The 54533-nt window shown below is 33.0% G+C and carries 55 protein-coding genes; 41 read left to right on the forward strand and 14 right to left on the reverse strand.

Features of this window, described 5'->3' with window-relative positions; all coding sequences use genetic code 11:
* The coding region (locus tag IAI10_RS20600; RefSeq protein ID WP_315675193.1) for a transposase at positions 1–481 on the forward strand (481 nt) is incomplete at its 5' end.
* 65 nt (positions 482–546) lie between these two features.
* Here the strand turns inward: IAI10_RS20600 and IAI10_RS20605 are convergent.
* Both IAI10_RS20605 and IAI10_RS24705 read right to left on the reverse strand, forming a co-directional pair.
* The gene (locus IAI10_RS20605; RefSeq protein ID WP_315675194.1) at positions 547–852 is read right to left on the reverse strand and encodes a tyrosine-type recombinase/integrase; all 306 of its coding nucleotides are present in this window, start codon (positions 850–852) and stop codon (positions 547–549) included.
* 199 nt (positions 853–1051) lie between these two features.
* Positions 1052–1888: a CPBP family intramembrane glutamic endopeptidase gene (locus IAI10_RS24705; RefSeq protein WP_396334411.1), complete on the reverse strand. Its 837-nt coding sequence runs from the start codon at positions 1886–1888 to the stop codon at positions 1052–1054.
* A gap of 162 nt (positions 1889–2050) precedes the next feature.
* On the opposite strand from IAI10_RS24705, the gene IAI10_RS20615 reads away from it, so the two are divergent.
* Positions 2051–3259 (forward strand): transposase, encoded by a 1209-nt coding sequence (locus tag IAI10_RS20615; protein ID WP_315675196.1) that lies wholly within the window; start codon positions 2051–2053, stop codon positions 3257–3259.
* 117 nt (positions 3260–3376) lie between these two features.
* The gene (locus tag IAI10_RS20620) at positions 3377–3712 is read left to right on the forward strand and encodes a hypothetical protein (protein WP_315675197.1); all 336 of its coding nucleotides are present in this window, start codon (positions 3377–3379) and stop codon (positions 3710–3712) included.
* Between the two features lie 277 nt (positions 3713–3989).
* Here IAI10_RS20620 and IAI10_RS20625 read toward each other — a convergent pair whose 3' ends face one another.
* The gene (locus tag IAI10_RS20625) at positions 3990–4214 is read right to left on the reverse strand and encodes a hypothetical protein (RefSeq protein WP_315675198.1); all 225 of its coding nucleotides are present in this window, start codon (positions 4212–4214) and stop codon (positions 3990–3992) included.
* A gap of 277 nt (positions 4215–4491) precedes the next feature.
* On the opposite strand from IAI10_RS20625, the gene IAI10_RS20630 reads away from it, so the two are divergent.
* Positions 4492–5988 carry an SIR2 family protein gene (locus IAI10_RS20630; RefSeq protein WP_315675199.1) on the forward strand — a complete coding sequence of 499 codons (1497 nt, stop codon included), beginning with the start codon at positions 4492–4494 and terminating at the stop codon, positions 5986–5988.
* 123 nt (positions 5989–6111) lie between these two features.
* On the opposite strand, the gene IAI10_RS20635 is transcribed toward IAI10_RS20630, so the two are convergent.
* Positions 6112–6255 (reverse strand): hypothetical protein, encoded by a 144-nt coding sequence (locus tag IAI10_RS20635; RefSeq protein WP_315675200.1) that lies wholly within the window; start codon positions 6253–6255, stop codon positions 6112–6114.
* Between the two features lie 219 nt (positions 6256–6474).
* Here IAI10_RS20635 and IAI10_RS20640 point away from each other — a divergent pair, with 219 nt between their 5' ends.
* A complete protein-coding gene (locus tag IAI10_RS20640; protein ID WP_315675201.1) occupies positions 6475–6723 on the forward strand; it encodes a hypothetical protein in 249 nt (82 codons plus the stop codon).
* A gap of 64 nt (positions 6724–6787) precedes the next feature.
* Here the strand turns inward: IAI10_RS20640 and IAI10_RS20645 are convergent, their stop codons facing one another.
* Positions 6788–7441 carry a pentapeptide repeat-containing protein gene (locus IAI10_RS20645; protein WP_315675202.1) on the reverse strand — a complete coding sequence of 218 codons (654 nt, stop codon included), beginning with the start codon at positions 7439–7441 and terminating at the stop codon, positions 6788–6790.
* Positions 7442–7714: 273 nt separating this feature from the next.
* Here IAI10_RS20645 and IAI10_RS20650 point away from each other — a divergent pair, with 273 nt between their 5' ends.
* From IAI10_RS20650 to IAI10_RS20675, 6 genes are all read left to right on the forward strand, one after another.
* Positions 7715–8023, forward strand: a complete 309-nt coding sequence (locus IAI10_RS20650; protein ID WP_315675203.1) for a hypothetical protein — start codon at positions 7715–7717, stop codon at positions 8021–8023.
* Positions 8024–8393: 370 nt separating this feature from the next.
* Positions 8394–8825 (forward strand): Rrf2 family transcriptional regulator, encoded by a 432-nt coding sequence (locus IAI10_RS20655; protein WP_315675204.1) that lies wholly within the window; start codon positions 8394–8396, stop codon positions 8823–8825.
* A 114-nt stretch (positions 8826–8939) separates the two neighbouring features.
* The gene (locus IAI10_RS20660; RefSeq protein ID WP_315675205.1) at positions 8940–9575 is read left to right on the forward strand and encodes an NAD(P)-dependent oxidoreductase; all 636 of its coding nucleotides are present in this window, start codon (positions 8940–8942) and stop codon (positions 9573–9575) included.
* 345 nt (positions 9576–9920) lie between these two features.
* Complete coding sequence (locus IAI10_RS20665) at positions 9921–10244, forward strand: hypothetical protein (protein ID WP_315675206.1); 324 nt, start codon at positions 9921–9923, stop codon at positions 10242–10244.
* Between the two features lie 172 nt (positions 10245–10416).
* Positions 10417–11109 (forward strand): DNA/RNA nuclease SfsA, encoded by a 693-nt coding sequence (gene sfsA, locus IAI10_RS20670; RefSeq protein WP_315675207.1) that lies wholly within the window; start codon positions 10417–10419, stop codon positions 11107–11109.
* A gap of 93 nt (positions 11110–11202) precedes the next feature.
* The gene (locus IAI10_RS20675) at positions 11203–11703 is read left to right on the forward strand and encodes an NUDIX domain-containing protein (protein WP_315675208.1); all 501 of its coding nucleotides are present in this window, start codon (positions 11203–11205) and stop codon (positions 11701–11703) included.
* Positions 11704–11766: 63 nt separating this feature from the next.
* On the opposite strand, the gene IAI10_RS20680 is transcribed toward IAI10_RS20675, so the two are convergent.
* The gene (locus IAI10_RS20680; protein WP_315675209.1) at positions 11767–12939 is read right to left on the reverse strand and encodes an ABC transporter permease subunit; all 1173 of its coding nucleotides are present in this window, start codon (positions 12937–12939) and stop codon (positions 11767–11769) included.
* Entirely contained in the window at positions 12939–13898 is a 960-nt protein-coding gene (locus tag IAI10_RS20685) for an ABC transporter ATP-binding protein (protein ID WP_315675210.1), read from the reverse strand. Before IAI10_RS20685 ends, IAI10_RS20680 begins: the two co-directional genes overlap by 1 nt.
* 272 nt (positions 13899–14170) lie before the next feature.
* Between IAI10_RS20685 and IAI10_RS20690 the strand changes: the two genes are divergently transcribed.
* The 6 genes from IAI10_RS20690 to IAI10_RS20715 all read left to right on the forward strand — a co-directional run bounded on the left by IAI10_RS20690 (position 14171) and on the right by IAI10_RS20715 (position 20064).
* A complete protein-coding gene (locus IAI10_RS20690) occupies positions 14171–14857 on the forward strand; it encodes a hydrolase (protein WP_315675211.1) in 687 nt (228 codons plus the stop codon).
* 36 nt (positions 14858–14893) lie between these two features.
* Positions 14894–15673 (forward strand): EFR1 family ferrodoxin, encoded by a 780-nt coding sequence (locus IAI10_RS20695; RefSeq protein ID WP_315675212.1) that lies wholly within the window; start codon positions 14894–14896, stop codon positions 15671–15673.
* Positions 15674–15705: 32 nt separating this feature from the next.
* Positions 15706–15864, forward strand: a complete 159-nt coding sequence (locus tag IAI10_RS20700) for a hypothetical protein (RefSeq protein ID WP_315675213.1) — start codon at positions 15706–15708, stop codon at positions 15862–15864.
* Between the two features lie 14 nt (positions 15865–15878).
* Positions 15879–17378, forward strand: coding sequence for a carboxypeptidase M32 (locus IAI10_RS20705; protein ID WP_315675214.1), 1500 nt, complete (start codon positions 15879–15881; stop codon positions 17376–17378).
* A 207-nt stretch (positions 17379–17585) separates the two neighbouring features.
* On the forward strand, positions 17586–18059 hold the full coding sequence (locus tag IAI10_RS20710; protein WP_315675215.1) for a winged helix DNA-binding protein: 474 nt from the start codon (positions 17586–17588) through the stop codon (positions 18057–18059).
* A gap of 13 nt (positions 18060–18072) precedes the next feature.
* Positions 18073–20064: a methyl-accepting chemotaxis protein gene (locus tag IAI10_RS20715; protein ID WP_315675216.1), complete on the forward strand. Its 1992-nt coding sequence runs from the start codon at positions 18073–18075 to the stop codon at positions 20062–20064.
* 72 nt (positions 20065–20136) lie between these two features.
* Here IAI10_RS20715 and IAI10_RS20720 read toward each other — a convergent pair whose 3' ends face one another.
* On the reverse strand, positions 20137–20631 hold the full coding sequence (locus tag IAI10_RS20720; protein ID WP_315675217.1) for a prolyl-tRNA synthetase associated domain-containing protein: 495 nt from the start codon (positions 20629–20631) through the stop codon (positions 20137–20139).
* 326 nt (positions 20632–20957) lie between these two features.
* Here IAI10_RS20720 and IAI10_RS20725 point away from each other — a divergent pair, with 326 nt between their 5' ends.
* The 12 genes from IAI10_RS20725 to IAI10_RS20780 all read left to right on the forward strand — a co-directional run bounded on the left by IAI10_RS20725 (position 20958) and on the right by IAI10_RS20780 (position 32975).
* Positions 20958–21143: a hypothetical protein gene (locus tag IAI10_RS20725; RefSeq protein ID WP_315675218.1), complete on the forward strand. Its 186-nt coding sequence runs from the start codon at positions 20958–20960 to the stop codon at positions 21141–21143.
* 326 nt (positions 21144–21469) lie between these two features.
* Positions 21470–22540, forward strand: coding sequence for an alanine--glyoxylate aminotransferase family protein (locus IAI10_RS20730; RefSeq protein ID WP_315675219.1), 1071 nt, complete (start codon positions 21470–21472; stop codon positions 22538–22540).
* An 84-nt stretch (positions 22541–22624) separates the two neighbouring features.
* Positions 22625–23533 carry a D-2-hydroxyacid dehydrogenase gene (locus tag IAI10_RS20735; RefSeq protein WP_315675220.1) on the forward strand — a complete coding sequence of 303 codons (909 nt, stop codon included), beginning with the start codon at positions 22625–22627 and terminating at the stop codon, positions 23531–23533.
* Between the two features lie 29 nt (positions 23534–23562).
* On the forward strand, positions 23563–24819 hold the full coding sequence (locus IAI10_RS20740; protein WP_315675221.1) for a DUF1015 family protein: 1257 nt from the start codon (positions 23563–23565) through the stop codon (positions 24817–24819).
* A 184-nt stretch (positions 24820–25003) separates the two neighbouring features.
* Entirely contained in the window at positions 25004–25489 is a 486-nt protein-coding gene (locus IAI10_RS20745) for a hypothetical protein (RefSeq protein WP_315675222.1), read from the forward strand.
* Positions 25490–25651: 162 nt separating this feature from the next.
* Positions 25652–26416 (forward strand): DeoR/GlpR family DNA-binding transcription regulator, encoded by a 765-nt coding sequence (locus IAI10_RS20750; protein ID WP_315675223.1) that lies wholly within the window; start codon positions 25652–25654, stop codon positions 26414–26416.
* A gap of 259 nt (positions 26417–26675) precedes the next feature.
* Entirely contained in the window at positions 26676–27620 is a 945-nt protein-coding gene (locus IAI10_RS20755; protein WP_396334412.1) for a carbohydrate ABC transporter permease, read from the forward strand.
* A 9-nt stretch (positions 27621–27629) separates the two neighbouring features.
* The gene (locus IAI10_RS20760) at positions 27630–28493 is read left to right on the forward strand and encodes a carbohydrate ABC transporter permease (protein WP_315675224.1); all 864 of its coding nucleotides are present in this window, start codon (positions 27630–27632) and stop codon (positions 28491–28493) included.
* 64 nt (positions 28494–28557) lie between these two features.
* Positions 28558–29868 (forward strand): ABC transporter substrate-binding protein, encoded by a 1311-nt coding sequence (locus IAI10_RS20765; protein WP_315675225.1) that lies wholly within the window; start codon positions 28558–28560, stop codon positions 29866–29868.
* A 1-nt stretch (position 29869) separates the two neighbouring features.
* Positions 29870–31345 (forward strand): CehA/McbA family metallohydrolase, encoded by a 1476-nt coding sequence (locus tag IAI10_RS20770; protein ID WP_315675226.1) that lies wholly within the window; start codon positions 29870–29872, stop codon positions 31343–31345.
* Positions 31346–32098, forward strand: a complete 753-nt coding sequence (locus tag IAI10_RS20775; protein ID WP_315675227.1) for an HAD family hydrolase — start codon at positions 31346–31348, stop codon at positions 32096–32098.
* Complete coding sequence (locus tag IAI10_RS20780) at positions 32091–32975, forward strand: DMT family transporter (RefSeq protein WP_315675228.1); 885 nt, start codon at positions 32091–32093, stop codon at positions 32973–32975. The genes IAI10_RS20775 and IAI10_RS20780 overlap by 8 nt, the downstream gene beginning before the upstream one ends.
* A gap of 134 nt (positions 32976–33109) precedes the next feature.
* Here the strand turns inward: IAI10_RS20780 and IAI10_RS20785 are convergent, their stop codons facing one another.
* Positions 33110–33913, reverse strand: a complete 804-nt coding sequence (locus IAI10_RS20785; protein ID WP_315675229.1) for a transglycosylase domain-containing protein — start codon at positions 33911–33913, stop codon at positions 33110–33112.
* 76 nt (positions 33914–33989) lie between these two features.
* Positions 33990–34862: a metallophosphoesterase gene (locus IAI10_RS20790; protein WP_315675230.1), complete on the reverse strand. Its 873-nt coding sequence runs from the start codon at positions 34860–34862 to the stop codon at positions 33990–33992.
* A 171-nt stretch (positions 34863–35033) separates the two neighbouring features.
* On the opposite strand from IAI10_RS20790, the gene IAI10_RS20795 reads away from it, so the two are divergent.
* Both IAI10_RS20795 and IAI10_RS20800 read left to right on the forward strand, forming a co-directional pair.
* Positions 35034–35450, forward strand: a complete 417-nt coding sequence (locus IAI10_RS20795) for a MerR family transcriptional regulator (RefSeq protein WP_315675231.1) — start codon at positions 35034–35036, stop codon at positions 35448–35450.
* On the forward strand, positions 35447–35773 hold the full coding sequence (locus tag IAI10_RS20800; RefSeq protein ID WP_315675232.1) for a hypothetical protein: 327 nt from the start codon (positions 35447–35449) through the stop codon (positions 35771–35773). Before IAI10_RS20795 ends, IAI10_RS20800 begins: the two co-directional genes overlap by 4 nt.
* Before the next feature lie 69 nt (positions 35774–35842).
* On the opposite strand, the gene IAI10_RS20805 is transcribed toward IAI10_RS20800, so the two are convergent.
* Positions 35843–36799 (reverse strand): hypothetical protein, encoded by a 957-nt coding sequence (locus IAI10_RS20805; protein ID WP_315675233.1) that lies wholly within the window; start codon positions 36797–36799, stop codon positions 35843–35845.
* A gap of 220 nt (positions 36800–37019) precedes the next feature.
* On the opposite strand from IAI10_RS20805, the gene IAI10_RS20810 reads away from it, so the two are divergent.
* The 8 genes from IAI10_RS20810 (at position 37020) to IAI10_RS20845 (ending at position 48126) form a co-directional block, all read left to right on the forward strand.
* Entirely contained in the window at positions 37020–38789 is a 1770-nt protein-coding gene (locus IAI10_RS20810; protein ID WP_315675234.1) for a sensor histidine kinase, read from the forward strand.
* Between the two features lie 80 nt (positions 38790–38869).
* Positions 38870–40585, forward strand: a complete 1716-nt coding sequence (locus tag IAI10_RS20815) for an extracellular solute-binding protein (RefSeq protein ID WP_315675235.1) — start codon at positions 38870–38872, stop codon at positions 40583–40585.
* A 198-nt stretch (positions 40586–40783) separates the two neighbouring features.
* The gene (locus IAI10_RS20820; protein WP_315675236.1) at positions 40784–42010 is read left to right on the forward strand and encodes an HD-GYP domain-containing protein; all 1227 of its coding nucleotides are present in this window, start codon (positions 40784–40786) and stop codon (positions 42008–42010) included.
* Positions 42011–42096: 86 nt separating this feature from the next.
* The gene (locus tag IAI10_RS20825) at positions 42097–43107 is read left to right on the forward strand and encodes a substrate-binding domain-containing protein (RefSeq protein WP_315675237.1); all 1011 of its coding nucleotides are present in this window, start codon (positions 42097–42099) and stop codon (positions 43105–43107) included.
* 254 nt (positions 43108–43361) lie between these two features.
* Complete coding sequence (locus tag IAI10_RS20830; protein WP_315675238.1) at positions 43362–44540, forward strand: AGE family epimerase/isomerase; 1179 nt, start codon at positions 43362–43364, stop codon at positions 44538–44540.
* Positions 44533–45702 (forward strand): glycosidase, encoded by a 1170-nt coding sequence (locus IAI10_RS20835; RefSeq protein WP_315675239.1) that lies wholly within the window; start codon positions 44533–44535, stop codon positions 45700–45702. Before IAI10_RS20830 ends, IAI10_RS20835 begins: the two co-directional genes overlap by 8 nt.
* A gap of 74 nt (positions 45703–45776) precedes the next feature.
* Positions 45777–46793, forward strand: a complete 1017-nt coding sequence (locus IAI10_RS20840; protein ID WP_315675240.1) for a glycoside hydrolase family 130 protein — start codon at positions 45777–45779, stop codon at positions 46791–46793.
* Between the two features lie 268 nt (positions 46794–47061).
* Positions 47062–48126: an N-acetylmuramoyl-L-alanine amidase gene (locus IAI10_RS20845; protein WP_315675241.1), complete on the forward strand. Its 1065-nt coding sequence runs from the start codon at positions 47062–47064 to the stop codon at positions 48124–48126.
* 37 nt (positions 48127–48163) lie between these two features.
* On the opposite strand, the gene IAI10_RS20850 is transcribed toward IAI10_RS20845, so the two are convergent.
* From IAI10_RS20850 to IAI10_RS20860, 3 genes are read right to left on the reverse strand one after another with little or no spacing between them, the layout of a single operon-like run.
* Positions 48164–49327, reverse strand: coding sequence for a hypothetical protein (locus tag IAI10_RS20850; RefSeq protein WP_315675242.1), 1164 nt, complete (start codon positions 49325–49327; stop codon positions 48164–48166).
* A complete protein-coding gene (locus IAI10_RS20855; RefSeq protein ID WP_315675243.1) occupies positions 49324–50784 on the reverse strand; it encodes a HAMP domain-containing sensor histidine kinase in 1461 nt (486 codons plus the stop codon). Before IAI10_RS20855 ends, IAI10_RS20850 begins: the two co-directional genes overlap by 4 nt.
* A gap of 12 nt (positions 50785–50796) precedes the next feature.
* Positions 50797–51489, reverse strand: a complete 693-nt coding sequence (locus IAI10_RS20860; protein WP_315675244.1) for a response regulator transcription factor — start codon at positions 51487–51489, stop codon at positions 50797–50799.
* Between the two features lie 172 nt (positions 51490–51661).
* Here IAI10_RS20860 and IAI10_RS20865 point away from each other — a divergent pair, with 172 nt between their 5' ends.
* Both IAI10_RS20865 and IAI10_RS20870 read left to right on the forward strand, forming a co-directional pair.
* Positions 51662–52729, forward strand: coding sequence for an N-acetylmuramoyl-L-alanine amidase (locus IAI10_RS20865; RefSeq protein WP_315675245.1), 1068 nt, complete (start codon positions 51662–51664; stop codon positions 52727–52729).
* 57 nt (positions 52730–52786) lie between these two features.
* On the forward strand, positions 52787–54403 hold the full coding sequence (locus IAI10_RS20870; RefSeq protein WP_315675246.1) for a DUF2207 domain-containing protein: 1617 nt from the start codon (positions 52787–52789) through the stop codon (positions 54401–54403).
* Positions 54404–54533: the final 130 nt, after the last annotated feature.

Genomic DNA, 54533 nt, shown 5'->3' on the forward strand with positions numbered 1-54533 from the left:
CTACGCTAAACGCTTCGAAATAAGGCAAGAAAAATCAGAGCCGATTATAGAAGCTTTTATAAAATACGTAGATGAAGAAATTCCTAAAGCTCTACCTAAAAGTCCACTTGGCCAGGCGCTAGCCTACACTCAAAAGCTTTTGCCAAGTTTTGGAATTTTCTTAACAGATGGATCTCTCGAAATCGATAATAATGCATCTGAAAGAGCTATAAAAGCCTTTGTTATAGGTCGTAAAAATTGGGTGTTGCATAACACTTCAAGAGGTGCTAGCGCTAGCGCCACTATTTACAGCGTTATAGAAACAGCTAAAGCTAATGGTTTAGCTGTAGAAAAGTATTTGGTCTACTTAATAGATGTACTTTCTAATTTGGAGGATAAGGATAAAAACAAAGATACGCTGCTAAAACATATGCCTTGGTCGGAACAACTTCTAGCCAATGTATTCCTTCAAAATCCTGATATTCATAATTCAAAGAACTAGCTTAAATCCAATAGCGAAGCGGTGATGATACATGCTTTCTACTGGATTTAGTTTATCAAAATTTATTAGAAATTTGTATACGGAGAATTTTTGACGGTTACAAATAATTCAACAGCTTCAATCCTTTGTTTAGGCATTACGTGAGTATATATATCTGCAGTAATTGAAATATCAGAATGACCTAAAAGTGTTTGAACTGTTTTTAAGGGAACTTTATTTTCAAATAGCTGCGTAGCAAAAGTATGCCTAAGAGCATGAAATTTTTTATGCGGGATATTAGCTTTAATCAGCAAATTTTTATAACTTGAGAATAAATTTTTGCTACATATAGGATTACCAATAGCCGTTGCAAATACAAGATTACTATCCATGTAAGAAGATCCTGCCTGTAATTTTTCTAAATCTTGCTTAGCTTTGTGAGAATTTATGATTTTCATTAGGCTCTTTTCGTAAATATTGTTGGTAGAAATTTAGAACACCTTGAAAGGTGTTCTTTTGTTTAGTACACATTGTAAGAATATTAAGTATTAGCCATGTTTGATTTTGTAAATAAAATTCATTACTATTAAATTAGGAAATCACTCCACTTAAAACCATACCAATATTAATAATGATATGCCATATTATTGATGGATAAATGCTATCAGTTCTTAAATCCACAATAGCAAACCATATTCCACCAAAAGAAAACAAAATGGATGGTAATAATGAAAATCCAAGAGAAATATGTTGCAATCCAAATCCAATACTTGTAAATATCACTGCATATATAGTATTATTTAAGTTATCTCGAAAGATATTTAACAGTAATCCTCTCCATATTACTTCTTCAAATATAGCATTAAGTAAAGAAAATAATATAGTAAACAAAATTAAAGAACTCGTAAAACAAGGTCTATGTATTAATACAAATGGTATAAAAATGCACATATTAATTAATACAGCTTGTACTAAAAAATAGGAAACCCTTATTGAACATCTGCCTCTTGATATATACGGAAAAAATATTCGATTATTCCATAATGGCTTATTAAAGCTTTTAAATACTGGTCTGTTGTAAATAAATGAAACTATAAGACAACATAAGATAATCATTATAAGCAAACATCTATTTACTAAAATTCTTGAATAATTATTTGCAAAAAAATATTTAAGCTCAAAGCTTGAATATTGATATAACATAAATCCAACTAAAAAAGCTAATATGTTTAAGCTAAATAATCGGGTCTTTTTTTCAAATAAGCTTAATAATAAAATCATAAATAGAACAGAAAAACTTCCAATCCAGTATGAATATGAAACAAATATTATACCTGTCAAGAAAAGAATTAGTTGAATAAAATATTTCTTCTTCATTTTTATATATGCACCTCGCTTCTTCACTTTATTAAATGTCATAAATACCATTGTGACGTTTAATAAGAATATTACTTACCTTGTTAATTATTTATTTCTCCTATAAATGAGCATTTTAGCTTCCAATAAGTTACAATACAAAAAATAAAAACATTTATGCACTCTTTTGTTATAATTAAGTTGCATACAAAACACAACAAAGGAGAGACATAAATGTTCATAGAATCAATTATAACAAATTCATCATCTATAATCAAATTTTTAAAGAAATCAAGGCTTGCACTGTATTTTACTAAGCCTCAAATTCACATCATAGCACTAATAATGAGTGCTATGATTAAAAAAGGATTTTCGGGTAAAGTTACTGATGCAGCAGATCTTATGCCGTTCAGGCATAGGACTAATATTGGAAGATTTTTATCCCAAAGTCCTTGGAATGAAGATTATGTTGAAAGAGCATTACTCAAGCTAGTTGTACAAAAGATTTGGGATATTTCTAAAGCAACTGATAAACCTATTTATGTTGCTATAGATGATACAATTTCAGAAAGAACTGTGCCCTCGTCAAAGGCAATACATCCTATTGAAAAATGTAGTTTCCACAAGTCTCGTTTAAAAGGTAAAACTGTCTACGGACATCAACTAGTGACCGTTATGCTTATTTGTGATGATGTTGTAATGCCATATTCAATTTCTATTTATGATAAAAAAAACAAAAGTAAGATTGACATGGCTATTGAGCTTATTAAATCTTTGCCTAATCCAGTAAATGAAGGCTTTATTTTGTGCGATAGCTGGTATAGTTGCAAAAAGGTTTTTAATTCTGCTAAAGTATCTGGCTTCAAATATGTTGGTGGCTTTCGCACCAACAGGGTAATTTACCCTGAAAGGTATAAAAAGCTTGGCATTAAGCTTAACCATTTTGGAAAAACATTAACTAAAGAAGATGTTGATCTAGTCAAAGTCGGCAATTCCGAATATTATGTTTATTCCTACAAGGGTAGATTGAATGATCTAAAAGAATCTTTAATTGTCCTTAGCTGGCCCAAAGAAGCACTTTTCAAAGAAGGCTGTCTAAGAGCATTCATAAGTACCACCGATTTAAATATGTCTATACTAGAATTACTGAACCATTATAGGCATAGGTGGCCGATAGAAACATTCTTCAGAGGATCTAAGAAAAAGCTAGGATTAGACGACTATCAAATTCGTAGCGAGAAAGGTATAAAACGATACTTTCTCATCATGATGGTTACTTATGTCTATTGGGGTTTAGAAGTATCTGAAGATACTTTAAAATTTAGTGACGGCATAAAAACAGCAAGAGCTCAATTAGAATTCCCAAAAATAGCTTTTATATATGAGAAAATTCAAGCTGGCGCTTCGCTTGATGCCATTTTACAGCTTTTCAAAGCTGCATAAGGATATTTTTAATTATTGTACTGGTAATATTTGTTTGCTGTTTCGCTCATTTATAGTTTATGAATTTATATTGTATAATAGGTATATAAAGTAAAAAAATTATATATGAGGTAAAAAATGAAATATAGTAAACAAGTTGTTATTTCAATTTTGATAATTGCTATACTCACAATAATTACTATTACATATTTAAAAAATATAGATACAGCAAAAGTTGATGCATCTGTTATAAGTACTTCAGAAAGTTATATAATTATTAAAGATTTGAATCATAATGAAAAATTTATTATTAATAATAGTAAAAGTCTAGAACTTGTAGACAAAAATAATAATATTAAACTATGGGATGAAATAAAAGGTTCAACAGTAATAAAAGTTTATTATAGTGGACCTATTAAAGAAACATCTCCAGCTGTATTCACAAAAGTAGTAAAAATAGTAATTATAAGCTGACAGTATAGTGCATATACTTATATTGCAATAGTACGTATTAATATTTTTTTATCCTTCTGTTCAATTTCCGATAATTATTTATTTCCTGCTCTATTTGTGTTTATTTCTACGGCATTAGCAGCATGTACTATGCCATTTATTAAGCTTTATTCCATTTAGTCAACTCATTTTTGGCTGCAAATTATATAGGAGAAATCACGCAGAGAAAGTTGTTGCATTTAATAAATTGAAATCTAGAATGTAAAATATTATGTTCTATACGAAAAATAAGAGGCATTCATCCTTTAGTATTTTTAAATGCATCTATAATAAGAAGTATACTAAAGAAAATTAAAGATATGAGCCCGACTACCGAAAGCAATGTAAAAATTATGCGGAGTATAGTCCATATAATATATGAACTATATGAATCATCAAATATCCTGTACACACCAAGGCTATTTAATAAAATTAAAATAATAGCACCTAATATTCCAAATAACAAATTTATTTTTTTATCCATTCACAGACCTCTCTTATTCATAATGTAATTATTTATAATAATATCATTATATTACCAGTAAAACAACGAGAAAAAGCTATAAAATTTTTATCTTCACAAAATTTATATTAGAAGGGCGATTTCATAGAAAACAAAAGCTTAACTAAAATTAACCTTTCAAAAGCCGCAGCCGTATTGTAATTAATTAAAAACTATGCTTATATTATTGTATTAGTAGTTTTTGTAAGGAATATAACTAAGACATAGATTAATTTTAAAAGGTTGTGAGTTCGGAGTCATGGGAGAAATTGAAGAAATAATAAACAAGCTAAGAGATCAGAACAATAATATTCAATCAGCTATTAATATTGAAACCTTAATATTGAATATACTTACAATGTATTCCTCAGATCAGGGGAAAGATATAAAAACTAATTTACGCGTGCCAAAGAAAATAGGCTATCTAAGCTTGGATGCATATTTACCAGAGGGTATTGATAATTGCTATGGTGGAACAGTGGTTGATGTAAAGTCCTATATAAAAATAGAATCTGTTATGAATTTTTTCTCAGAGGATAATAATTTATTTCAGGATTTGTTAGAGACTAACGTGGAGTTAAAGAATATCATATGCATATTTACCATGGATATAGAGGATGCTCATAAGCAAAAGCTTTTATCAAAGCTAAAGTCAAAGGATATAAATGTGGTGATATGGGGAATGAGTGATTTGGAGAGAATCAGCTCAGACCATATTGAAGACATTAATAAAATCAGTAAAAGTTTATCTGTTATCATGTTGGAGAGTGCCATTGTTAACAGCGTAAATAATGAAGATGATGACTGGCGAAAGAGGAATGAGATTTATATAGAAGGTCTGAAGAAAAAGTATTATGATGATAATCTTGTTATGTTTCTTGGAGCTGGTACTTCCAAGGATGCGGAGATTCCAACTTGGAACGAGCTTATCTTCGAACTTATAGTATCTTTAATAAGTGAAAATTCTAAGCATAATTTTACGAATGAAGAAAAGAAGTTCATAGTCTCGAAAATAAAAAATATGAATTTAGATTCACCCTTATTGGAAGCAAGATATGTAGAAAAGGGCTTAAGGGATGGCTTCATAGATAAATTAACGGAGCTGCTTTACAAGAGGTGCATAAATACCTCAAATATATTAGAAGAAATAACTCAGCTCTGCATACCTATACGAGGTGGGATAGGCATAAGGGCAGTGGTTACGTATAATTTTGATGATTTACTGGAGTACAATCTCAACAGTTTAGGGATTACGCATAGGAGCATCTATACAGAGGAAGTTCCTCTTAAGCATGAATTGGGAGTTTACCATGTACATGGTTTTTTGCCCAGAGATAGAAACAGATATAAAGATCTTTCAAAATGGCTGCTGGTTTTCTCAGAAGCGGGCTATCACAGCCTTATTTTAGATCCATATAATTGGGCAAATATTGTGCAGTTAAATTACTTAAGAGAAAATACCTGCCTATTTATAGGGATGTCCATGACGGATCCTAATTTGCGAAGGCTATTAGATATCGCAGCAGTAAGAAGGCAGGAAAATGATAATTTATGTAAGCATTATGCTATCTTGAAGAAGGAAGAATTTAAGGTAGACAAACTAATAGATAGTAATATTGATGAAAATAAAATAAAGGTATTCGAGAAAGCAAATAGAAACATAATGGAATTATCCTTCAAGGAGCTAGGAATAAATATTATTTGGATAGAGGATTTTAAAGAAATCCCTGGCATATTGAAAAAAATAAAGGAATAATAAAAGCAGAAAAACAGCAAGTTTGAAGTCGTTTCATACTTGCTGTTTTAATTCTAGGTTCTGTTTTAAATCAGTGCTGATTTTTTAGCACTGATTTAAAACATGACCTAATTTTATTAGCAGTTAATTATTCTCTGCTTTAATTTCTCTCAAGCAGGATACAAGATTACCTTTACTGCGGTGAAAATTAACACATTCACAGCATTTACCATGTCTTTCACAACCAGTATTAGGGCATGTACAATTCTTTTCATTACAACCAGCCATATTTAATTGCCTCCTTACTAAGATAAAATTAGGAAAATAGTTCGTTAGGTATATTATAAAAGGACAGCTTGCTAAATACAATTGATTTTTATTTTAGTGGAAGTCTAATTGCTACATTAGATATATTTAGAAGATATGGGAATATAGATAGTATATGTTTGTAATTGTTGTTTTAAATGTTTATAATTGGTATAATCTTTATGCAAGGAGGATTACAACATGTATGGATTAGAAGGTATATTTCAAATGATTTTTTATCTGCTGATGGCAGTTGCAGTATTGGGGGGAATTCTATCAAAAACTAAAATTCCATGCGTAAAGATAATGCTGCTGGGAATTGGAATCATAGTTTTTTCTAGTGCTGTTTTAAAAGACAAGATGCAATATGGAATAGATGATCTTATTTCACTTGTGGGGTTAAGCTTATGTATAGTTGGTTTTATTCTTGATGACAATAGTAGACTTTAGCAAAGGAAGAGTGAATTGCTTAATGAGGTGTTAAGCTAATACATTCTTCCAGTCCTCGCCTTCATTATTCTTTTAATACTACACCTAAAATACTTACAATTGAGATGGCTTGGCCGTAGGAAATTATTGCTCCTTGAATATCTTCTACGCCGGCAGAAATATTATCGATGGTGCAGCTGGTAAAGTCTATTCCTTTTAATTTTGTATTGTGAAATTGGCTTTGAGTAAGGTCACTATTTCTAAATTCTATTTTGGAAAATTCACTTTCATAAAAATCTGCATAGGGCAGCTGGCAATCTTTAAAGAGTGCTTGTTTAATATCTGTAAATCTAAAAAGTGTATATTGACCGCTGCATTCATTAAATAAAACGTTTTTAAAATGTGTTTCGGAGAAATTGCTTCCTGTAAGCTTGCAGTTTATGAATTCTACTCTATGCATAGAAGATCCATTGAAGTTAACATTGGAAAGATCGCAATTTTCGAAGCGTACATCTAAAAGATCAGCCTGCTCCAAAGAAACATTTATAAACTTTACATTTTTAAATATTACTTCGTTGAAGGAGGTCTGCCTCGCATTTATATATTCTAATAAGCTTTCATTTATCAATGCAGCTGCAATAGAATCGTAATCAGACATCACATCATTTAAATCTAATTTAGGTAAATTATCATTAATTTTTGGCTTTTGTATTTTAACACCATTTTTATTTTCAGCCATTTTATTTTTTATCTCTCCTTATAATTCGTTTTCAGGTAATGATATATAATATCAACCTATGTCCCTATTATTATATATAATGTAAAACTAAAAATATACCCTAATTTAAAACTTCATTCATTTTGAAAGGAGATGCTTCAAATAAAAAGGAAAATAGTTTTTTTAACATTTATCCTATTTATATCTATATTTATGATTACATCTTCTATAAAAATCTCAACTACGAGTAAAGTCAAATATGTAGATATCTATAATTTCGTAAGAGAGATGTTTTTGACAGACAAAGGCTATACTGAGGATACAGCCAAGCATATATCCCAAACTGCCTTTGAAAGAATTAATATATATCATGTTTATAATGTAAACAATCCAAAATATAAAAAGCCCTTTAAAATAAATTTTTATTTAAAGGAAGACTCGCAAAGAAAAAATGGCAATATAATTCATGTGAATATGATATATTCAGTAGAAATCAAGGATACAAACAATAAAACCTTAGGTGGCTCTTTACATGTGCCCATGGTTCTTGAGGTTGAAAAAGCTGATGACTGGTATATAGTGACGGAACATGAAGAAATCTAGATTTTCTAATGATTATTCCTGTTTATGTAAATATTAGCTGCTTGTACAATTTTAAAGGAGGCAAAGATTATAGAGATATATGCAAATACTCTTAGTATGTATTCTATAATTCCGATAAAACCAATACTGCTTAATAAAGTGGAGGTATTATCCATAAAAAGGCTCCTTTCCATCAATAAATATATTAGGAATATTATACCATGATGTTTTTTTAAATGTCTATGCTTTCAGAAAATGTTGCTAGGCTACTCAAGCGGATATGGAGCGGAAAAAGATTCCATGCAGCTTCAGATAAACAAAAATTGATGTATCAAATAAGTATTGACAAATTTAATTGTTGTAACTATAATGGTTACATGAGGTGATACAAATGAAAATTAGCAGCCGTTTTACCGTAGCAGTGCACATATTATCTCTCATAGCTATTGATAACAATAATCTTTGTACTTCTGAATGGATTGCAGGAAGTGTCAATACTAATCCGGTAGTCATACGCAGAATAACAGGTATGCTGAAAAGAGCAGGGCTTGTAAATGTGGCAGCGGGTACTGGTGGAGCAGCACTTGAAAAGAGCTTGGCGGAAATCACTCTTCTTGAGGTTTATAAGGCTGTAGAGGTAGTGGAAGAAGGAGAACTTTTTCAATTTCATGATGATCCCAATCCCGATTGTCCTGTAGGAGCTAATATTCAAGGGGTGCTTGAAATTATATTATTGCAGGCTCAGGAGGCTATGGAAAAAGTGCTTCAAGGTGTAACTATGGAGGACATAGTTTTTAATTTAAATAAAAAAATTGAATGCTAGGAAGGTTCAATTTTTTTTAGAACAGATGTAACTGATTCCGTTACAACGGTTGCTTAGTTAGTAAATAAAATTATGTTTTTAAAACAAATTCTAAAATGAAGAGGAGTAATTGAAATGAAGATAGGAATAATAGGAGCAAGTGGAAAAGAAGGAAGTTTAATATTAAAGGAAGCCTTAGGAAGAGGACATGAGGTTACAGCTTTAGTTAGAGATGCAGCAAAGATTAAAGAGCAGGGAGTTAAGGTGGTACAAAAAGATATTTTTGATATAAAAGCTGAGGATATAAAGGCTTTCGACGTAGTGGTAAATGCATTTAATGCTGCACCAGGCAAAGAAATTCACCATATAGAAGCAGGCAGAGTGCTTATTGAAGCATTAAAAGGCGCTGCAGATACAAGGCTTATAGTCGTGGGAGGCGCAGGAAGCTTGTTTGTTGATGAAGCAAAAACTTTAAGACTTTTTGACACTCCAGATTTTCCAGCAGCATATCTTCCAACAGCAAAGAATATGGGAGAAAATTTAAAGGAATTAGAAAATAGTAAGGATATAAAATGGACTCATATAAGCCCTTCAGCTTTCTTTGATCCACAAGGGAAAAGAACAGGAAGCTATGTAGCAGGAAAAGATAACCTTCTTGTAAATTCAAAGGGACAGAGTTATATAAGTTATGCTGATTTTGCTATTGCAGTAGTAGACGAAGCAGAAGCTGCAAAGCATGTAAATGAAAGATTTACTGTAGTAGGAGAGTAGTATATTTAGCTTAATTAACAGATGCTGACATAAAAAGATTATTTGTTTTAAGATATTAAGATAAAATTCTTAAGTTAGAAATTTAAAGTTATTATTGAGGAAATCGTCTCTTTATGAGTCGATTTTCTTTTTTATACTAATATATAAATGTATGCGGTGGTGTTGAAAATGTTTATTATGTTGATAACTTCTGTGGATATGTTGATAACTTTAGGGAATATTTATATTTGTAATATAATATAAATTAGATAGGAGCTTTATTAAATTAGGAGGGTGTATCTCATTATAGAAGGTAAATTTTATGATGCTTAGATTATTTTCTATGTAAAAATGAGGTGTAAAGTTATGATTGATCATGGAAATAATAAAAGTGATGAAATTGTTTTAGATGCTGGGAATAGACTTATTTTATGTATTGAGGATCTAATGGAATTACTTAGAGAAAAAGCTTCTGATTCCTCTTATATAAAGGACAAGGGGAGAGAGCTGAAGGATGAAATATGCAATTTTGAAGCGGCTTATCAGAATAGTTTTGCCAGCTGCTACAAGGAGTATATTGATGACATGGTCACTTCCTATATACTAGGTGAAAGCAGCAATAAAGATATGGATAACTTACATGAGCTTTGTTACAAGATAAGAGAATTTTTAAGAAATTCAAATAATTAGCCTATGAATTACCCACAGAATTGTGGATTGTTTCTGTGGATAATGTGGATATCTATGATATAATATGTGTACAGATATGCTGCTTCTGCATTTAATCATGGTAAGAAGTAGATAATGAATATTATTATTAAAGACTAGCATGTGGATAAATTTATACCTATGAGGAGAAAAAATGTATATAGAGAAAAAAATTATTAAGGCACAATTTATAAATAGACCTAATCGATTTAAGGCTTATGTGAAGCTTAATGGAGAAGAAATCATGGTACATGTACCGAATACGGGAAGATGCAGGGAGATACTCACTCCAAATTGTACTGTGCTTTTGAGGAAGGAAGATAATCCTTCAAGAAAAACACAATATGATTTAATTGCTGGGTATAAAGGGGATAAGCTTATAAATATTGACTCTCAGGCACCTAATGCTGTGGTGGACGAAGCCCTTAAGCAAGGAAAAATAGAGAAGCTTAGAAAATATAAAAACATACAAAGGGAGAAGACCTTCGGAAGCAGCAGGTTTGATTTTAAGCTTACAGACGATGAGGGAAATGAGTACTTTTTAGAGGTAAAGGGAGTAACCTTGGAGATGGACGGAAAGACCATGTTTCCTGATGCGCCTACGGAAAGAGGAGCAAAGCATATGGCAGAGCTAGGTAAAGCTTTGAAGGAAGGAAAGGGAGCTGGAGTATTATTTCTAATACAAATGTCAGGAGCGGAGAGCTTTTCCCCAAATGATGTTACAGATAAAAACTTTAGTGAAACCTTAAGATTTGTAAATGAGCAAGGAATAGATGTATTCGCCTATGAGTGCATAGTTACTGAAAACTCTATAACTCTTAACAAAAAGGTGCCTGTGGTGCTTTAAGTAGGGGTTACTTTACTTACAAAGTTGAGTAAATGGTGCTCCTATGCTAAAATAAAGTATATGATTTTTGCAGTAGCTGTTTGAGGTGAGTATATGAAATTTAATTATTGTCCAGTGTGTGGAAGAAGACTTATAGAAAAATATAGCTGGGATGAAGGCGGGGTACCTTACTGTCCTCATGATGACATAATGTATTTTGATACTCCAAAGCCATGCATTATGGTGGCTGTCATAAAAGAAGACAAGATACTTCTTCTCAAGCAGAGCTACATATATAAAAACTCTAAGGTGCTTGTATCAGGTTATGTAAGCCAAGGTGAGCAAATCGAAGATACTGTTTTAAGAGAAGTAAAAGAGGAAACAGGAATAACTGTGGACAATGTAAAATATTTAGGCAGTGAATATCTAAGGTATAAGGAAATAATAATGCTGACTTTTGTGGCTAGATATGTGTCAGGAGAGATAGTTAAATCTGATGAGGTAGAGGGAGTAGAATGGGTACTCATAAGTGAGGCTCTAGAAAAAATGTCTGAAGATGAAATAGGAAAAAGAGTTGTAGCAAAGGCTTTGAATAAAATTGCAAATGATAAATGATAAAATGAGGCAGAAAGGCTTGTTAGCTTTTCTGCCTTAAATATTTCAATTTTAAACAAAGATTTATATAAGCATGTCCTGTTTAGTGAATACCCTATGAGCTATAGCATAGCTTGCTACAAGCCACACTATAAGCACTATTATTCCGCCTAAAGGAGTTGCTATATTACTTGAGGTAGCTATGGTACTGCTGTTAAGCACAGATACCTGATCTCCATAGGCTGTAAATATGAAAGGCTTTATTACTTTGAAATATTTTATAATACCAGCTATATTAATAGCAATAGGTAAAATTACACCCAAAGTCATGGATAAAGCACTGCTCTTAATTACTGCGGATAGAAGGAGAAAGAAGGAGGTGACAGCAGCTATGAATAAAATCTGATAGAGCAAGACTTCAAGTAAGAATTTCCCTGATGAAATAAGATAGGAGCTTCCATAGATTGCTACCATGGTGCTTCCGCTGCTGGCATCAAGTACCACAGATTTATATTTAGTGCCTACTGCTATGGGCGAAGAAAAATCTCCAAAACCGTATATTACACCCATTATAAGTGTAACAAGGATTTCTATACCAATAATTACTGCTACATTAGCTATTATAGCTGCCAAGAACTTAGAAGCAAGAAGCTTAGCCCTAGAAATTGGTCTGGTTAACAGCACCTTCATAGTAGGGGGGGTATACTCTGAGGAAACTATATCAGAAGCCATTATGGCTATTATTATAACAATGAATAGAGGCCCTAAGCTTTCAATTATGTTGAGAAGCATATTAATGCCTGAAGGTTTAGTATCATCTGAGTATTTAATATTGTGATCTAGCATGTATTGATATCTTATAAGCTCTTTTCTGATGTTTTCTTTTGAACCATCACTTTCAGAGGCATTCTCCATGGAATTTTTGGTGGAGTCTATTTGCTCTTGAAGCTTTTCTTTCCAATTGTCATTATTGATTTCAGAACGATTTTTTAAATTGTTAAGCGCAAGCTGCTGGGAGGCAAGCTGATTGCTTAAATCCTTCTTTTTTGCTTCGTCAGTTTCCTTATCAAGTTCTTCTTGAGTCTGTTTAATGAGGTTTTCCTGGGCGTTTATTACGGACTGTGAAGTTGCATATTTATATACAAGAGATATAGATATGCATATAAGTGCGCTTAGAGCAGCAAAAACCAAGACTGAAACCAAAAACTTTTTTCTGAGATGCAATTTTATCATTTCATTTTTAAGCAGTGATAGCATTATTGTTTACCTCCTAAAGAATTTGCTTGAGCTGAAGCTTTATTGGATTTTATTATCTGAAGATATCTAGACTCCAAATCTTGATGCCTTTTATATACTTCTTCCAAAGGTATTTCGCTTTTTGCTAAAGCGAAAATCATTTGTGAAGCAGAACCTTTATCTGCGGATATAACTATAAGCTCATTTTCTTTGTTAATATTGTGCACATATGGAAGGCCTTTAAGAACCTCCATACATTTATCTTCGACCGTAGTTGAAATTATTATAGTTTCTGTCGCATCCTCCTTTGAGTCGCCAGATACTAAAGAGCTTATGGATTCTATGGCTTTTATTTCTCCGTTATTTACGAAAGCAACTCTGGTACAAAGCTGCTGCACTTCAGATAACATGTGAGAGGATACGAAAACAGATATTTTGTTTTCTAAAGAGAGCTTTTTTAATATATTTCTAAATTCTATTATTCCCGTTGGATCCAATCCGTTAGTAGGCTCGTCCAATATAAGTATTTTAGGCTTTGACAAAAGGGCTTGAGCAAGTCCTAGACGCTGCTTCATACCTAAAGAATACTTTTTTACTTTTTCGTTTATTCTTCCGCTAAGACCTACTAAATTTACTACCTCATCTATGTCCTTAGCTGTTATGGATTTGTTAATTCTAGCTAATTGGCGCAGGTTTTCAATACCTGTCATATATGTATATAGCTCAGGATTTTCCACCACAGCACCAATATTTTTTAGTGCTTCTTCACGCTCTGTCTGTATATCTTTGCCTGCTATTTTAATGCTGCCTGCATCTGGTTTTATAAGTCCTACCAGCATCTTTATGGTTGTGGTTTTTCCAACGCCGTTAGGTCCTAGAAAACCATATATTTCGCCTTCTTCCACTTGAAAGCTTATATTTTTAAGTATTGGTCTCTTTCCTAAGCGCTTTGAGATGTTATTTACTTCTAATATGACCATTTAGGGGCTCCTTTCATGATAAATTAATATAATTATACCTTAGCGTGGATAATATTTCAAATTAAGTATATTTGTGCTATGATAAAAGAAGTTAATAAAAAGTTTACAAAAAATGGTTATAAATTTACTCTTAATATCGTAATATATATATAAGGTAATTTTAGTATGAGCATTAAAAAACTTCTTTTAAATTCATTTTGCTATAAGATATAATATATAGGCTGTACATTATAATTTTATTGGTATAAAAATATAGAAAGAGGTAGGAATTTATGGATAAGTTTGTTCCAGAGATAAAAGGTATATTAAGAAGTCATATGATAGAAGTTCCAGCTGTAATTAGAGATGCTACCGGTATAAAAATATTTGGTAAAAGACTGAAATCTTTTATTTTTACTACGGATGTAGCAATCATAAGAAATAATAATGCCGATGCAGTAATCGCCGTTTACCCTTTTACGCCTCAACCAATAATTACCCAATCCTTGGTGGAAGCTGCCGATGTGCCAGTATTTTGCGGTGTAGGCGGAGGAACAACTACTGGAAAAAGAGTAATTAATTTAGCTTTAGATGCTGAATTTAAAGGGGCTATGGGAGTAGTTTTAAATAGCCCTACGGATAATCAATTAATAAGGGCTACACGAGATACTATTGATATACCTATAATAGTAACTATGGTATCTGAATATGAAAATATAGGAGCAAGAATCGATGCAGGTGCTACTATATTGAATGTATCAGCAGGAAAGAGAACTGCATATATAGTTAAAAAAATAAGAGAGCAGTTTCCTAATTTTCCTCTAATAGCTACTGGCGGACCAACAGATGAAAGCATCCGAGAGACTATAGCGGCAGGAGCCAATGCCATAACTTATACACCACCGACTTCCGCAGAGATAATGGGAAGACTTATGGACACATATCGAGACAGATATAAGAGCCAAAATGAACAGGAGTAAGCTTTACAGCGTACAACTTTTAATGTGGGTGATGATATGAAAGGGGTATTATACTACTTCAGCGGTACTGGAAATACAGCCTGGGCATCAGAGATGTTTAAAAAACATTTTAAGACTTATGGTGTGGATATAGATATTGTAAACATAGAGAAAGCAAACTATCTTAATGAAGCATATGATATTTTAATAATAGGAACTCCTATATATTATGGAGAAAGTCCTAAAATAGTAAGCAAATTTGTAAAGACCATCAGCAGCACAGAGAATAAGAAAAAGTGTATATTATATTGTACCTGTAAAGGTAAAGGGAATATAAATTTAGGGCTATTAGCTAATATATTAAGAAACAGAGGCTTTCAGGTTGAAGGCCAAGTACATATAGATATGCCTTATAATTTTAAACTTTGCAATGAGGAGGCAAAAGAAGATATTACCGATGTTGAAAATATATTAAGACAAGCAGACCTAAAAATTAAAAAAATTGTGAAGGATTCGCTTATTGATAAACCTATAATAGAAAGAAATCAAATTTTAGGCAGCATTAGGCATAAGCTCATATGCTTAAATTCTAAATACAGAACCTACAGAATGATAAAGAACTTTAATGTCACCAGATCCTGCAGTAACTGTGGATTATGTTTAAGAAATTGCCCAGAGGGAAATATTACTTTTGATAACAACAAACTGATATTTCATAGTAATTGTATGCTTTGCATGAGGTGTATGCATATATGTCCTAATAGTGCAATAACCTTCAAAGGAATGAAAATTATAAAAAACGATAAATTAATGCTAAAATTAGTAGATATAGTATAATATATCTATGACATATCGAAGGAGGAATTTTTGTGGCAGTAGGTGGAGATAATTGTAAGACATGTCCCGATTACCTTGACAAAAAATGTGACGGTAAAGCAACGGATTGTATGTGCAGAAGATGCCCTAGAAGTCTAGGAAAATGTCTTACATTGAGATATTGCAGCGAAACTGAGTCAGTACTAATGTAATAGGAGGAGTAGATATGGAATTACAAGCTAAAATAGAAGAGTTTAAAAATTATCTTAAGAGCATGGAGGACCTTAGAGGTTCTATTGCATTGCTGGATTGGGATGCAAGAGTTAATATGCCAAAGAAGGGTATAGAGGGAAGAAGTGATGCTATAGCATATCTTTCAGGAGAATATTTTAAAATGGAAACCTCTGATAAGATGAGAGAGTTTGTAGAATATTTTGAGGCTCAGGAAGGGCTTGATCATATCACCAAGGCAGCTGTAAAAAACTGCAGAAAGAATTATGATTTATCTAAGAAGATACCAGAAAGCAGATACATAGAATTTGTAAAAGCAAGCTCAATATCGGGAGCTGCCTGGGAAGAAGCTAAAGAAAAGTCCGATTTTTCTATATTCCAGCCTCATCTTCAGAAAATGGTAGATTTCAAAAAAGAATTTGTTGAATACTGGGGATATGAGGAAGATAAATATGATACTCTTTTAGATATTTATGAACCAGGAATCACCGTGAAAAAATTAGATGAAGTTTTTGGAGAACTTAAAAATGAACTTGTAGATATGCTTAAAAAGATAGCAAGAAGTTCAGTTAAAGTAAGCTCAGAGTGCTTTAAAAAGAGTTTCCCTAAGAAGGAACAAGAGGAATTTTCTATATTCCTGCTTAATAAGATGGAATTTGACTTTAATGCAGGAAGATTGGACGAAAGTGTACATCCTTTTACCACTAATTTTAGCAATAAGGATGTTAGAATAACTTCTCACTATTATGAGAATGAATTTAGAAGTGCATTATTTAGTGCGGTTCACGAAGGTGGTCATGCTATATATGAGCAGGATATTCCAGACAGCTTAAGAGGTACTCTTTTGGGCACAGGGGCTTCCATGGGAATTCATGAATCACAGTCAAGATTCTATGAAAATATAATAGGAAGAAGCCAGCATTTTTGGAAGTACTTCTATTCAGAGGCTATAAAGAGATTTAGCCAGTTTGAAGAGGTTTCTTTTGAGGAATTTTATAAAGGAATAAATGAGGTGCTGCCATCTCTTATCAGAACGGAAGCTGATGAGCTTAGCTACAGCATTCATGTAATAATAAGATATGAGATTGAAAAAGATCTTATAAATGGAAGAGTAAAAGTTCAAGACCTTCCGAAGGTTTGGAACGCAAAGTATAAGGAATATTTGGGAGTAGAACCCTCAAACGATGCAGAAGGCGTGCTTCAGGATGTTCATTGGTCCGATGGAAGCTTTGGGTATTTTCCTAGCTATGCTCTTGGAAATCTCTATGGAGCACAGTTCTTAAATAAGCTTACAAAGGATATACCAAATATTTTTAAGGATATCGAAGCAGGAAACCTATCCACACTGCATACTTGGCTAAAGGATAATATCCACTGCTACGGTGCAGTTTATGAGCCACAGGAGCTTATAAAGAAAGTCACAGGTGAGGAACTAAAGGCTAAATATTTTATTGATTATTTAAAAGAAAAATACGGAAAGATATATAATTTCTAAAAAATGTGGCAATAATGCCACATTTTTTATTTTAGGCTCTATTTTAAATAAGTGTTGATTTTTACACTGATTTAAAATAGAGCTTTATTTTTTCTCCGATATTTATCAAAAAAAATACTTGTCAAATGATAAGTATTTTGATACCATATAAGTAATGATTCTTGATTGATATTGATAATCATATTAATGTAATGCGAGGAGAGCAAAGTGTGCAAGGAAAAATATGAAAGATTAATACTCGGTATGATTAATTTTAATACAGTTTTTAATAGTGAATTTGTAAATTTTATCCCGGAGCTTAGCAACGATGAGATCAGCCCTCAGCTTTCAAAAATTTTAAATGTGATTCATATGGAGGGGAAAACTACATCTTCAAAATTAAGCAGAATTCTTAATATACCGATTTCTAATATGAGCAGAAGCATAAATACTCTTAATTCTTTAGAGTATATAGTAAAAAAGCAAGATTCAAAAGACAAAAGAATTGTTTATTTAACTTTATCCTCAAAAGCATTAGATTATATATCAAAGGTTATAGCTTCCTCACAAGAGGTTTTTTGGGAAAGGCTTAATATTTTTTCCGAGGATGAAATAGAGGAGCTTACTTCCTCCTTTCTGAAAATACAAAACTTATTTATAAAGATGCGAGAAGCTAATAATTCTAACCAAAGAAATAAATAAGGGAGCTGAAAATATGATTAATAAAAGCATAAAAGCTAGACTTATAATTTTAATAGGAATAATACTAGTTATTGTAAGCGGCGGGTTAGGTTTAATTTCCTATATAAATGCATCTAATGCATTGGTTTCAAATATTTCAAAAACCTTTCCGCAAATAGCAACTCAGGCTGCAAACACGGTTCAAGCTGCTTTAGATAGTCATTTAGACTCTATGGAAATAATGGCTGAGGACCTAAATGGAAATGCTGCGGATAAGCAAATGGCTATGCTTCAAAATGAAGCAAAAAGAAATGGCAGTTTAAAAATGGGTTATGCAGACAGTGAAGGAAACATTACATATACGGATGGATCTACAGAAAACATAAGTGATACAGAATATTTTAAAAAATCCATGGCGGGAGAAGATTATATAGCTGATCCTGTGGTAAATAGCAGCAAAACAGCCATGAGCATGGTATATTCTGTGCCGGTAAAAAATAATGGTTTAACAGCAGGGGTGATTGTTTCAGTACGCGATGGCTTAGAATTAAGCGATATGATTAAGAAAATTGCTTTTGGAAAAAGCGGAAGTGCCTATATGATTAACAGTAAAAGTGTAAGTATTGCTTACATGGATAAGAGCATGCCTTTAAATCAATACAATTCAATAAAAGAAGCAGAAAAAAATCCAAGCCTTAAGGAAATCGCAGATATGCAGAGACAGATGATAGCGGGCAAGACAGGGTTAAGGGAATATTCTTTTAGTGGTAAGGAAGCTTACGGAGGGTACGCTCCTGTAAAAAAAGAAAATTGGTCCATAGTTGTTATATTAGACAAGAGTGAATTATTGTCCGAGCTGAATTCTCTGAAGATATCTATAGCCTTATCTTCGGTATTGTTTTTGATTGTAAGTTTGGCAATAGTGTATTTTATAGCTGAAAGATTATCTAAAAATATAAAATATTCTTCTAAATTGTTGAACAAGCTGTCTACTGGAGATTTTACTAATAGCATAGCTGAAAAATACTTATCTCATAAAGATGAAATAGGACAGATGTCAAATTCTATGAATATTATGCAAAATTCAATAAAGAATATGCTTAAAGCTTCCAAGGATACGGCTTTAGAAGTAAAAAACGGCTCAGAGGATTTATCAAATATATCTCAAGAGATGGCTTCTTCCTCTACTACAGTGGCTGATTCTATACAGGAAGTGGCAAGTGGAATCAACGCTCAGGCTAATGATTTAATGGAAATAACCTATATACTTAATAGCTTTAGTGACAGATTGGAAGGCATAGTCAGCAATGTACAGGAAGTGGACAGTAACACCTCATCCATGAGTGCTTTAGCAGTAGATAGCAGCGGCAATATGAAGCTTCTTATGGGAGCGGTAAATGAGATAAGCGAATCCTTTAAAAAGCTTTCTTCCATGATAAGTCTTTTTAATTCGAATATAAAAGAAGTACACAGTATAACGAATATGATTAATTCAATTGCTGATCAAACTAATCTGCTGGCTCTAAATGCGTCTATAGAAGCGGCTAGAGCTGGTGAGGCAGGAAGAGGCTTCACAGTGGTGGCAAATGAGGTGAGAGAACTTGCTGAGCAGACTAAAAATTCCTCGGATCATATAACAAAGCTGGTTTCAGAAATATCTCAAAGTGCGGATACAGTATCACAAAACACAAACAATATGGGGACAGAGCTTTCAAAGCAGGTTAATATAATAAACGATACAATAAATTCCTTTGAGAAGATCATAGAGGTAATAAATATTGTAAATCCTAAAATACAGACCGTTAACTCATCAGTAGCGGAGGTAAAGAAAGAGAAAGATGATATACTTGCTAAGGTTGAGAGTGTATCTGCTATAGCTGAAGAGATATCTGCATCTTCCGAGGAAATAACAGCCTCCACCAGTGAGATGACTAATCTGTCAAATAAGGTGGCCGATACTTCTGCGGCTTTAAATAACACTACTAAAAATATGATATTGCAGCAGGAAAATTTCAAGATAGATTAACGGACTAAAGCCATATAGAATAAATTATCAAATCAGTAAACGCAGAAGAAAATAAACTTCTGCGTTTTTGCTTTACACTTCTACATACTTAAATTCATTACCATGCCATTTCAAGAATTTCTCAAAATTCTCATAAGATACTCCTATGGTAGCCGTGTTTATTGTAGGATGAAAATTTACTATGCTGGCGTTTGCCAAATCGCTGTCCACTAGAACTATTACAGATTTTTCTTCATCATTTATTATTGCATAAGGGGTAACAGAGCCAGGAGTTACTCCTAAATATTTTAAAAGTCTTTCTTCTGAAGCAAAAGAAAGGCTGGAACTTCCGATTTGCTTTGCCAGAAGCTTTAAATCTACCCTTTTCTGATCATCCACAACCACAAGGTAGTGAATATCACCTTTTCTGTTTTTGAGGAATAAATTTTTGCAGTGCTGTCCAGGTATATCTATATCAAACTTTTCTGCATCTTCCACAGTAAATAGAGGAGGATGCTCATATCTTTGATAAACAATTCCTAGTGAAGCTAATATATCATAAAGCTTTTGTTCATTTTCAGTAACCATTTTTTCACTCACCTTTAAATTTTAGGTTCTGCTTTAAATCAGTGTTGATTTTCACACTGATTTAAAACTTCCTTCAGTTCGGCAGGCTATGTTTTAAAATGTTGATATTATCTTAGAGTTTCAGATCGAACGAAGCCTTTATCAACATTCTTTTAAAACATAGCCAAATCTTATTATGTTAATTATAGCATTTATGACAATGTGATGAATAGTCTTGAAAATCCATATTAGAACTGCAAGCAATGAATATTTTTTGTTTTATTATGTCAATACTAATATTAGATTTAAAAATCATATTTATCAGGTTTAGAAAGGAGACAAATAAAATGTTTGTTAGTGATTTAAAATATATTGCAGCTGAAAATTGTACCAGTTTTGATCCTGAGGTATACATGAGAGTGATGGATATTTCCGATATAAGCAGAAGCTGTGAAAGCTGTAAAAATTACAAAAATGGAAGATGCATTAAAGGAAATATGGAGGATTTTTGCCATATATTAGAAAACAATTAAAAACAGTAGATTAATCAATGCAGGATTTTGAAAAATAACTTGCAAAAATAAATTTATTTTTTATAATAATTAATTCAAAAGCAAGCGTGGGCAGACAGTAAAAAGAATCCGTCTACCGTAGACGGACAGCCTTGAAATGCTTAGTAATACTGGCTTTGCAAAAATAAAAAATATATAAGAAATTAAAATAAAGTTTTGACAATTGAACTTTATTGATAGTATAATAATATTAAAATTTGAATAAATTGAATTGGAACTAATCAAAACTTGTATGAGACGTTATGGGGCATATTTATGAACGTCATTATAAAACAGGGGGGTTAAAAATGCATAAAAAATTATTTATTCCAGGACCCGTAGAAGTAAAGGAAAATATTCTTGAAAAAATGGCAACACCTATGATAGGTCATAGAAGTAAAGATGCTTCTGCACTTCAAAGGAGAATAAGCGACAAACTTAGAAAGGTATTTTATACAGAAAATGAAATTCTTCTATCTACTACATCAGGAAGCGGACTTATGGAAGGAGCTATACGTTCCTGTACGGCAAAGAGGGCAGCTGTATTTTCTATAGGAGCTTTTGGAAAAAGATGGTATGAAATGGCTGTATTCAATAATGTACCTGCGGATATTTTTGAAGTAGAGATGGGAAAAGCTACTACACCTGAAATGGTGGAAGAAGTTCTTTCTACAGGTAAATACGACTTAATTACTATAACTCACAATGAGACTTCCACAGGAGTTATGACTCCTATTGAGGAAATATCAGAAGTTATAAAAAAATATCCTGAGGTAGTTTGGTGTATAGACAGTGTAAGTTCAGCTGCGGGGAGCAAAATAGAAGTTGATAAGCTAGGCATAGACGTATGCATAACTTCATCACAGAAATGTTTGGGGCTGCCTCCCGGATTAGCAGTGTGCACTTTCTCAAAAAAGGCTGTAGAAAGAGCAAAGACTGTTCCATTTAGAGGGTATTATCTTGATTTATTGTCATTATATGAATTTATACAAAAGAAAGACTATCAGTATCCATCTACACCATCATTATCCCATATGTTTGCCTTAGACTATCAGCTAGATAGAATAATGGAAGAGGGAATAGAAAACAGATTTGCAAGGCATAAAGAGATGGCACAGATAGTGAGAGCTTGGGCTAAAAAATATTTTGATTTATTCGCAGATGAAAAATATCTTTCAAATACTGTCACTGCAATAAAAAACACTAGAGGCATCGATGTAGGGGCATTAAATAAGGCTTTGGGAGAAAGAGGCTTTCAAATATCAAATGGCTATGGAAAGCTAAAAGATAACACCTTTAGAATAGCGCATATGGCAGATTGCCAAGTTGAAGAAGTTCAAGAACTTTTAAGAAATATTGAAGAAATTTTGGGGCTTTAAAATTAGGCTATGTTTTAAATCAGTGTAAAAATCAATACTGATTTAAAACAGAACCTAAAATTAGATAAATTGGGGGCTTTTATAATGTATAGAGTGTTGATAACAGATGGTATGGATCAAGTTGCCATAGATGAGCTAAAGGCTGAAGGTTTTGATGTAGTAGAAAAATTTTATGCTCCTGAAGAGCTGGGGGCGGCGCTTCAGGATTTTGATGTACTGGTAGTTAGATCAGCAACAAAAGTTAGAAAACCGATAATAGACGAAGCTGTGAAGGGAAAACTAAAGCTTGTAATAAGAGGCGGCGTTGGAGTGGATAATATAGATGTTGCCTACGCTTTGGAAAAGGGCATAAAGGTTACTAATACGCCAAATGCAAGTTCAGCATCTGTGGCTGAACTTGCCCTTGCACACATGTTTGCTTTGGCTAGGTTTGTGAATATATCAAATGTATCCATGAGGCAAGGAAAATGGGACAAGAAAAAGTATGAAGGAATAGAGATATTCGGAAAAACCTTGGGGCTTATAGGTTTTGGAAGAATAGCCAAAGAATTGGCTAAAAGAGCAGATGCTCTTGGAATGCAGGTTATCTATACAGATATAGTTGGTAAAGCAGAAGGCTATGATAAATTTGAGTTTTGTACCTTAGAAGAACTGCTTAAAAAATCAGATTTTATATCTTTACACATTCCGCTTGATAAGGAAAAGGGCGCTGTGATTGGAAAAGAGCAATTTGATATAATTAAACAGGGGGCATATATTATAAATTGTGCCAGAGGCGGAGTAGTTTGTGAAAAAGCTTTGCTGGAGGCATTAAATAATGGAAAATTATCTGGTGCAGCAGTAGATGTGTTTGAAGAGGAACCTACAAAGAATGAAGAATTAATAAATCATCCTAAGGTATCCTGCACTCCCCACATAGGAGCTCAAACTGTTGAGGCACAGACACGAATAGGAGAAGAAATAGTAACTATAATAAGTGAATTTTTTAAGTAGCTACTATAAGATCTAGAGGTGAAATATTAATGACTATAATCAGACCATTTAGAGCGTTGAGACCAGTAAAAGATCTCGTAGGAAGGGTTGCGGCTCTGCCTTACGATGTTATGAATAGTGAAGAAGCAAGAGAATTGGTTAAGAATAATCCTCATTCTTTTCTTCATGTAGATAAGGCCGAGGTGGATTTGGATCCTTCCATAGATCTATATGATACCAGAGTATATGAGAAAGCCAAAGAAAATCTCAATGACATGATTGAAGAAGGAATTTTTATTAAAGAGGATAAACCTTGCTTATATATTTATAGGCAGATTATGAATGGCAGAGCTCAAACTGGAATAGTTGGATGTACCTCCATTGATGATTATATGAAGGATATAATAAAAAAGCATGAACATACAAGACCTGATAAGGAGATGGACAGAATAAATCATGTGGATTACTGTGATGCCAATACAGGACCTATATTTTTAACTTATAGACATAAAAGTGAAATAGACGATATTGTAGAAAAATGGACTTTTAAGAGACCTCTCTATGACTTTGTAGCAGAGGATGGAATAGGTCATATGGTTTGGATAATAGATGACCAAAAGGATATAGCAAAGCTTGAAAAACTTTTTGGGTATGTTAAAAACTTCTATATAGCTGATGGTCATCACAGAGCGGCTTCCGCAGCAAATATAGGACTAAAAAGAAGGAAGGAAAAGCACTACTATACTGGTAGAGAAGAATTTAATTTCTTTCTTTCTGTATTATTCCCAGATAAAGACTTAAGAATTATGGATTATAACAGGGTTGTTAAAGATTTGAATGGATTATCCGTTGAGGAGTATATGGAAAAGGTTCGGGAGAAGTTCGAAGTTGAGTTGTATGAAGGTGAAGAAGGCTTTAAACCAGAAAAGAAGCATACTTACGGTATGTATTTAGAAAATAAGTGGTATAAGCTTTCTATAAAAGAAGGAATATGTGATTTAAAAGATCCAGTAGCAGCTTTGGATGTTTCTGTACTTCAAGATAATATCTTAGCTCCTATACTTGGAATAGAAAATCCAAGAACCTCTGACAGAATAGATTTCATAGGAGGAATAAGAGGACTAAGAGAACTTGAAAGAAGAACAAACAAGGATATGAAGATTGCTTTTTCCATGTATCCAACCACAATTCAGGAGCTCATGGCAATTGCGGATGCAGGCAAGGTTATGCCTCCAAAATCTACTTGGTTTGAGCCAAAGCTTAGAAGCGGCATATTTGTGCATGAATTAAGTGAAGGTGCGGATTAAGAATAAGTAAAGCATTTAGGGGTAAGGCAGTATATAGATTTTATGTATCTGGGAAGGTGATGAAATTTATATAAAAGCTTTACCCTTTTTATTTTGAAAATGTCTAAAAATGTAGATACCAAATTTGAAGAAAAGCGTATAGATGTTTAACTGAAAGAATTTAATGGGTAAAGGAGGTATTTTTATGGATGTAAATAATGTGATGAGTACATACAATTTAAGTTCTCTTTGGAATAATTTAAATGGCAATAGTAGTTCTTCAAGTACCGTACCTTTAATTAGCAATGTAGATGCTTCTGTAGATGAAAATTATAAGGTGAAGAATTACTCAGGAGGCACATCTGCTTCTGAGCTTCAGGATATTTATCAGCAGGTGGAACCTGACTATGGCGTAGGAATGACCTATGATCAAAATGGCAATATGACAATACCTTCTACCACAAGTCTTCCTACGGATGGAATTAGTGCGTCAGAATCAAATATGGTATCTCTTCTTAATAGCGATACTTCACCAGCTGAAAACCTATTTTCAAATGTGCTGTCTGAGTATAATTCTTTTGAAGATGGAACTTTCCAAGAAAATCTTTCTTCCATTTTGGCAAGTAATTCTCCTTTTTCTTCCGATAACTACGTGAATTATTTAGGAAATAATATGGATGCCACAGTATAGCATGGCTCTGCCTTAAATCAGTGCTCATTTTGGGCTTATTTAAGGCGGAGCTTTAGCTTATAATATAAATTTAACAGAAAATATAAGCAGCTGAACTTAAATGTGTGATAAAATATAAGTACACAATAATGCACGAATATACATAGAGTGGGTGAAGAGCAGATGCTTGTACAAGAAAGACATTCTAAAATACTCGAGATATTAGATAAAGATAGAAGTGTAAAAGTATCATATCTTATGCAGCTTTTTAATGTATCCATTGAAACCGTTAGACGTGATTTGGAGTACCTTGAAAAGGAAGGATATTTAAAGAGAGTGCACGGAGGAGCAGTACTTGAAAAGGTAGGTACGAATGAAGTAAATTTTACTGTGAGAGAGACGAAAAATATAAATGAAAAAGCTGAGATAGGTGAACTTGCAGCAAGATATGTAGCGGAAGGTCAAGCAATAGCTATGGACGTGAGCACTACTAATACAGAGGTAGCTAAAGCTATAAAGAAAAAAATAAAAAGACTTACAGTAATAACAAATTCCTTAACTGTAGCTGAGGAGCTTTCTGATATGGAGGAATATACCATAATACTCATTGGAGGAGTTATGAAGAAAGAAGAACGCTGCATATTAGGAGCTATGGCAGAGAAGTTTGTGGAACAGTTTCATATAGATATTACCTTTGCAAGCTGCAGTGGTATATCTCTAAGCTCAGGAATAACGGATTACGGTATTGGAGAAGTTGAGATAAAGAAAAAAATGATGCTGTGCGCTCAGCAGACTATTTTTGTGGCAGACAGCACTAAATTTGGAGTAGTATCTTTGCTGGACGTCTGCGGCTTTGATAAAGGAAATTTAATAATAACTGATTCTAAATTAAATGCAAAGGTTAAAGAAAAGTATACTGCATTAGGAGTTGAAATTATAAATAGCTAGGATATGCCATAAAATTTATATATGGAATGCTGCACAAAAATAAGAGGTAAATGCTTAAAAAAGTAATTTTAAGCATTTACCTCTTTTAATTTTGTGCATTTGTGTGTATTTATTATAATTATGTGTGGAATTAAGTGTACTTTAACCTAGTATTTACATATGCATAACAAAATTAATACATAAAATATGTACAATAAGGATGAGATAAATGAGTTATAAGAAAAAATATTATATAGAGAGAAAGGGGTTCCTTTTAAATATGCAAATAAAAGAAATTGAAGCATACCCTGAGCAAAGCAGGAAAAATATTTTTTCCAGCAGCATAAAAAGGTTAAAAAAATCTCAAGGCTTAATAGCACTTATGTTCATTCTACCAGGATTGATACCTTTAGCGTTTTTCTGGATTTGGCCTATGCTTTACTCTACATATCTTAGCTTTACGGATTGGGATTTCATGAGTCCTGAATATAAGATAGTGGGACTGAGTAATTACACAAGTCTTTTTAAAAGCAAAGAATTTTATTCAGTTTTAGGAAACACTGCTTATTTCACCATAGGTACTCTGATACCTACTATAATTGGAGGCTTCCTGTTGGCTCTTCTTCTAAATAAAAAGCTGAAGGGAATGGGTATTTTCAGAACAATTATTTTTTCTCCATGGGTAACACCTACTGTTGCAGTATCTATAGTATGGTCTTGGATATTTGAACCTAGAGTGGGACTTGCAAATTATATTCTTCAATTAGTACATTTACCTAAGCTTCAGTGGGCTGAGAGTTCTCAGTGGGCTATGGTGGTAATACTAGTAGTCACTGTATGGAAGGGAATAGGATGGACTATGGTGTTTTATCTGGAAGCGCTTCAAAAGGTGCCTGAGGAATTGTATGAAGCGGGATACATAGATGGGGCAACTTCTTGGAAGAAAATAAAAAATATAACTATACCATTGATTTCGCCTACCACCTTCTTTTTAGTAATAATAACTATAATAAATTCTCTTCAGGCCTATGATCAAATACAGGTTATAACTCAGGGAGGACCAGCAGGAAGCACCAGAACCATATTATACATGTATTATCAGGCAGCTTTTGAAAATTTCAATATGGGGCAAGCTACTGCTGTGGCAACTGTTCTTGTAATAATAACGGCACTGTTAAGCTTTATTCAATTTGTAGCTGCAAAGAAGTGGGTCTATTATCAATAGGAGGATTTTATGAGCGATATAACTATAATCAACAACAGTAAAAAGAAAATAACTATAAACAATATTATCAGATATGTTTTGCTTAGTATATTTAGCTTTATTATTGCCTTTCCCTTTATATGGCTTCTGGTAAGCTCTATAAAAACTAAGGATGAAATATGGAGTTTCCCACCAACTTTATGGCCCAAAATACCGCAATGGGGAAATTTCGCTGAAGCCTTTAAAGCGGCGCCCTTTGGACTATATATATTTAATTCAGCTTTTACAGCCTTTGCTATAGTCATAGTTCAAATAGTAACCTCAGCAACTATGGCTTACGCCTTTACCCAATTGAATTTTAGAGGAAAGAAAATTCTATTTTCTATAGTTATGGCAACTTATATGCTGCCAGCAGCAGCTACGTATGTTCCAAGCTACATACTCATCGCTAAGATGAATATGCTGGATAGCTATAGGGGAATTATCATATCAAATATGGTAAATGTATTTGGAATATTTTTATTAAGACAGGCTTTCCTGCAGGTGAGAAAAGAGATTGTTGAGGCCGCCATGATAGATGGAGCTGGGCACTTGAGAATATTAACAAGGATTCTCACTCCCATGTGTAAATCTTCTTTTGTAACTCTAGGTCTTCTAAGTTTCATAAGCAATTACAATAACTACATGTGGCCTTCACTAATAGTGAAGAATCCAAAGTATTATCTTATAACTATAGGGCTTAGACAATTCTTTATTCAAGATGGGGCTTACGGCATAAAGTGGCCTCAGGTTATGGCTGCAAGTTCCATAGCTGTCATTCCGCTAATGCTGTTGTTTTTCATAACTCAGAAATGGTTTATGAATAGCATTGGGGATACAGGAGTAAAAGGTTAATATTTCCCAATAGGGATTTTATAAAAAAGAATTAATAAATAAAAAATTTTAGGAGGAATTAACAGTGAGAAAAAAAATTATGGCTTTATTGATAACTGCAGTTTCAGTAACTTCTATACTTTCAGGATGTGCTGCAAAAAGTGAGCAGGCAGATACAAAGGCTTCAAGTCAGCCGGTAGAAATAGAATTCTGGTATGGACTTGGAGGCAAATTAGGGGACAATATGCAGCAGATAATAAAAGATTTCAATGCTTCTCAAAAGGAGGTTGTGGTAAAAGGAGTTGCTCAGGCAAGCTATGATGAAACCTATCAGGCACTTCAGGCAGGAATAGCTGCTAAAAAAGCTCCAGCAGCAGTACTTTTAACTAATGATCAAATGTCAGCCTTAGCAAATAAAAAGGTACTTGCACCTTTAGACAGCTTTATTTCTAAAGATAGCTCTTTTAAGCCAGATGATTTTGTTACTTCTTTCTATAAGCAAGGCAGTATTAATGGAAAGATGTATTCATTGCCTATGTATGGAACAACTCAAGTTATGTATTACAGAAAGGACTTTCTACAGGCTGCGCAGGTTAATGTAGAGGATCTTAAGACTTGGGATGATGTTTATGCAGCAGCAAAGAAACTTACTAAGACTAGCGGCAAAGATACAAGTGTATATGGCTTTGAACCAATGTGGGGACCAGATAACCTTACAGATATGGCACTAAGCAATGGAGGTAAAATTTTAAGCGATGACAAGAAAACTGTTTTAATAGATTCGCAGGAATGGATAGATTCCTGGGATGCGGTAAGAAAAGCTATATTTGAAGATAAGACTATGAGAATACATTCAGGTGGACAAGGCTGGGAATATTGGTATGCCACCATTGATGATGTTATGAAGGATAGAGCAGCAGGGTACATAGGCTCAAGCGGTGACCAGGGAGATCTTGATTTTACCAAAATTGTGGCGGCACCTCAGCCAGCTGGAAGCAGTCATTCAGCAGCACCAGTTGCAAGTGCACAGACTATAAGCATACCAGCTATCACTGATAAAGATAAGCAGCAGGCTGCTTTTAAATGGATGAAATATTTTACAAGCGCAGAGGTTACAGCTGATTGGTCTATGAAAACAGGATATATTCCAGTAAGAAAATCTGCAGCAGATGTAGCAGCCTATAAAGAATATACAAGCACACATCCTCAGGCCTTAGTACCATTAACTCAAGCAAAGACAGCTTCTTCCTCCTTTGTTGATCCTACAGGCGGAAAGATTTATGATGCCCTTAAGAAAGCAGCAGATAAGGTTGAAATTCAAAATATACCAGCAGCACAGGCGTTGAAAGATGCTAAGACTGAAGCACAGGCAGCATTGGATGCGGTGGCAAAATAACATGCTTGCAAAATTTACTGGTGATATAGGCAGCCATGAAAAGCTGCCTATTAAAATTCATAAATTCAATATTTATCAAACCTTAACCTGTCTGCAGCTTGATATAAATACGGATAGACAAAGTTGGATGCAAGTATTCTTGTGGGATGAAGAAAATAGATTAAGACTTCAATGTTTGCATCTTACTAAAGAAACTAAAATTATTATTGATAAAATGCCAGAAAAAACTAGTACTTGTGCTGTACCTGGAGATTTTTTACCAGGAGAATATACAATTGAAATTATGTGTAGAAATATGGAGTCTATTGAATATTCGCTTGAGATTACAGAGAACTTAAAAGAGCCAAAAGAAGAAATAGGTATTGAAGTATGGTGTGACGGAAATTATGAAGTTAAAGAATTGACGTTAAATAATTATGACTTTTTTAAAAGAAAAAAACAAGGCTTTAAATGGTATAAGGGTGATTTTCATACACATACAACTCTTTCGGATGGAAAAATGACTGTAAAAGAGAGAACAGAAAATGCAGTGGCTTTGGGACTAGATTTCTTTGTGACTACTGAACATAACGTGATGCCGTGTCATTGGACTAAAGAGAATATTTTAGTAATCCCTGGTATGGAAATTACATCTCCATCAAGTCATTTTAACGCTATAGGGTTAAAGCAGTGGATAGACTTAAGAGCTAATTCTAAAGATGGAGGAATGATGACAGAAGAGGGAATGAATAGGCTATTAGTTGAAGCTGAGGAAAAAGGAGCACTGAGGTCTATAAACCATCCAGAGTTATATCCATGGCAGTGGTTATATGAAGAAACTCTAATAGAAAATATAGATACCATAGAAATAATAAATGATCCAACTTACCAACAAAATAGAGAAGCTACAGAAAAAGCACTTAGACTGTGGACACTTCTTTGGATGGATGGGCGTAAAATATGGGGCATTGGAGGCAGTGATTCTCATCTTTTGCCTACAGAAACCTATAAGGATTCAGCTAAGCCATCCTTGATTGGAGATCCAGGCACCTATGTACTGGCTGAAGGTTTATCTGCAGCTGAAATAATAGAAGGAGTTTCTTTAGGCAGAGTGTATGTAAGCAGAGATACAGAAATGAGCGTTAAAATAAAATGTAATGCTCAGGAGTATTATTTAGGCAGTGATTTATCCGAGCAATTTGCTTCAGAGGATACAGAAAGAAGCATTAGTTATGAAGTAAACTTTAGAGGAATTGAAGAGAATTGCATACTCAGCGTTATAGAAGATGGCAAAATTATAAAAAGCTTGGAAATTGAAAAGGAAAACTCATATAAGATAGATTTGATGTGGAAAGGAACAGCGTATACTTGGAACAGGCTGGAACTTAGAAGAATCAGCGGAGAATTGATTCTTTTTACAAACCCTATTTTCAAAGGCAAAACTGATTGTAAAATATTCAAATGGGGGCAGTTAATAGAATTGGCAGGAGGACACTAAATGAAGAATATTAAGGGAATACTATTTGATAAAGACGGAACTTTACTAGATTTTAACTCAATATGGGTTCCTGTAGCAGAAGCTCTAGCTAAGGAAATAGCAGCAGATTTACAGGTAGATAAGTCCTGCGATTTGGAGGAAAAATTGTTGAAATCCATAGGAGTTTGCTGCGGAAAAGTGGAGCCAATGGGAATCTTAGCCTGGGGAACCGTGGGAGATATTGCTGACCAATTGAAAGCTGTACTCCATGAAGAAAATATAAAAAAAGAACTATTGCAAGATATAGAGGTTATAATAGAAAATAAAATAAGCAGATTATCTAGGGAAAAAGCAGTTTTAGTAAGACCTATTGGTGATCTTGAAAAGCTTTTTGAAAAACTGAAAGCCTTGGGAGTTTTTATTGGGCTTGCAACTTCTGACACCTATGAGTCGGCCAAGCTTTGCTTAAAAATCTTAAAAATAGAAGAATATTTCGATTTTATAGGTGCAGATGATGGTATATCAAAATCAAAACCTAATCCAGAGCTGCTAAATAAGTTTTGCATGGCTTGTCATATTAAACCGGAAGAAGTGGCTGTAGTGGGAGATACCGAGGTTGATATAGAACTTGCAGCAAATGGCAACGCTGCCTTGGCTATAGCGGTTTTATCAGGAGCTAGTGGAATAGATACTATATCTCAGCAGGCAGATTTTATATTAGCTTCAGTGCATGAAATCATAGATGGGAATGGAAGGTTTGTTTGGTGTGAATGATAAAAGAAAACTATCCGAAATATTTCTTATAGCATCAATTTTAATATGGGGATTTTCTTTTATAAGCATTAAGGTATGTTCTGAGGTCATACCTATTGCTTTTCTTTCTTTTATAAGGTTTCTAATTGCGGCATTGGTACTTATAGGAATGTGTATTGCTGGGAAAAACAAAGAAAAAATACAAAGAAAGCATATAGCGTCAATGTCCATATCGGGCATATTCGGGATAACCTTATATTACTATTTTGAAGGATTAGGTATAAAGAACATATCAGCCTCCTCTGTATCCATATTAAATGCAACGGTCCCATTATTTACATTAATAGCAGAAATAGTTCTATACAAAAGGAAAATTAAAATTTCTTATATTATTGCGTTGCTAATATCTATAACCGGTATAGGTTTTATTGTAGATATAAATCTGAAATCATTTGTTCAGCCTGGATGCTTGGCAGGGTATTTTTTTATACTTCTTTCAGTTCTGTGCTGGGTAATCTATACCCTTATAACAAGAACTCTCTTTGATGACTATTCTGAGATAACTATCACCACTTATCAAACCTTATTTGGCACAATAGCATTTATACCTTTTATGCTTAAGGAGCAGGTACAGTTTCAAGCCTTTAACAGTGAAATAATTTGTAATATTGCTTTCCTAGGCGTATTTTCTTCAGCACTTGCTTATTATTTTTATGCTGCGGCTATTAAAAATATCGGTATAGTGAAAAGCTCCATGGGACTTAATTTAGTGCCTGTAATAACCATTGGGGCCAGTGCTTTTATTTTGAAGGAAGCTATTTCTATGAATATGGCGCTAGGCTGCATTATGATTTTTATGTCTTTGAGGATAATATCAAGTAAACATAGCCAATTATAACAAAGCAGCCCTTAGAGTTCCTTTACGAAAAACGCCTTTATCAACATCCTTTTAAAACATATCCAATTATAATAAAAACATAAGCAAGAGCGTGAACTGATTTATTCATGCTCTTGCGGCTATAGAAAGCTTTTTTAAGACTTATTAAGATTTAATACTATCTTATAGTTGATGGCTTCTTTATATTGTTCATCAGTAATATAATTATATTTTTTCATGGAATCCAGCACTAAATTTCTCCGCTGCAAGGTGTTATCCATATGCTTTATAGGATCATAATACTCAGGGTCATTAGGTATTGCCGTTAAAAAGCATATCTCTGAAAGATTCAGCTGCTGGCAGCTCTTATTGAAAAATTTTTTTGAGGCGGTATTGATACCGTAGGCATTATTGCTGAAATTTATATTATTAATATAGAACTCTAATATTTGATCCTTAGAGAATTTGTCCTCTAATTTAATAGCTATAAACATCTCTTCAAGCTTTCTCTGATAATTCTTATCGAAGTTGAGAAAAACATTTCGTGCTAATTGCTGAGTTATGGTGCTGCCGCCTTGAGTCAATTTCCAGTCGTTAGTAGCAATTGAGTATACGGATCTAAATATGGCGTTTATGCTTATTCCTCCATGTTTGTAAAAATCCTTATCTTCGATGGCTACAAAAGCATTTTTGGCATTTTTAGGTATGTCCTCCGATTTTAAATATAGGGGATCTTTATTACCTACGCCGTTTGGATTGCGAGATCTATTTACATTAAAAGTATCTATAGTGCAGCTATTTACTTTTGCAGTTGCATCTTTGTATAAAGCAGAAACTGTTGGCCCATATTTCAAGTAAAGACATGCTGCAATAACTATAAAAAGTATAAAAATAAATTGTAAGAACTTAATCAGTTTTCGTTTTTTAGACTTGACTTTTTTACCCTTGCTTTTGTTCATACAGAAAACCTCTCTATGCTTATACATTAGTATATCTATTATATTACAAAATGAGTTTATATATAAGTACACAATGCTATTTACTTAATTTAAAGGAATCCAGTATATTGTTATTGATATCGTAAGCATTAAATATCACTTCCGATGAAGATACATCCACTATGATATAGTGATATACTGCTAATGGTCCTACAACAATATTATGAGAAGAAATAAGAGTATTGCTTAAGGGAGCACCAGCACCTCCGGAAATTATTTGAAAAATATTGTTCTTAAAAATAAAATTATTTTCACTGAAGGAATTGTCTATGAGCCTTCTGCTGTAATTATGCTCGTGACCGCAGAATACAGTGTTGACATTGTATTTATCAATTATGGACCAAAAATAATCTCTGGTTTCGGGAAGGGTATCAAGAGAATCTTTAAAATGACTTCCCGTGGGGTAAGGAGGAGTATGAAGAGCAACGAATGAAAAGGTAGCAGTATTGTTTTGTAATACTGAATCTAACCAATGAAGCTGATTAGCTTCAAGTAGATAATTACCATGAATATCTCTGCGGCAGGAATTTAAAATGATAAATCTTGAATTTTGAAAATCAAAATAATAAACTGTTCTTCCGTAACTCTCTAATTGTTCATTAGGCAGATAGTTAAATGCATTATTAAAGGCTGTTTCATCATTTTCATGATTTCCTATGCAGGGAAAGCAGCTTCTGATGGGATAATATTTGCTGATGATTTGTTTCCAGTTATTTAGATTGGTGGATACATTAGGTTTTTCGCTTACCATATCTCCTAAAAATATCATAAAATTAGGATAATATTTGCTTGAATTGCTAAGCAAATTTTCCAGCACTGGAGCATTTATTCCTAATTTTTTTCCTCGGCTGTCCCCCATGACTAAAAATCTAAAATTTTCTCTACACATTCCACAGTAGTTACAAAACATATAATTATCTCCTTGAATATTAACTAAAATATATATTATGCGCCTAAGACTTATAGAGACACAGCATAAGAAATAATAGTGAAGAGTTTTAAATATCTATTGACATGGAGCTGGCTCCATGATTTATAGTAAACATATACTAGGAGCTTAGAAGGATTAGGAGGAATGAAAATGGAAGTAGGTAAATTTTCTCAAGAGACAGGCATAAGCATAGATACTCTTAGATATTACGATAAAATAGGATTGCTTAGTCCTAGCAGGACAAAGAATAGACGATGCTATTCTTCAGAGGATTTAGAGATGGCTTTAATGATTAACAAATTAAAAAATTTAAATTTTACTTTGGAAGAAATTAAATTACTTTTCGATTTAGATGAAAGTATAGGAGAAAGTAAAAAGTTAGATGAAGAAGATATTAAAAAAGTACAAGACTGCATTAATGTAATTTCAGAGAAATATAAGGACATATTGAAAAAAGAAAAAGAGCTGCTTCAGGTGAAGCAGACATTAGAAAAGATGCTTGGCAAAGGAAAAATACTTATAGAGACAAGACAAATTTCTGAAAATCATGAGGAGGAAAAGCTATGAATGTAATATCAGTGCTTATGTTATTTTTAGGTGTTGCCTACGGACTAATAACTGCATTAGCAGCTTTCGCTCAGATAAGTAAAGGCACCTTAAATCACGTATCAATATTTATGATGCTTTTAGGAGCTATTTCAATTCTGATTTCAGTTGTTGAGAGAGCTGTTTTAAAAAACAATTTAATTTATTTGCTCATACTAGGATTATTATTAATTCATATAGCTGCAGTAAATAATGGAATTAAGCTTTATGGAAAAATACATTTTAAGCATCATGCGGCAAGAGCAATGCTTTCATTACTAATCATAATCATGTATGCAATATAAGATAATGCTAATATTATTAATGCATTGTTTCTAAATAAGTGACAAGAGTACACCTATTTAAAAACAATGTTATCCGCGGCTGCAGGAACCGCTGCATTCAGAACAATTGGAGCAATCAGTCTCAAGCTTAATAAAATTCGGATGTATAGAAAAACTATATTTCTTAAATTCATATTTTATAGGTTCATCATTAAACTGAACTGAATCTTCATCAAATTTGATGGAAAGAGGAACTATATCAAATCCGGCATCATTGATAATGCTCGGTTTTAAATGAGGCCTATATGTTTTTTTTACTTTAAATTCATCAATCAAATCTATTTTATCAGTAGTAGTGATTAGAGATTCTAAAATGCCTTTCTTAGAAAAAGTAACAGAATTCGAATCACCGTGGAGCCCATGAGCAGTATTGTTGTAGGCAAGTATAGTGCCTATTGGAGTTTCTGTTTTAGTTGGACGATATGGCTCAAAAGATTTAACGCTTCCATCGTCATAAAAAGATATGCCTGTTCTTGCTTCAATATTTCCTATAGGAGAATTGAAAGAAATAGTGTCTTTTGGCCAGAAGGTGATGCTTTTTATATTTCCATCTTCATAAAAATATAGGCTTATAATTTTCTTATATATTTCACCTATAGGAGTATTTATTTTTAATGGCTCAGCTAAATTATATTCATCATCTTCGGACCAATAAGCAGTCAGTTTGCCATTTAGAGGAAATATACGTTTTATATTTCCACTTTCATAAAAAGTTACTAGTTCAGCTGGAAGGGGTCCTATGGGAGCTGCAATTTGGGCCTGCTGCTGAAGATATAGGCTTTTTAGGTTTCCGTTGGAATAAAAATTTATAGAGTCTATATACTTACGTCTTTCGCTACTGCACTCATATTGCGGAATTAAGTTTCCGTAAGAAGTTTGCAGTAAATTCTCTTCATTTAGTGTGCAGCTTTTGATGTTTTTGCTATCATAAAAATCTATGGAACTGATTCCATTAAGACAACCATATCTGGTTTTAAAGCTTTCCATGTTATCACCTCGAAATATAAAGAAAAATTTTAATTATTTACACAATATTATATAGAACATTATAAAAAGCTGATAGAATAAAAGCTTAAACTAAAAAAAATATTAAATTATCAAAATAAAATGCTATAATATTAATTAAGTATATCAATTGTACAATTAATGTAAACGATATTATATCAGCTTCTGGGCTTGATTTATAAATCCTATAGGAGAGTGGAACGTGAAAAAGTTATACAGATTTTTAAACAATCTTAACGTGAGCTGGAAGTTTGTTTCAGCTTACTGCATAATCCTGGGAATAGAGATACTTATAGCAGGAGTTTACTTATATATGCAGCAGTCACAATCAGCTATAAATCAAGCTGAATCAGTTATGACGGATAATCTTATGCAGACAAAAGCAAGCATATTGCAGAGAGAAAAAATAGTTGAGAACACAGCATCAATAATAATTTTTAATAAGGATTTACAGAGCTTTTTAGATTATGATTATAATAATGAAATATATAAAATAGAAGATTACGAATTTCAATATTCTCCAACCATGGAGAATATTTTAAGTGCTAATAATACAATAAACGCAATAAGAATTTATATGAAGGATGGAATAATAACAGAAAAACTAAATGGCTTCAGCAGTGTGGATAAAGCAAATAATAGAGATTTATATAGCTATATGATGAGCAACATGACCACAAAATATGGATGGACAGATGTTCATTATGAATCCAACTATTTTAATCAAAATAGATATGCCTTTTCTTATATGAGTCCAATAAGCTCAGCCAATTCATATAGAAATAGCGGCTATTTAGAATTAGAGGTTAAGCAAGATGTGATTTTTGATGCTTTGAACAGCTCTGCTTTAAAAAGTCTAGGAAACGTATTTATAGTGGATGGAAAGAACAATATAGTATCAAATAATGTTAATGGATTTTTTAATAAAAACATATCCCGTACTGGCATCAATAATTATTCTCATAACTCAGATTTAAGAGAAGTCAGAAAAATTAATGGAGTGAATTCAATAATAATTTCAATGCCAATAGAGCAGATGAATCTTGATATAGTTGGAATATTCCCTGTTAGCAGTTTCAATGCACAAGCTAAAAGTTCTAGCAGGAATGTAATAGTATTTTTAATAATTATTGCGGTAATATTAGGCTTTGCTATTTACTTTACAACTAATTTCCTGCTAAAAAGAATAAAGACTTTAGTGAAAGCTATTAAGCAAGTAAATGAAGGAAATCTTCAAGTTTCAGTGGAAGTAAAATCCCAAGATGAATTTGGCGAATTAGGAACAAGCTTTAATAATATGACAGAACGTATCCACAACTTAATTGAAACTGTGTATAAGAGCAAAATAATGGAGAAGGAATCTGAGCTTAAAGCTCTTGAAGCTCATATAAATCCTCATTTTTTATACAATACCTTATCGGCCATATCCTGGACAGCAAGAAAGGAAGAATACAAGCAAGTAATAGAAATAACTAATTCTTTGGCCAGACTTTACAGGCTGGTTCTAAGCAATGGCAGAACCTTGATAGATGTCAGGGAAGAATTAGATATTGTAAGATCTTATATGCATATACAAAAAATAAGATTCGGGGATAGATTCGATGTAATATATAAAGTAGATGAAAGCATCTATGAATATAAAATTATAAAAAACATACTTCAGCCAATCATAGAAAATGCTTTAGATCATGGAATTGATCCTAAGCTAGATCATGGAACTATAATAGTGGAGGCTGGTAAATATGATAAGGGTGTTTTTTTCAAAATAATAGATGATGGCGTAGGCATGAATGAAGAGGTACTGGAGGAAGTATTATTTTCTAATGTTACAAAAACCAATGGAAATGGATACGCTATTAAGAATATAAAGAATAGAATAGACGCTTACTACGGAGAAGAAGGAGTGTTTAAAATTTATACAAGAATAGGCATAGGAACTTCAGTATTAATAAAGTTACCATTTAAGTTTTAGGCTTTGCTTTAAATCAGTACCAAATCCAAAGAACTAAATGACTATTTGAGAGCTGCTTTTGGCGTATATCAGGAGGAAAAATGAAGAAAAAATTAATTAGTATAGCTTTAATAGCTTTTGTAGCTATTGCCGGAAGTGTTGGTATTAGCATAAAAAATAATAAAAAAAATCAGGACACAAGCTATAACGGAGAGAGCCCTTTAAAGCTGAATGTATTTTCTATGACTGCAAACTATGTAGGGAAACAGTCAGGATGGTTTGCCAAGGTTATAAAGGATAAGTTTAATATAGAATTAAATATAATATCCTATAATCTTCAAGGCGGGGACAGCAAGTATGCCGCTATGATGGCATCAAATGATTTAGGGGATATTGTGATTTTCGGCGCTGAAGACCAAAGATATAGAGAAGCTATAAAATCTAATCTGCTTTTGGATTGGACACAGGATAATATGATCAATGAATATGGAAAAGATATAATGAATAAGTTTCCTAAAGCCATTGAAAAGAGTAAGAATAATTTTGGAAATGGGAAAAGTGTTTTTGGTATAAATTCATCCTTAGCCAATATGCCTTCAAATACACCTTCTGAAGGAAATGAATTAACTTATGGATCAGTGATGAGATGGGACTTATATGAGCAAATAGGAAAGCCTAGAATAAAGACCATGGAAGATTTGCTTCCTGTATTAAAAAAAATGCAGGAAATTAATCCTAAAAGCGATTTGGGAAATCCTACATATGCTTTTTCAATGTGGCATGATTGGGATGGAAATATAATGATGAATGCAAAGCAATTTGCATGTATGGAGGGCTATGACGAATTAGGCTTCCTGCTTGTAAAGGCAAATGAAGATAAATATCAGGATGTTCTGGATAAAAACGGCTACTACATGAAAACATTAAAGCTATATTACGATGCAAATAGAATGGGATTGGTAGATCCGGATTCAATATCTCAAAAATATGATGATTTCAGTAAAAAAATGGCCGATGGACAGGTGCTTTTCTCCTGGTTTCCGTGGACAGAAAATCTTTATAATACCGAGGATCGAGTAAATGAAGGGAAAGGGTTTAAGGCAGTGCCTTTTGATGATGAGATTGTGTATTCCAATGGATTTTCAAATTTAGGGCTTAGTCAAATAATATCAATAGGAGCTAAAACAAAGTATCCTGAGAGAGTTATGGAATTTATAGATTGGCTATACACAAATGAGGGAATGATGATTGCTACCAATGGACCTAAGGGAGTAACCTGGGATATGAAGAATAACAAGGCAGAATTAACAGAGCTTGGAAAGCAGGTTAGGTTAAGTAACAATAAAACTATGCCTGAAAGCTATGGGGGAGGAACTTATGATGATGGAGTAAATGCTATAAATTTTAATACCTTAAGTCAGTACTCTATTAATCCTGAGACAGAGGAACCCTACGATTATTCACTGTGGAGCTCCACCTTAAACTTAAAACCTTCTAAATTGGAAGAATCTTGGAGAAAGGACATGGGAACTATCACGGAAAAGGATTATTTTGTGAAAAACAACAAGGTAGCAGTAAATACTTCTTCAAATTCAAGCATTGATGATTTAAATGATTCAGCTCAGCAAAAGCAGGGTCAGGTGGCATCTATAATTAAAAATTATTCTTGGAAGATGATATTTGCTAAAAGTGATACGGAATTTTATTCTCTCCAAAACGAAATGATAAGTAAGGCCAAAGAAATGGGTTATGATGAATTAATTAATTTCTATGTGACACAGGCCAAGAAGAAGTTTGCCGAAAGACGTAATAAATAGTCTAACATACTAAGGGAATGTTTTAAATTAGTGTAAAAAGCAGCACTTAAAAACGTTGCTGAAATTGTAATTATCTATAAATTTTTCATAAGTTAATGATTTTTTTTGTAACTTTAGGTATATTATAATTATAGTTAGTAACATAGCATTCGAAAATAAAACTAAGTGAAAAATTATTACAATGTACGGAGGAAAAAAATGTTATTTAGTCTGAATGAGTTTCTTATGTCTGTGTCTTTTGCATTGGATTTTGTGGAAATGGACATATTAGGGGCACGGTCAAATCATGGAAAAAGAACCGCATATATAGCACTTAGATTATCTCAGCAGCTTGGATTAGGTTTTGAAGAAATACATGATGTGGTTGCGCTTTCTATACTTCATGACAACGGCATTAGCGAAAAAAGCCTGCAGGACCGCATGGAAACAGAGAATAATTCTAGTGTTAGGGTGCTTGAAAATATTAAGGAACATTGTATAATAGGAGAAAAAAATGTAATGGCATATCCTTTTCTCTCAGATGTTAAACATGTTTTAAAGTATCATCACGAAAGATATGATGGAAAGGGATATTTTAATCTGAAGGGAAATGAAATACCATTAATGTCTCAGATAATTCATTTTGGAGATGTAATGGAAAGGCAGTTAGATATAAACAGCGAAGAAAAATTAGCTAAACAAAAGATAATTGAGTTTATGGACAAGAACAAAAATAAGATGTTTTCTGAAGAAATGGTAGAGGCATTCAAAAAAGTGATAGAGGAGTCGGAGTTTTGGCTAGATATTAAAGATGGTTCCATAGGTGAAATATTGAAAATAAAGGTACCGCAATATAAGGTGGATTTATCTTTTGAAATCATATATCAAATAACTCAAGTATTATCCAAGATAATTGACTCCAAATCTAAGTATACGCAAAGGCATTCTCAAGGACTATCAGAAAAGGCAGCTATAATGAGCGATTATTATGGATTTTCTAACGACAATAAGATGAAACTTAGAATTGCAGCGAATCTGCACGATATAGGAAAGTTAGCTGTTCCTAACGAAATATTAGACAAGCCAGGAAAGCTCACAATTGAAGAATTCGATATAATCAAAAAACATCCTTATTATACTAGGGTAGCTCTTCAACAGATAACTGGTTTTGAAGATATAACAGAATGGGCTGCTAATCATCATGAAAAACTAAATGGACAAGGGTATCCTTTTGGATTAAGGGCGGAAAGTTTGGATTTTAATTCTAGACTCATGGCTTGCTTGGATATATATCAAGCACTTACGGAAGATCGACCTTATAGAAAACCTTTGAGTCATAATCAAACTATGAAGATACTTAAGGATATGAAGGATAATGGGTTTTTAGATGGAAATATAATAAATGATATCAATATTGCTTTTAGTAAATTATCAGAGCAAAAATAAAAAAACTATTGTATTTACTTAACAAAAAGTGAGATAATGTACTTAACAGTTAAGAGTGCAAATATAGCGTGTTGGGAGGTATCTGTGTGACTAAAAGGGTAACCATGCAAGATGTAGCAGATAGGCTGGGAGTTTCTAAGGTTACAGTATCAAAAGCTCTAGCGGGAAAAGATGATATAAGTGAGGCAATGATAAAAAAAATTACTGAGGTTGCCAATGAGATTGGATATCTCTATAATTCTAAAGGAAGAATGCTGAAGGAAAATCTCACTTATAGTATAGGAATAATAACATCGGAAAGATATTTTGGACAAGACGATTTTTTTTACGTAGATCTTTATAAACTGCTGTCTGAAAAACTTGAAGCTTCCGATTATACCGCAATGCTTCACATATTAAACTCTGAAGGTGAGATTAATAACGTGATTCCTAGAATGCTTCTTGAACAAAAGGTTGATGGAGTGATAATACTTGGACAGCTTCAGAAGGAATATTTGAAAAAAATAATCAGTTATAATTTTCCTATGATATTTCTAGATTTCTATTATGATAAGTTTGATGTTGATAGTATTTTGACTGATAACTTTTTTGGCGCTTATGAAATTACAAATTATTTAATCGAAAAAGGACATAAAAAGATAGCTTATGTTGGTAATGTAAATTTAACGAGCAGCATACAAGACAGATTTTTAGGGTATTATAAATCTATATTAGAATACAATTTGGAGCTAAAAGATGAATGGATAATAAAAGATAGAGATGACGACAGCAATTGGCTGGAAATAGAATTGCCAAAGGATTTGCCTACTGCATTTTTGTGCAATTGTGATAAAACTGCGTTAAATCTTATAGAAACATTAAAAAGTTTAGGGTACAGAGTACCTGAAGATTTTTCTGTAGTAGGGTTTGATGATAGTGAACATGCTATACTATCTGATCCTCAGATAACAACAGTTAAAGTAGACATTGAAGAAATGGCACGAACTGCAGTAAAAATAATATGTAAAGAGATAAAAAATAAAGAAAAGAAATATGGAAGAGTTCTTATAAAAGGAAATGTAACTAAAAGAAATTCTGTGAAGAGCATGTATAGGTAAATCTGAATTATTTCATAGATATGTGTATTATAATATTTTTTAGAGCCGTAAAGGCTCTATTTTTGTATGAATGCTCAAAATGTTCTAAACCCTGTATTTTTCACGCTTTTTTTATTGACACTTGAAAATGTATACACTATAATTTAGCTATAAAGTAACCGATAACTTTACAAAAACTTAGTTAAAATATGAATGTAAAAATTTAAAATACATATAATTATATTTGAATGATCGAAGGGAGTTGGAGTTAAGTTATGTTAAGTTTGGAAAAAGAAATGAATGAAGAGCTTCAAAATAGAATAGTTAAATATTGGACTAATCTAATTGATAAAGAATATGGTGGATTTTACGGATATGTAAATTATAACCTTAATTTGGACAAGAAGGCTCCTAAGGGAGGAATACTTAATTCAAGAATACTTTGGTTTGCTTCCGCAACTTATCTTACTACAAAAGATGATAAGGTTTTGGAACTAGCTCATCATGCCTATAATTTTTTAAAGAGCAGCCTTTTAGACAAGGAATATAAAGGAATATATTGGCTTGTCAGCTATGACGGAAAGCCTTTAGATACTAGAAAGCACAGCTATTGTCAGGCGTTTGCCATATATGGTCTTTCAGAATATTACAAAGCTACGGGAGACAAAGAAGCTTTAGATATCGCTATAGAGTTATATCATCTTATAGAAGATAAATGCAAAGATGAATACGGATATACAGAAGAATTCACTAGAGAATGGAATGTAAAAGAGAATGAGATGCTAAGCGAAAATGGAGTAATGACTGAAAAAACTATGAATACTCATCTTCATATACTTGAGGCTTATACTGTTTTATATGAAGTGTGGAAGGATGAAAGCTTAAAGAAGCAGATAGAATATATATTAGAGCTTACAAGAAATCATATATATGATGAAAATAAGCATTATCTTAAGGTATTTTTCGATAAAAAATGGAATTCTCTAATAAATATGCAATCCTACGGACATGATATAGAAGCAACTTGGCTTATTGATAGAGCTGCAGAAGTTCTAGGAGACAAGGAATTAATAGAAAAAACTTATGAATATACTCAAAAGATAGCGGAAAACATATATGATATGGTTTATTCAGATAAGGGTATCGTTAATGAGACCGTTAATGGCGAAACTGATACTCATAGAGTTTGGTGGGTGCAGGCGGAAACTGTAGTTGGTTTTTACAATGCTTATGAAAAGACTGGTGATGTAAAATATAAAGAAGCTGCAGAAAAAGTTTGGGAATACATAAAAAATTATTTGGTAGATAAACGAGATGGCAGTGAGTGGTACTGGAGACTTGATGAAAATGGCAATCCAGACACAGAAAAGCCAGTGGTAGAGCCTTGGAAATGTCCATATCACAATAGCAGAATGTGCATAGAAATAATAGAAAGGGTAGGTAAGCATGTTTAAAGAAAAATACGCAGGAGAGCTAAAGAAATATAATGAATTGGTAACAAGAAAAAATGTTAAAAAAGATGAGTATAATGGAATACTCGATAGATATGAATATCCAGTTTTAACAAGGCATCATGTTCCGCTATTTTGGAAATATGATTTAAATGAAAAAACAAATCCATTATTTGTAGAGAGATTAGGCATCAATGCTGTATTTAACTCAGGAGCTATTGAATTAAATGGTAAATTCTATCTTGTACCAAGAGTAGAGGGAAATGATAGAAAATCTTTCTTTGCAGTAGCAGAGAGCGATAATGGTATAGACAATTTTAAATTCTGGGATTATCCAATACAGCTTCCAGATACCTGTGCTGAAGAAACCAATGTATATGATATGAGACTTACAAAGCATGAAGATGGATGGATATATGGACTTTTCTGCTCAGAAAGAAAAGATCCTAAAGCACCAGCTGGCGATTTATCTTCAGCGGTTGCTCAGGCAGCTATAGTTAGAACAAAGGACTTAAAGACTTGGGAGAGACTTCCTGAACTTAAGACTCCATCACCACAGCAGAGAAATGTAGTGCTTCATCCAGAGTTTGTAAATGGAAAATATGCTTTCTATACTCGTCCAATGGATGATTTTATAGATACAGGAAAAGGTAGTGGTATCTGCATAGGATATTGCGATGATATAACTAATCCTGTAATTGATGAAGAAATATTAGTAAGCCCGAGACAGTATCACACCATAACAGAAGTTAAAAACGGTGCAGGTGCTGTTCCTATAAAAACCGAAAAAGGATGGATTCATATAGCTCACGGAGTTAGAAATACTGCTGCTGGACTTAGATATGTGGTATATCTTTTCGTGACAGATTTAGAACATCCAGAAAAAGTTATAGCATCTCCAAGCGGCTACTTAATAGCTCCATTTGGTGATGAGAGAGTTGGAGATGTATCTAATGTGGCCTTTACAAATGGTGCCATAGCAAGAGAAAATGGTGACGTATATATTTATTACGCATCTGCAGATACAAGACTTCATATAGCTACAACTACTATTGAAAGACTATTGGACTATGCATTTAATACACCATCAGATCCACTTCGTTCACCAGATTGTGTAAAACAAAGATGTGAACTTATAAGGAAGAATCTAGAAATAAATAAATAGACTACATTTAAAAAGTAGTCTATTATATATAAATATTTTCAAAGCAAATATTATAAATAAAGGAGTGCAATATAATGAGTAATGTAAAAATTATAGGCGATGCTTTAAAAAATATGCCATGGCAGGAAAGACCAGAAGGCTGCACAGACGTAATATGGAGACACGAAGGTAATCCAATAGTTAATTGGAATCCTACAAAGAGTACTGCTCGTATATATAACAGTGCTGTTGTTCCTTATGAAGATGGATTCATAGGAATATTCAGAGCTGACCATAAGGATGGAGTAGCTCGTATACATCTTGGAAGAAGTAAGGATGCTCTAACTTGGGATATAGAAGACGATGTTATTCATTGGAAGGATGAAGCTGGTAATGACTATCAGCCAAACTATTCCTATGATCCTCGTCTAGTTAAAATAGAAGATACTTATTACATAATCTGGTGCACAGATTTTGCAGGAGCTGCATTAGGACTAGGTATGACAAAGGACTTCAAGACTTTCACAAGACTTGAGAATCCATTCATACCATTTAACAGAAACGGAGTTCTTTTCCCTAAGAAAATAAACGGTAAGTATTTACTATTAAGCAGACCAAGTGATAGTGGACATACTCCATTCGGAGACATATTCCTAAGTGAAAGCCCAGACCTAGTACATTGGGGAAAACATAGAAGAGTTATGACTAAAGGCGGCGGCTGGTGGCAGTCAGTTAAGATAGGTGCAGGTCCTATTCCAATAGAGACTAACGAAGGATGGTTGATGTTCTATCATGGTGTTTCTGGAACTTGTAACGGATTTGTATACAGCTTCGGAGCAGCTATATTAGATAAAGAAAATCCAGCAAAGGTTCTTTACAGAACAAAGGATTATATACTAACTCCAGAAAAGCCATATGAAACAACTGGTTTCGTGCCAAACGTAACCTTCCCATGTGCAACACTTCACGATGCGGAAACTGGAAGAATTGCTATATACTACGGCGCAGCAGATACTTATGTAGCAGTGGCTTACTCTAAAGTAGATGAGCTTGTAGATTTTATAAAGGCTAATTCACAATTGCTTCCTGGAGATGCTGAAGAATACAGATAAAATTTATATGGATTAAGACAGGTTTGAAAGATCCTTAGAATTGAATTCCTGAAATTGATACATTGGCTATAGGTAAATTGAAACATTCAGTTTAACCTATAGCCTATTTTATTAAAAGCTATGTTTTAAGAGAATATTGGTAAAAATTATATTATGTGATTATTTTGTACATTTGGGGACAGAATTATGTATATATGATATATTTATTATTGAACGAGATTATAAATGATTCGTATAGATTAGTAACAGGGGCTGAGGAAGTGGAATTATGAGAAAGTTTAGGATTAGAGTAAAAAGCAAACGATTTTTTGCGTTTTTAGCGGCATTTATATTGGTGCTTGTATTAATAAATATTGCTGTTATTAAGGCTGTCTTTTTTAATAAAAATAATAAAAAGGTAGATGCTCAGAAAATTTCATCAGTTAATGCCAAGGAAACTCAGAGTAATATACCTATAGATACTTCTGGAAATATATATTTAGAACAGAATTCTATTTTTAAAAAATATACTATAAAAAATATAGGAAATACAGCTAATGTTAAATATAGCGATGATAGTAATTATATAAAGATAGATTTTGACAAATCGGTTAATTTTAAATTGAGTTCAAGCAATTTTAATAAAAATAATGCCAAGGGTATAGCTTTAAATAAGAATAATAGCAGCAATGAAATTAAAATAGATAAAAGCTATATAAATAATAACTATGTATATATAGATGGAACAGCTGAAAATAGTTATATCACAGTGCTTGTCACAAAAGTGGCTAAGCCCTTTACTAAGAAAGCTGTACTTAATGCAGGACATGGGGGCTCGGACGTAGGGTCAAGCTACGGAAACCTGTATGAAAAAAACGTTACATTAAAAATAGTAAAAATGATGGTGAGCAATCTAGCTTATAGCGGAGTAGAGCCAATTTTAACTAGGGACAAGGATGAAGGTGAAGCTCTTGCGGATATAGCTGATTTTGTGAATAAAAACAGTCCTGACGTATTTTTATCAGTTCATATAAATGAATTCAAGCAGGGTCCTAAGGAAAACGGTATTCAGATCCATTATTACACAGAAAATGGATTCCAGCTTGAAGAGAGAAAGAAATTTGCAGAAACGGTTTTGAAAAATGCCGTTAAGGATGATGGGTGGAATAATAGGGGCGTATTTAATAAAGATAAGCTTAAGGTGCTAAGGTTAAGCAAATATCCCTGTGCTTTGATAGAATGTGGGTTTACTACTAATGCAGGTGATAGAGAAAAGCTTCAGAATGACCAGAGTTTAGGAAGGCTTGCAAGCAATTTATGCGATGGCATAAGAGAATACCTAAATGTGAAGTAAATAAATATGATTTTAAGGTTATGTTTTATGCATAACCTTATTTTATGTTTTTAAAATTAAATTTATATACTGTGGAGGCATTATCAGATTCAGTTATTGCAACTAATTTAAGACTATCATTTGTCCAAAGAACGTGACTTACAGTATCCGTAGTCTTATACACTACTGTATCCATACTAAGTTTATTATCAGATAAGTAAGCTGTGTGTATTTCTTTATTTCCATAAGCTTCGGAAAGAACATAACATATCTTTTTATTATCTGGAGATACGGAAAAACAAGATATAACTAAATTCAAAGGATTGTTGATCAGAGATGCAGAGCTTTCTTGAGAAGGATTATAAATATATAGATTATTAAGCTTATCTTTCAAGCCTGAAAATAGGATGCTGCCGTTATTTAGCATTTTGGCATCATAAATTATATTAGCTGGGTGATGAACATTTTTTAAAGTAAAATCATCTAAATCAATGGACAAAACGGGGTTTGTGCTGTCAAAAAAATAAGCTGTATTATTTGAGACTAGTATATTTTTCGGTATTACATATTTGACCTGAGCTTTATGATTGCTTAGACCTAGGTTATAGATGGTGTGAATTTTCTTTTGAGCTATTGATAAATCTGTTATAAAAATGGAACTGAAGTTGGTTCCTATCAATTGCTTGCTGTCACTAAGCCATGAAACCGAATCAGCAAACATAGAAAAAGAATTAGATATATCTTTTGTCTCTAAATTATATATAGAAAAATTTCTGAAGGAGTATTTACTATCTAAAGAAAGATCTGAATAATAGCCGTATAAAAATTTTTTATTATCCGGTGAGGGATAAACTTCAGTTATATGAGAAGTGGAAAGAGATATTAAATTTTCAATAGACTTGTCCATCATGTTAAGCGATACTACACCTGTGGCAGAACTATGATCAGCTTTATTAAAATAACTAAAAATCAGATTGTTCTTAATAATAAAGGGATAAGATACTGATTTATAAGTCAAGGGGATAGCATTTATGCTGCTTACTGAAAAATTTCCAGTGGCATCCTTATTGGTTTTTGAAAAGATTTCCCTATCTAATTTAACCATAGAATTTGAATTTGCTTCGATTGGATATTTGCTGCTTATGAATATAAAACCAGCTATAAAAACGCTTAAGGCTAAGTAAGGTATGAGAGAAATTATTATGTTTTTTATTTTTTTCATAACTGCTCCTTTTTAAAACTTATTGAAACTTTTGTACCATCATTAATTTTACTGGAGATATTTATGACTCCGTTATGCTTATCCACAATTTCTTTGCATATAGTAAGTCCTAAGCCTGCACTCCCTAATTTTCTAGAAGCCTTTTTGGATACTCTGTAAAATGGTTGAAACACATTTCTGATATATTGTTCAGGTATGCCTTCCCCTGAATCTTTCACGGTTACAATCACTAAATCATTTTGAGAGCAGGCAGTTACATCAATCACAGAATTTACATTACCATATTTCATGGAATTATCTATAAGATTTATTATTACTTCTTTTAATCTGTCTTTATCGCCCTTTACATAAAGCTCAGCTTCAACTGAACTTTCAATAGTTATATTATATTTTTTGCCTTTTAGACTCATTTCGTCGCAGGTAGATGCAATTAGTTCTGATAAGTTTAATATTTCAAATCTGTATTTGAAATTACTTGAAGAGCTTGTGGAAAGCTCTAAAAGCTCTATAACTAGATTATCAAGCCTTTCGCTTTCTCGGATAATATAGCCTATTCCCTTCTCAAAAAAATCCTTTTCGGTAAATCCGTTTTCTGCTAAGGCTTGAGCATAGCCCTTTATGGTGGTTATAGGAGTTTTTAGTTCATGGGTAACATTATCAAAAAATATTTTGTTTTGATCTTGGGAAAGCTTAAGATTATCTCTTTCTTTTTCTATAATATCTATCTGCTGCTTTATCTTCTCCACCATATATTTAAATCTTTCTGTAAGTTCTCCCACCTCGTCTCTAGAAGTGATTTTAAGGTCAAAATCAAAGTTTCCATTGCTCACTTGCTCAGAGCTTTCGGAAAGTCTTTTAATTGGCTTAGTGATCTGCCTAGATAGAATAAAAGCCATTATAAATATAATCACAAATATTATTGCGGCAAAAGAATTAATGATTGCTCTGAAGTTCTTGCTATAATCAAATAACTGAGAATAATCTTTTGTATACACAAGCACACCTATCTGGTTATTGTCTGTTTCTATGGGGTAGCATAATCGTACTATGGTATTATTTTTGGTGCTGTAGGAATTATACATTATATTTCCGCTTAAAGCTGAATTAAATTCTTTTGATTTTTTAATGCTTGGGTCAAAGTTAGAGGAGCTATTTGAAAGATGGTCTCCTTTTGAATCATATATATCTACAGGATTGCCCGATTGCGATATCAATTGCTTGCAAAGAGAATCGGCTTCTGATTCTAAGGTATTTTTATCTAATTTTATACCATTGATCAGGAAATATTGATTAAGGTATTGATCTAAATTCTTTTTAGTTTCTATCATGTCAGTTTTAAGAGTATTATTTATATTTTGTTCTGTGACATTATACGAAATTAAAAGAAGCGCCAATAATCCTATAAATATTATTATAGAAAAGGAAATTAATATTTTATTTTGAATGGAGTATTTCATAGATACCACCCATTACAGAAGCTTATAGCCTATACCGAATACTGTTTCTATAATAGAGGCGTTTTTATTTTCGGCCAGCTTCTTCCTTATTCTTTGAATATGTATATCCACAGTTCTTGTGTCTCCAGCGAATTCAAACCCCCAAACTTTATCTAGCAGCTCGCTTCTTGAAACAACTCGTCCCTTATTTTCTGCTAGGTATAGAAGTACATCATACTCTTTATTTTTCAGCTCTAATCTAGAAGCATTTTTCATCACTTCGCGTTTTTCTTTGTATATTTCTATGCCGTTTCCTATAGTTATAACCTCAAAAGCAGAAGAATTATTGGCTTCAGCTATGAGCTCTATTCTTCTAAATATGGATTTTATTCTTACGATTACCTCTCTCATATCAAAGGGTTTAGTTATGTAATCGTCAGCACCTAGTTCCATTCCTAGAATCTTATCCACTGTATCACTTTTGGCGGTAAGCATTATTATAGGAATTATAAAATTTTTCGAAATTTCTTTGCATACATCAAAACCGCTTATATCGGGCAGCATGAGATCCAGTAATATCAAGTCTGGCATAAATTCCTTAGCAAGGTCAATGCCTTTGCTGCCTGTGTCTGCTACTTTAGTGACAAAACCCTCTTTTTTCAGTGAATATGCTAATAAATCTGATATAGATTCTTCATCTTCGATAATAAGAATTTTTTTACTCATATTTTTCTCCTGTACTTAAAATGAAAGTGTCCTCTTTATATAATACATCAAAATTAAGCATTAAAAAGTTTGGAAATATATATTTTACAACTTGGATACAACGCATGTAAATTTTGCAACATATATGGATTATTATTAGTATATCACTTCAATGCAAAGGTGGGGAGAATGGGTGCTGAGAATAAAACATCAAGATAAAAAGAACAATGCTATATTTTTTATTTTAGCCATTCCGGCAATTGTTTTGTTAATTTTAGGAATTAAGATGGGAATAAATCTAATTTTTTCAGGCAATAAAACTATCAGTCCGCCTGTGAGCAGCAATCAGCTTTTGTCTAAAAGTCATTATCAGACTAATATAGCTTTAAATCAAGATGGAAACATATATCTAGAAGAAAATAATATTTTCAGAAAATATACCATAGAGGTTTCTAAGGACAGCAGCGTGGAAGCTTCTGAGGACAATAAAAAGGCTATATTAATTGATTTTAAAAATGGAGACAAATTAGCTTTAAATAGCAAAGGCAAGAAAATAGATGATTTTAAGGATATAAATTTGGATAAATCAAATGGGAAAAACACATTAAAGATAAACAAAAAATTCAGCGAAAATAATTTTGTTTATATAAATGATGTGAAAAATATCAAGAGCATTGTGATACTGATAAGCAAGGTGGAGAAACCTCTTACGCATAAAGCAGTTCTCGATGCGGGACATGGTGGAGAAGATGCTGGCACTAATATAGGAAATTTGTTTGAAAAGAACTTAACGCTTAAAATAGTTAAATATATGATAAGCGATTTGGTGTATAACGGAGTGGAGACAATCTTGACAAGGGACAAAGATGAATTGCTATCATTGGCTCAAGTAGCGGATATAGCTAATAGGAATAATCCAGATGTATTTATGTCAGTACACATAAACAGCTCAAACTATAGGAAACAGACACCAGGTGTACAAACTTACTATTATTATGAGAGCGGAGCCGCTGAAAGTGAAAGAATTAATTTTGCAAACGTAGCAATGAAACATATAGTGAAAAGTGACGGATGGGAAAATAAGGGCGTGTTAAAAAATAATTACAAGGTATTGAGGCTTTGCAAATATCCCAGCACTTTAGTTGAATGCGGCTACATGAATAATGCTGAAGATAGAGCAAGGATGCAGGATGATGAAGTGCTGGCAAGACTTGCAGCTAATTTGTCAGAAGCTATAGTTGAATATGTAAAAAGTAAATAAGTATGGTATTATTATATTAGAGATTTTTAGAATTTAAAGGTTGAGAGGGAATTGAGGATGAAGAAAATAAGAAAGAAAACCAGCTTATTTATAACATTGCTATTTTCAGTTTTAATTATTGTGGCAGCTTCAACTAAAGCTGAGGCTTCCTCTGGAAGCTATTATATTTCAGACATAAATATAAATGCATCAGTGGATGATATGGGTAATATGTCTGTTAATGAAGAATATGATTATGTGTTTCAGGGAAGCTTTAACGGCATAAAAAGAGAGGTAAAGACAAAGGGATCAGATGGAATTTATGATGTAAGTGCAAAGGTTATGAATGGTCAAAATGCGGAAACTCCACAGTTTGAGGTAAATGATACTGATGGAGGAAAGGAAATTAAAATATATAGCAAAAGCGACAATGAGAATAAAAAATTTCTTATAAGCTATAAAGTAAAAAATGTGATAACTAAGTATTCCGATTTATCAGAGCTTAAGTGGATATTTTATGAAAATGAAAGTGATGTGCAAACCAACAGAGTAACAGTATATTTAACACTTCCTCAGACAATTGATGGCAGTGTAAAATACAGCGGGGAAGGACCTAAAAGAGGGTTGATTTCTTTAGATGAAAATAACAAGATCAAGCTTCAGCTGAATGATTTAGGAGACGACGATATTATAGGAGCACAGGTGCTTTTCCCTAATACTTGGGTAAATACTTCTAAGATTGTGAATATGAAAAGAGAGGATTATTATGCCAAGAAGAAGCGAGAGGAGATTATAACTGCGGTTGTAGTGGTTTCTTCAATATTAGCAGCCATTGGCGCTATAGTTGGACTTATATATGCTCGTGGCAGGAAGAGAAGAAGAGGTATAGAAGAATATCGAAGTCAGTATGTATTTTATGATGGAAGATACTATTCTCAGCTACCTAGTGAAATGCCTCCAGAATTGGTAGCTATGCTGATGAATAAATCCGTAGGCATTAATGAACTCATGGCAAGCATATTAAATCTATCTAATAAAGGGGCTATAACCTTTTTGGAGAATGGATTTTTTGAAAGGGATTATAAGAATCTTGCCTTTATCATAAATAATTATCCGCAAGATAATCTGATGGAAAGTGAAGCTTTCTTAGTAAATTGGCTTAGAGAATATTCAAGGGATGACTTGGTTTATTTAAGACTGATAAAACAGAATGCAGCTAAAGCTGACTTTGCTAATAAATTTTCTACTTGGAAGAACATTGTTAGCAGGGAGACGGAGCAGCTTGACTTTTATACACATATAGTGGGAAAGAAAATACTCACAAACGAATATAGGGATGAGGAAATAAAATGGAAGGCTTTCAAAGCTTATATAAATGATTCGGATTATAGAGAAATTATAAATTTAAGGGAAAAGGGAATTTGGGAGAAGGTTCTGCCTTATGCCATGGTACTTGGAGTAGCAGCTCAAATGCTGGAAAGCGTTAAATACAGCAACACTTATGATAACGTAAGCTATGGAAGAAACGATATATTTATGAATTACTGGTTTCTTAATTACTACACAAGTATCTATTACATGGACATAAATAGAAATTACAACTCCTATATGGACAGCAGCAGCAGTTCCTCTAGCAATTTTTCAGGAGGCAGCGGAGGAGGCTTTGGAGGCGGGGGCGGAAGCAGCGCTTTTTAAAACATAGCCCTTCCCAATGGAGGCCACTGAAAAAGCTTCGCTTTTTCATGAAGAATTTAGCTAAATGCTAAATAGAGCACGAAGCATTTCACGATTTAGTAAAATATTTCGTGCTCTTCCCTTTTTCTAT

The sequence above is a fragment of the Clostridium sp. 19966 genome, from assembly GCF_032335695.1.
Lineage (GTDB): Bacteria > Bacillota > Clostridia > Clostridiales > Clostridiaceae > JACTOJ01.

Excerpts from the sequence above, each read along its gene's own strand:
- IAI10_RS20830 (WP_315675238.1), top strand. The coding sequence starts at position 43,362 with ATGTTAAGTTTGGAAAAAGAAATGAATGAAGAGCTTCAAAATAGAATA.
- IAI10_RS20645 (WP_315675202.1), bottom strand. The coding sequence starts at position 7,441 with ATGGCTGAAAATAAAAATGGTGTTAAAATACAAAAGCCAAAAATTAAT.
- IAI10_RS20840 (WP_315675240.1), top strand. The coding sequence starts at position 45,777 with ATGAGTAATGTAAAAATTATAGGCGATGCTTTAAAAAATATGCCATGG.
- IAI10_RS20720 (WP_315675217.1), bottom strand. The coding sequence starts at position 20,631 with ATGGTTACTGAAAATGAACAAAAGCTTTATGATATATTAGCTTCACTA.
- IAI10_RS20715 (WP_315675216.1), top strand. The coding sequence starts at position 18,073 with ATGATTAATAAAAGCATAAAAGCTAGACTTATAATTTTAATAGGAATA.
- IAI10_RS20635 (WP_315675200.1), bottom strand. The coding sequence starts at position 6,255 with ATGGCTGGTTGTAATGAAAAGAATTGTACATGCCCTAATACTGGTTGT.
- IAI10_RS20690 (WP_315675211.1), top strand. The coding sequence starts at position 14,171 with ATGGATAAGTTTGTTCCAGAGATAAAAGGTATATTAAGAAGTCATATG.
- IAI10_RS20800 (WP_315675232.1), top strand. The coding sequence starts at position 35,447 with ATGAATGTAATATCAGTGCTTATGTTATTTTTAGGTGTTGCCTACGGA.
- IAI10_RS20625 (WP_315675198.1), bottom strand. The coding sequence starts at position 4,214 with ATGGATAAAAAAATAAATTTGTTATTTGGAATATTAGGTGCTATTATT.
- IAI10_RS20775 (WP_315675227.1), top strand. The coding sequence starts at position 31,346 with ATGAAGAATATTAAGGGAATACTATTTGATAAAGACGGAACTTTACTA.
- IAI10_RS20640 (WP_315675201.1), top strand. The coding sequence starts at position 6,475 with ATGTATGGATTAGAAGGTATATTTCAAATGATTTTTTATCTGCTGATG.
- IAI10_RS20860 (WP_315675244.1), bottom strand. The coding sequence starts at position 51,489 with ATGAGTAAAAAAATTCTTATTATCGAAGATGAAGAATCTATATCAGAT.
- IAI10_RS20805 (WP_315675233.1), bottom strand. The coding sequence starts at position 36,799 with ATGGAAAGCTTTAAAACCAGATATGGTTGTCTTAATGGAATCAGTTCC.
- IAI10_RS20870 (WP_315675246.1), top strand. The coding sequence starts at position 52,787 with ATGAAGAAAATAAGAAAGAAAACCAGCTTATTTATAACATTGCTATTT.
- IAI10_RS20665 (WP_315675206.1), top strand. The coding sequence starts at position 9,921 with ATGATTGATCATGGAAATAATAAAAGTGATGAAATTGTTTTAGATGCT.
- IAI10_RS20820 (WP_315675236.1), top strand. The coding sequence starts at position 40,784 with ATGTTATTTAGTCTGAATGAGTTTCTTATGTCTGTGTCTTTTGCATTG.
- IAI10_RS20660 (WP_315675205.1), top strand. The coding sequence starts at position 8,940 with ATGAAGATAGGAATAATAGGAGCAAGTGGAAAAGAAGGAAGTTTAATA.
- IAI10_RS20655 (WP_315675204.1), top strand. The coding sequence starts at position 8,394 with ATGAAAATTAGCAGCCGTTTTACCGTAGCAGTGCACATATTATCTCTC.
- IAI10_RS20675 (WP_315675208.1), top strand. The coding sequence starts at position 11,203 with ATGAAATTTAATTATTGTCCAGTGTGTGGAAGAAGACTTATAGAAAAA.
- IAI10_RS20750 (WP_315675223.1), top strand. The coding sequence starts at position 25,652 with ATGCTTGTACAAGAAAGACATTCTAAAATACTCGAGATATTAGATAAA.
- IAI10_RS20850 (WP_315675242.1), bottom strand. The coding sequence starts at position 49,327 with ATGAAAAAAATAAAAAACATAATAATTTCTCTCATACCTTACTTAGCC.
- IAI10_RS20760 (WP_315675224.1), top strand. The coding sequence starts at position 27,630 with ATGAGCGATATAACTATAATCAACAACAGTAAAAAGAAAATAACTATA.
- IAI10_RS20725 (WP_315675218.1), top strand. The coding sequence starts at position 20,958 with ATGTTTGTTAGTGATTTAAAATATATTGCAGCTGAAAATTGTACCAGT.
- IAI10_RS20685 (WP_315675210.1), bottom strand. The coding sequence starts at position 13,898 with ATGGTCATATTAGAAGTAAATAACATCTCAAAGCGCTTAGGAAAGAGA.
- IAI10_RS20815 (WP_315675235.1), top strand. The coding sequence starts at position 38,870 with ATGAAGAAAAAATTAATTAGTATAGCTTTAATAGCTTTTGTAGCTATT.
- IAI10_RS20835 (WP_315675239.1), top strand. The coding sequence starts at position 44,533 with ATGTTTAAAGAAAAATACGCAGGAGAGCTAAAGAAATATAATGAATTG.
- IAI10_RS20785 (WP_315675229.1), bottom strand. The coding sequence starts at position 33,913 with ATGAACAAAAGCAAGGGTAAAAAAGTCAAGTCTAAAAAACGAAAACTG.
- IAI10_RS20790 (WP_315675230.1), bottom strand. The coding sequence starts at position 34,862 with ATGTTTTGTAACTACTGTGGAATGTGTAGAGAAAATTTTAGATTTTTA.
- IAI10_RS20620 (WP_315675197.1), top strand. The coding sequence starts at position 3,377 with ATGAAATATAGTAAACAAGTTGTTATTTCAATTTTGATAATTGCTATA.
- IAI10_RS20795 (WP_315675231.1), top strand. The coding sequence starts at position 35,034 with ATGGAAGTAGGTAAATTTTCTCAAGAGACAGGCATAAGCATAGATACT.
- IAI10_RS20730 (WP_315675219.1), top strand. The coding sequence starts at position 21,470 with ATGCATAAAAAATTATTTATTCCAGGACCCGTAGAAGTAAAGGAAAAT.
- IAI10_RS20735 (WP_315675220.1), top strand. The coding sequence starts at position 22,625 with ATGTATAGAGTGTTGATAACAGATGGTATGGATCAAGTTGCCATAGAT.
- IAI10_RS20855 (WP_315675243.1), bottom strand. The coding sequence starts at position 50,784 with ATGAAATACTCCATTCAAAATAAAATATTAATTTCCTTTTCTATAATA.
- IAI10_RS20705 (WP_315675214.1), top strand. The coding sequence starts at position 15,879 with ATGGAATTACAAGCTAAAATAGAAGAGTTTAAAAATTATCTTAAGAGC.
- IAI10_RS20745 (WP_315675222.1), top strand. The coding sequence starts at position 25,004 with ATGGATGTAAATAATGTGATGAGTACATACAATTTAAGTTCTCTTTGG.
- IAI10_RS20845 (WP_315675241.1), top strand. The coding sequence starts at position 47,062 with ATGAGAAAGTTTAGGATTAGAGTAAAAAGCAAACGATTTTTTGCGTTT.
- IAI10_RS20615 (WP_315675196.1), top strand. The coding sequence starts at position 2,051 with ATGTTCATAGAATCAATTATAACAAATTCATCATCTATAATCAAATTT.
- IAI10_RS20680 (WP_315675209.1), bottom strand. The coding sequence starts at position 12,939 with ATGCTATCACTGCTTAAAAATGAAATGATAAAATTGCATCTCAGAAAA.
- IAI10_RS20770 (WP_315675226.1), top strand. The coding sequence starts at position 29,870 with ATGCTTGCAAAATTTACTGGTGATATAGGCAGCCATGAAAAGCTGCCT.
- IAI10_RS20630 (WP_315675199.1), top strand. The coding sequence starts at position 4,492 with ATGGGAGAAATTGAAGAAATAATAAACAAGCTAAGAGATCAGAACAAT.
- IAI10_RS24705 (WP_396334411.1), bottom strand. The coding sequence starts at position 1,888 with ATGGTATTTATGACATTTAATAAAGTGAAGAAGCGAGGTGCATATATA.
- IAI10_RS20605 (WP_315675194.1), bottom strand. The coding sequence starts at position 852 with ATGGATAGTAATCTTGTATTTGCAACGGCTATTGGTAATCCTATATGT.
- sfsA (WP_315675207.1), top strand. The coding sequence starts at position 10,417 with ATGTATATAGAGAAAAAAATTATTAAGGCACAATTTATAAATAGACCT.
- IAI10_RS20755 (WP_396334412.1), top strand. The coding sequence starts at position 26,676 with ATGCAAATAAAAGAAATTGAAGCATACCCTGAGCAAAGCAGGAAAAAT.
- IAI10_RS20695 (WP_315675212.1), top strand. The coding sequence starts at position 14,894 with ATGAAAGGGGTATTATACTACTTCAGCGGTACTGGAAATACAGCCTGG.
- IAI10_RS20740 (WP_315675221.1), top strand. The coding sequence starts at position 23,563 with ATGACTATAATCAGACCATTTAGAGCGTTGAGACCAGTAAAAGATCTC.